This window comes from Nocardia transvalensis NBRC 15921, from assembly GCF_000308875.1.
Lineage (GTDB): Bacteria > Actinomycetota > Actinomycetes > Mycobacteriales > Mycobacteriaceae > Nocardia > Nocardia transvalensis.
Window position 1 is genome coordinate 56,805 of record NZ_BAGL01000062.1, and the last position, 52,826, is coordinate 109,630.

At 68.5% G+C, this 52,826-nt stretch carries 56 protein-coding genes and 1 pseudogene; 17 read left to right on the forward strand and 40 right to left on the reverse strand.

Annotated features, from left to right (window positions below; all coding sequences use genetic code 11):
- Positions 1-72: 72 nt before the first annotated feature.
- Entirely contained in the window at positions 73-648 is a 576-nt protein-coding gene (locus ON41_RS21640) for a TetR/AcrR family transcriptional regulator (protein ID WP_040749528.1), read from the forward strand.
- A gap of 25 nt (positions 649-673) precedes the next feature.
- On the opposite strand, the gene ON41_RS41735 is transcribed toward ON41_RS21640, so the two are convergent.
- The 3 genes from ON41_RS41735 to ON41_RS21650 all read right to left on the reverse strand — a co-directional run bounded on the left by ON41_RS41735 (position 674) and on the right by ON41_RS21650 (position 3,204).
- A complete protein-coding gene (locus ON41_RS41735) occupies positions 674-847 on the reverse strand; it encodes a hypothetical protein (protein WP_157185572.1) in 174 nt (57 codons plus the stop codon).
- Positions 848-1,000: 153 nt separating this feature from the next.
- Positions 1,001-2,347 carry a family 1 glycosylhydrolase gene (locus tag ON41_RS21645; protein ID WP_040749529.1) on the reverse strand — a complete coding sequence of 449 codons (1,347 nt, stop codon included), beginning with the start codon at positions 2,345-2,347 and terminating at the stop codon, positions 1,001-1,003.
- Between the two features lie 245 nt (positions 2,348-2,592).
- Positions 2,593-3,204: an SRPBCC family protein gene (locus ON41_RS21650; RefSeq protein ID WP_040749530.1), complete on the reverse strand. Its 612-nt coding sequence runs from the start codon at positions 3,202-3,204 to the stop codon at positions 2,593-2,595.
- A 147-nt stretch (positions 3,205-3,351) separates the two neighbouring features.
- Here ON41_RS21650 and ON41_RS21655 point away from each other — a divergent pair, with 147 nt between their 5' ends.
- Positions 3,352-3,951: a TetR/AcrR family transcriptional regulator gene (locus ON41_RS21655; protein WP_040749531.1), complete on the forward strand. Its 600-nt coding sequence runs from the start codon at positions 3,352-3,354 to the stop codon at positions 3,949-3,951.
- Here ON41_RS21655 and ON41_RS21660 read toward each other — a convergent pair.
- The 3 genes from ON41_RS21660 to ON41_RS21670 form a co-directional block, all read right to left on the reverse strand.
- On the reverse strand, positions 3,941-5,137 hold the full coding sequence (locus tag ON41_RS21660; RefSeq protein ID WP_051162128.1) for an NAD(P)/FAD-dependent oxidoreductase: 1,197 nt from the start codon (positions 5,135-5,137) through the stop codon (positions 3,941-3,943). The genes ON41_RS21655 and ON41_RS21660 overlap by 11 nt on opposite strands.
- A gap of 85 nt (positions 5,138-5,222) precedes the next feature.
- Positions 5,223-6,170: an RNA polymerase sigma-70 factor gene (locus ON41_RS21665; RefSeq protein ID WP_040749591.1), complete on the reverse strand. Its 948-nt coding sequence runs from the start codon at positions 6,168-6,170 to the stop codon at positions 5,223-5,225.
- Between the two features lie 94 nt (positions 6,171-6,264).
- Positions 6,265-6,708, reverse strand: a complete 444-nt coding sequence (locus tag ON41_RS21670; RefSeq protein ID WP_040749532.1) for an NUDIX hydrolase — start codon at positions 6,706-6,708, stop codon at positions 6,265-6,267.
- Between the two features lie 265 nt (positions 6,709-6,973).
- On the opposite strand from ON41_RS21670, the gene ON41_RS21675 reads away from it, so the two are divergent.
- Both ON41_RS21675 and ON41_RS21680 read left to right on the forward strand, forming a co-directional pair.
- Positions 6,974-8,299, forward strand: coding sequence for a bifunctional o-acetylhomoserine/o-acetylserine sulfhydrylase (locus ON41_RS21675; RefSeq protein ID WP_040749533.1), 1,326 nt, complete (start codon positions 6,974-6,976; stop codon positions 8,297-8,299).
- 235 nt (positions 8,300-8,534) lie between these two features.
- On the forward strand, positions 8,535-9,395 hold the full coding sequence (locus ON41_RS21680; protein ID WP_040749534.1) for a helix-turn-helix domain-containing protein: 861 nt from the start codon (positions 8,535-8,537) through the stop codon (positions 9,393-9,395).
- Between the two features lie 166 nt (positions 9,396-9,561).
- Here the strand turns inward: ON41_RS21680 and ON41_RS21685 are convergent, their stop codons facing one another.
- Both ON41_RS21685 and ON41_RS21690 read right to left on the reverse strand, forming a co-directional pair.
- Positions 9,562-10,380: an ABC transporter permease gene (locus ON41_RS21685; RefSeq protein WP_040749535.1), complete on the reverse strand. Its 819-nt coding sequence runs from the start codon at positions 10,378-10,380 to the stop codon at positions 9,562-9,564.
- 70 nt (positions 10,381-10,450) lie between these two features.
- Entirely contained in the window at positions 10,451-11,281 is an 831-nt protein-coding gene (locus ON41_RS21690) for an ABC transporter permease (RefSeq protein WP_040749536.1), read from the reverse strand.
- A 355-nt stretch (positions 11,282-11,636) separates the two neighbouring features.
- Here ON41_RS21690 and ON41_RS21695 point away from each other — a divergent pair, with 355 nt between their 5' ends.
- Entirely contained in the window at positions 11,637-12,149 is a 513-nt protein-coding gene (locus tag ON41_RS21695; protein WP_051162132.1) for a peroxynitrite isomerase, read from the forward strand.
- A 195-nt stretch (positions 12,150-12,344) separates the two neighbouring features.
- Complete coding sequence (locus ON41_RS41740) at positions 12,345-12,500, forward strand: hypothetical protein (protein ID WP_157185573.1); 156 nt, start codon at positions 12,345-12,347, stop codon at positions 12,498-12,500.
- A gap of 214 nt (positions 12,501-12,714) precedes the next feature.
- Here ON41_RS41740 and ON41_RS21700 read toward each other — a convergent pair whose 3' ends face one another.
- The 3 genes from ON41_RS21700 to ispG all read right to left on the reverse strand — a co-directional run bounded on the left by ON41_RS21700 (position 12,715) and on the right by ispG (position 16,720).
- Complete coding sequence (locus ON41_RS21700; RefSeq protein ID WP_083905526.1) at positions 12,715-14,565, reverse strand: penicillin-binding transpeptidase domain-containing protein; 1,851 nt, start codon at positions 14,563-14,565, stop codon at positions 12,715-12,717.
- A 65-nt stretch (positions 14,566-14,630) separates the two neighbouring features.
- Positions 14,631-15,494, reverse strand: a complete 864-nt coding sequence (locus tag ON41_RS21705) for a GNAT family N-acetyltransferase (RefSeq protein ID WP_083905534.1) — start codon at positions 15,492-15,494, stop codon at positions 14,631-14,633.
- A 95-nt stretch (positions 15,495-15,589) separates the two neighbouring features.
- Entirely contained in the window at positions 15,590-16,720 is a 1,131-nt protein-coding gene (gene ispG / locus ON41_RS21710; RefSeq protein ID WP_221332931.1) for a flavodoxin-dependent (E)-4-hydroxy-3-methylbut-2-enyl-diphosphate synthase, read from the reverse strand.
- Positions 16,721-17,151: 431 nt separating this feature from the next.
- Here ispG and ON41_RS21715 point away from each other — a divergent pair, with 431 nt between their 5' ends.
- The 4 genes from ON41_RS21715 to ON41_RS21730 all read left to right on the forward strand — a co-directional run bounded on the left by ON41_RS21715 (position 17,152) and on the right by ON41_RS21730 (position 19,819).
- Positions 17,152-17,664: a YbaB/EbfC family nucleoid-associated protein gene (locus ON41_RS21715; RefSeq protein ID WP_040749595.1), complete on the forward strand. Its 513-nt coding sequence runs from the start codon at positions 17,152-17,154 to the stop codon at positions 17,662-17,664.
- A gap of 164 nt (positions 17,665-17,828) precedes the next feature.
- Positions 17,829-18,695 carry a CE1 family esterase gene (locus tag ON41_RS42310; protein ID WP_169336503.1) on the forward strand — a complete coding sequence of 289 codons (867 nt, stop codon included), beginning with the start codon at positions 17,829-17,831 and terminating at the stop codon, positions 18,693-18,695.
- 88 nt (positions 18,696-18,783) lie between these two features.
- Positions 18,784-19,080, forward strand: coding sequence for a hypothetical protein (locus tag ON41_RS21725; protein ID WP_040749539.1), 297 nt, complete (start codon positions 18,784-18,786; stop codon positions 19,078-19,080).
- 55 nt (positions 19,081-19,135) lie between these two features.
- Entirely contained in the window at positions 19,136-19,819 is a 684-nt protein-coding gene (locus ON41_RS21730) for an endonuclease V (protein WP_040749540.1), read from the forward strand.
- A 2-nt stretch (positions 19,820-19,821) separates the two neighbouring features.
- Here the strand turns inward: ON41_RS21730 and cynS are convergent, their stop codons facing one another.
- The 8 genes from cynS to dxr form a co-directional block, all read right to left on the reverse strand.
- A complete protein-coding gene (cynS, locus tag ON41_RS21735; protein ID WP_040749541.1) occupies positions 19,822-20,262 on the reverse strand; it encodes a cyanase in 441 nt (146 codons plus the stop codon).
- 98 nt (positions 20,263-20,360) lie between these two features.
- Complete coding sequence (locus ON41_RS21740; protein ID WP_083905536.1) at positions 20,361-20,921, reverse strand: DUF3558 domain-containing protein; 561 nt, start codon at positions 20,919-20,921, stop codon at positions 20,361-20,363.
- 139 nt (positions 20,922-21,060) lie between these two features.
- On the reverse strand, positions 21,061-21,822 hold the full coding sequence (locus tag ON41_RS21745; protein ID WP_040749542.1) for an ESX secretion-associated protein EspG: 762 nt from the start codon (positions 21,820-21,822) through the stop codon (positions 21,061-21,063).
- 109 nt (positions 21,823-21,931) lie between these two features.
- A complete protein-coding gene (locus tag ON41_RS41750) occupies positions 21,932-22,108 on the reverse strand; it encodes a hypothetical protein (protein ID WP_157185575.1) in 177 nt (58 codons plus the stop codon).
- A gap of 968 nt (positions 22,109-23,076) precedes the next feature.
- Positions 23,077-23,604: a hypothetical protein gene (locus tag ON41_RS21750; RefSeq protein ID WP_040749543.1), complete on the reverse strand. Its 528-nt coding sequence runs from the start codon at positions 23,602-23,604 to the stop codon at positions 23,077-23,079.
- Positions 23,605-23,660: 56 nt separating this feature from the next.
- Entirely contained in the window at positions 23,661-24,203 is a 543-nt protein-coding gene (locus ON41_RS40455) for a DUF3558 domain-containing protein (protein WP_246829580.1), read from the reverse strand.
- Positions 24,204-24,469: 266 nt separating this feature from the next.
- Complete coding sequence (locus ON41_RS21755) at positions 24,470-25,699, reverse strand: M50 family metallopeptidase (RefSeq protein ID WP_040749544.1); 1,230 nt, start codon at positions 25,697-25,699, stop codon at positions 24,470-24,472.
- A gap of 21 nt (positions 25,700-25,720) precedes the next feature.
- On the reverse strand, positions 25,721-26,881 hold the full coding sequence (gene dxr, locus ON41_RS21760; RefSeq protein ID WP_051162136.1) for a 1-deoxy-D-xylulose-5-phosphate reductoisomerase: 1,161 nt from the start codon (positions 26,879-26,881) through the stop codon (positions 25,721-25,723).
- A gap of 125 nt (positions 26,882-27,006) precedes the next feature.
- On the opposite strand from dxr, the gene ON41_RS21765 reads away from it, so the two are divergent.
- The gene (locus tag ON41_RS21765; protein WP_051162145.1) at positions 27,007-27,288 is read left to right on the forward strand and encodes a DUF2631 domain-containing protein; all 282 of its coding nucleotides are present in this window, start codon (positions 27,007-27,009) and stop codon (positions 27,286-27,288) included.
- Position 27,289: 1 nt separating this feature from the next.
- On the opposite strand, the gene ON41_RS21770 is transcribed toward ON41_RS21765, so the two are convergent.
- Entirely contained in the window at positions 27,290-27,991 is a 702-nt protein-coding gene (locus tag ON41_RS21770; RefSeq protein ID WP_040749547.1) for a LysR family substrate-binding domain-containing protein, read from the reverse strand.
- Between the two features lie 195 nt (positions 27,992-28,186).
- Positions 28,187-28,774 carry a hypothetical protein gene (locus ON41_RS21775; protein ID WP_157185576.1) on the reverse strand — a complete coding sequence of 196 codons (588 nt, stop codon included), beginning with the start codon at positions 28,772-28,774 and terminating at the stop codon, positions 28,187-28,189.
- Between the two features lie 196 nt (positions 28,775-28,970).
- On the opposite strand from ON41_RS21775, the gene ON41_RS21780 reads away from it, so the two are divergent.
- Complete coding sequence (locus ON41_RS21780) at positions 28,971-29,384, forward strand: hypothetical protein (RefSeq protein ID WP_040749549.1); 414 nt, start codon at positions 28,971-28,973, stop codon at positions 29,382-29,384.
- Between the two features lie 9 nt (positions 29,385-29,393).
- Here the strand turns inward: ON41_RS21780 and ON41_RS21785 are convergent, their stop codons facing one another.
- Positions 29,394-30,899 (reverse strand): MFS transporter, encoded by a 1,506-nt coding sequence (locus tag ON41_RS21785; protein ID WP_157185577.1) that lies wholly within the window; start codon positions 30,897-30,899, stop codon positions 29,394-29,396.
- 224 nt (positions 30,900-31,123) lie between these two features.
- On the opposite strand from ON41_RS21785, the gene ON41_RS21790 reads away from it, so the two are divergent.
- Both ON41_RS21790 and ON41_RS41755 read left to right on the forward strand, forming a co-directional pair.
- On the forward strand, positions 31,124-32,017 hold the full coding sequence (locus tag ON41_RS21790; RefSeq protein ID WP_040749551.1) for a Sco1979 family transcriptional regulator: 894 nt from the start codon (positions 31,124-31,126) through the stop codon (positions 32,015-32,017).
- Between the two features lie 701 nt (positions 32,018-32,718).
- Positions 32,719-33,123: a hypothetical protein gene (locus tag ON41_RS41755; RefSeq protein ID WP_157185578.1), complete on the forward strand. Its 405-nt coding sequence runs from the start codon at positions 32,719-32,721 to the stop codon at positions 33,121-33,123.
- A gap of 378 nt (positions 33,124-33,501) precedes the next feature.
- Here ON41_RS41755 and rlmN read toward each other — a convergent pair whose 3' ends face one another.
- Positions 33,502-34,611 (reverse strand): dual-specificity RNA methyltransferase RlmN, encoded by a 1,110-nt coding sequence (rlmN, locus tag ON41_RS21800; protein ID WP_040749553.1) that lies wholly within the window; start codon positions 34,609-34,611, stop codon positions 33,502-33,504.
- 124 nt (positions 34,612-34,735) lie between these two features.
- On the opposite strand from rlmN, the gene ON41_RS39775 reads away from it, so the two are divergent.
- Positions 34,736-35,143: a LapA family protein gene (locus tag ON41_RS39775; protein ID WP_040749554.1), complete on the forward strand. Its 408-nt coding sequence runs from the start codon at positions 34,736-34,738 to the stop codon at positions 35,141-35,143.
- 3 nt (positions 35,144-35,146) lie between these two features.
- Here ON41_RS39775 and ON41_RS21810 read toward each other — a convergent pair whose 3' ends face one another.
- The 5 genes from ON41_RS21810 to rpsB form a co-directional block, all read right to left on the reverse strand.
- Positions 35,147-36,070, reverse strand: a complete 924-nt coding sequence (locus tag ON41_RS21810) for a phosphatidate cytidylyltransferase (protein ID WP_083905528.1) — start codon at positions 36,068-36,070, stop codon at positions 35,147-35,149.
- 63 nt (positions 36,071-36,133) lie between these two features.
- The gene (frr, locus tag ON41_RS21815) at positions 36,134-36,691 is read right to left on the reverse strand and encodes a ribosome recycling factor (RefSeq protein ID WP_040749597.1); all 558 of its coding nucleotides are present in this window, start codon (positions 36,689-36,691) and stop codon (positions 36,134-36,136) included.
- A 59-nt stretch (positions 36,692-36,750) separates the two neighbouring features.
- A complete protein-coding gene (pyrH, locus tag ON41_RS21820) occupies positions 36,751-37,479 on the reverse strand; it encodes a UMP kinase (protein ID WP_040749556.1) in 729 nt (242 codons plus the stop codon).
- A 252-nt stretch (positions 37,480-37,731) separates the two neighbouring features.
- Entirely contained in the window at positions 37,732-38,556 is an 825-nt protein-coding gene (tsf, locus tag ON41_RS21825; RefSeq protein ID WP_040749557.1) for a translation elongation factor Ts, read from the reverse strand.
- A gap of 104 nt (positions 38,557-38,660) precedes the next feature.
- Positions 38,661-39,542 carry a 30S ribosomal protein S2 gene (gene rpsB / locus ON41_RS21830; protein ID WP_040749558.1) on the reverse strand — a complete coding sequence of 294 codons (882 nt, stop codon included), beginning with the start codon at positions 39,540-39,542 and terminating at the stop codon, positions 38,661-38,663.
- Between the two features lie 336 nt (positions 39,543-39,878).
- Here rpsB and ON41_RS21835 point away from each other — a divergent pair, with 336 nt between their 5' ends.
- On the forward strand, positions 39,879-40,406 hold the full coding sequence (locus tag ON41_RS21835; protein WP_040749598.1) for a M23 family metallopeptidase: 528 nt from the start codon (positions 39,879-39,881) through the stop codon (positions 40,404-40,406).
- A gap of 18 nt (positions 40,407-40,424) precedes the next feature.
- Here the strand turns inward: ON41_RS21835 and ON41_RS21840 are convergent, their stop codons facing one another.
- A complete protein-coding gene (locus tag ON41_RS21840; RefSeq protein WP_040749599.1) occupies positions 40,425-41,186 on the reverse strand; it encodes a siderophore-interacting protein in 762 nt (253 codons plus the stop codon).
- 129 nt (positions 41,187-41,315) lie between these two features.
- On the opposite strand from ON41_RS21840, the gene ON41_RS21845 reads away from it, so the two are divergent.
- Positions 41,316-41,822: a DUF1990 domain-containing protein gene (locus tag ON41_RS21845; protein ID WP_040749559.1), complete on the forward strand. Its 507-nt coding sequence runs from the start codon at positions 41,316-41,318 to the stop codon at positions 41,820-41,822.
- 80 nt (positions 41,823-41,902) lie between these two features.
- Here the strand turns inward: ON41_RS21845 and ON41_RS21850 are convergent, their stop codons facing one another.
- The 11 genes and pseudogenes from ON41_RS21850 to ON41_RS40460 form a co-directional block, all read right to left on the reverse strand.
- Complete coding sequence (locus tag ON41_RS21850; protein ID WP_040749560.1) at positions 41,903-42,826, reverse strand: tyrosine recombinase XerC; 924 nt, start codon at positions 42,824-42,826, stop codon at positions 41,903-41,905.
- A 75-nt stretch (positions 42,827-42,901) separates the two neighbouring features.
- Entirely contained in the window at positions 42,902-44,020 is a 1,119-nt protein-coding gene (gene dprA, locus ON41_RS21855; protein WP_063709929.1) for a DNA-processing protein DprA, read from the reverse strand.
- A 131-nt stretch (positions 44,021-44,151) separates the two neighbouring features.
- A complete protein-coding gene (locus ON41_RS21860; RefSeq protein WP_040749561.1) occupies positions 44,152-45,660 on the reverse strand; it encodes a YifB family Mg chelatase-like AAA ATPase in 1,509 nt (502 codons plus the stop codon).
- Complete coding sequence (locus ON41_RS21865) at positions 45,660-46,016, reverse strand: YraN family protein (RefSeq protein WP_040749562.1); 357 nt, start codon at positions 46,014-46,016, stop codon at positions 45,660-45,662. Before ON41_RS21865 ends, ON41_RS21860 begins: the two co-directional genes overlap by 1 nt.
- 96 nt (positions 46,017-46,112) lie before the next feature.
- Positions 46,113-46,418 carry a DUF2469 domain-containing protein gene (locus ON41_RS21870; RefSeq protein WP_011210678.1) on the reverse strand — a complete coding sequence of 102 codons (306 nt, stop codon included), beginning with the start codon at positions 46,416-46,418 and terminating at the stop codon, positions 46,113-46,115.
- A 45-nt stretch (positions 46,419-46,463) separates the two neighbouring features.
- A complete protein-coding gene (locus ON41_RS21875; protein WP_246461042.1) occupies positions 46,464-47,210 on the reverse strand; it encodes a ribonuclease HII in 747 nt (248 codons plus the stop codon).
- A 136-nt stretch (positions 47,211-47,346) separates the two neighbouring features.
- Positions 47,347-48,174, reverse strand: coding sequence for a signal peptidase I (gene lepB / locus ON41_RS21880; protein ID WP_174411346.1), 828 nt, complete (start codon positions 48,172-48,174; stop codon positions 47,347-47,349).
- Positions 48,175-48,285: 111 nt separating this feature from the next.
- Entirely contained in the window at positions 48,286-48,627 is a 342-nt protein-coding gene (gene rplS, locus ON41_RS21885) for a 50S ribosomal protein L19 (RefSeq protein WP_040749563.1), read from the reverse strand.
- 176 nt (positions 48,628-48,803) lie between these two features.
- Positions 48,804-49,682: a hypothetical protein gene (locus ON41_RS21890; RefSeq protein WP_063709930.1), complete on the reverse strand. Its 879-nt coding sequence runs from the start codon at positions 49,680-49,682 to the stop codon at positions 48,804-48,806.
- Between the two features lie 250 nt (positions 49,683-49,932).
- The gene (locus tag ON41_RS21895; RefSeq protein WP_083905530.1) at positions 49,933-52,401 is read right to left on the reverse strand and encodes a Tex family protein; all 2,469 of its coding nucleotides are present in this window, start codon (positions 52,399-52,401) and stop codon (positions 49,933-49,935) included.
- A 305-nt stretch (positions 52,402-52,706) separates the two neighbouring features.
- A pseudogene (locus tag ON41_RS40460) lies at positions 52,707-52,826 on the reverse strand (tRNA (guanosine(37)-N1)-methyltransferase TrmD); the annotation flags it as partial.

Here is a 52,826-nt window from a genome sequence, read left to right on the forward strand (position 1 = left end):
GCTCCCTTCACGGCGATACTCGATACAGTACTCAGTATCCACTAACAGTACTGTCGAGCGACAGGGGATCAGATGACGCGTGGGGGCTTCGCGACCCGCCGACGGACCGAGCTGTTCGACGCCATGGTCGGCCTGTTCCTGGCCGAGGGGTTCGCGCATCTGACCCTCGACGACATCGCCTCCCGGCTGCGGTGCTCGAAGTCCACGCTCTACACCCTCGCCGGCAGTAAGGAGCAGTTGGTCCGTGCCGCCACCGTGCATTTCTTCCGGCGGGCCACCGACGATGTCGAGCGGCGGGTCACCGATACCCCGGGATCGCGCGAACGGATCATCGCCTATCTGTCCGCCGTCGGAACCGCCCTGGGCGCCGCCTCCGACCGGTTCATGACCGATCTCGACGCGTTCCCACCGGCACGAGAGGTCTACGAGCAGAACACCCGCATCGCCGCGGGGAGGGTGCGCGACCTCATCGATGCCGGGGTGGCCACGGGCGAATTCCGTAAGGTGCACGCGGCTTTCGCGGCCGACCTCGCCGCCACGATGATGGTGCGGATCCAGCAGGGCGGCGTACGCGCCGAGACGGGCCTCGACGACGCGGACGCCTACCGCGAACTCGCGGCGATCCTCACGACCGGACTGTGTGCGTGACAGCCGGAGAGAGATCGCGAACGAGCTACGCGGCGCGGTGCCGGCCCGAGTAGCTGGGCATCAGCACCACCGGGAGCGCGACGGTGGTGGCGCCGGGATCCGCGCGTAGCCGGTCGAGGGCGACGAATACCGCGTCCACCGACCCGTATCGGGTGGTGAGCTCATGCAGCAACCGCTCGATCGATCTCGGTGGAGTCATGCCCCCGCTATACCCCAGCACACGCCCAGCCAACCACCTATTTTTCGCCGATTTCGCGGCGTTATCGATCCATCACCACTCGAATCGCCTCAACCAGCAATGATGTAGGCAAGACGGCGCAAACACGATCGCCACGATCGCGCTTCGACGGAGCTACGGGCCGGCGACCGGGTTGAAGCAGCTGTTCGGTGGGTCGACGAAGACGCAGAGTGACGGGGCTCGGGTGGGGCGGTAGTCGGCCGGGACGCCGCCGGTGGCGACGATCTGCGAGTACGTGCCGACGGCGTCGGTAGGGCGGCGGGTGAGGCTGGGGTCGGTGCGCACGTCGACGGTGTAGAGGCCGAAACGCGGCGTGTAGCTGCCCCATTCGTAGTTGTCGGTGAGGCTCCAGTAGTTGTAGCCCATGACGTTCATACCGTCGGCCTTGGCGCGTTGCAGCCAGTAGACGGTGTCGCGCAGGTGATCGCTGCGGCTGTAGCCGTCGCCGCGGGGCAGGCCGTTCTCGGTGGGCAGGCCGTTCTCCACGATGTAGAGCGGCTTACCCGGGAAGCGCCGCGAATAGTGTTGCAGCGCATAGTAGATGCCCTCGGTGCGGACCGGCAGCTCCCAGATGCGCTGGCCGGGCAGGCTCGGCATGGCCGACCCGATGCTCCGCCCGATCGCCCCGAGCAGCGACTGCGCCGGGTCGAAGCCGAAGTAGTAGTCCACGCCCACGTAGTCGAGCCGGTCGGCGACGCGGTTGACGAACTCGCCGTTGACCTGGTCCTCCGAACCGGCGACATAGCCGACATTGGCCGTCACCTGGGCGCCGGGCTGTTCCTGGTGGATGTAGTCGTAGATGGCGTTGTGGGCGTCGACCACCCCGGTCAGCATCCCGGCCGCGTCGGCGGCGCCGCCGCGGATCTCGTGCTGAATGTAGGCAGCCGGCTCGTTCACGGTGACCCACAGCGGATTTCGCGAGGCGTAGTGGTCGACCACCGCGCGCATGTTGGCCAGCCAGTCGCCGACCATCCCCGGGTTGCGCCAGCCGCCGCGGTCGGCCTCCCAGCCGGGATACACCCAGTGGTCCAAGGTGATCATGGGCCGCATCCCGGCCCGCACGATGGCGTCGACGACCGAATCGTAGAAACGGAACGTGTTCTCGTCGAATTCGCCGGGGGTGGGCTGCAGCCGCGCCCATTCGACCCCGACCCGGAATACCCGGACACCCATATCGGCGGCCAGGCGGATGTCGGATTCGTAGCGATCGCTGAAGTCGACCGAATCCTGGAGCGGCTCGTAGCCCGGATTCCCGGCGATGTAGCGCGTCCAATTGCTGTCGGGCGCATGGCCTTCGGACTGGAACCCGGAACTCGCCACGCCCCAGAGGAACCCGGAGTCCAGCGGGGTGAGGGCGGCCGGCCGCATCGGCGGGACCGCGAGGGCCGGTGTACCGACCAGCAACACCGACGCAACAGCGACGAACACGGCCAGGACATTCCGAAGACACCGAGATCGCATCAATTCAGGGTAACGGGAGCCCTCGGGCCGACGCTGGCGTTCGGCGACCACTATCGTGCGGCCACAACGACTTCCATATCGCCCGGCCCAGCGATCCGCGAGCATCATTGCTGCTGAGAGGGTTTCCGCGCGGACCACCGAGCGACCCGCAGCGGCCCGCGCCCCTAGCCCCGAACCGGCGTGTCCCGGTATCGGGCGCGTCCGCCCGGCGCTGCCGTCGCCGGGCGGGCGGTCTCGTCTCGCGATCAGGACCGGGCCTCGGCCGCGGCCTTCAGATCGGCCAGCCACGCCTCCAGGCCCGCGCCGAGGAGGCCGGTGGACAGGGCCGGATCGGCTTCGGCCTGCGCGCCGGTCCAGGTCTCCTCGGTGCGGACCCGGACCTTGCCGTCGACCTCGTCGAAGTTCCAGACGTGGATGCCGTTGTCGATCCGCACCCCTTCGCCGAGAGCCGGCCCGCTCCAGCGGATGCACGACCGGTCCAGCACCTGGTGAACGGTCGAGGTGATGACCATGGTCGAGGCGGGCGTGGTGGGGGTCGCGGGCGCCGGGGTGGTCCACCGGAACCGCGAACCGTCCCGCAGCGGGCCCTCGTCCAGCAGTTCCATGCTGGTGACGGGCTGCTGCCAGGACGGCCAGCCCTGGACGTCGGTCTGCACCTGCCAGACGGTGCTCAGCGGCGCGTCGATCACGGTCTCCGTCCGGTACCGGACCGCGGCGTCGGGGGCGGTGCCGTCCCCCAGGCAGGTCAGCGGCGCGGGGTCGGTGACGGGATCGGCGAGCGCCGGGGTGACGGTGCCGCCGAGGATTCCGGCGGTCAGGGCGATCGCGAGCAGGGCGGCGCGGCGGGTGACGTTCACGGTTCTCTCCTGAGTTCGGGGCCGCTCCGGGGAGCGATCTGTTAGCGCTTGTTTCGTTCGTTACAAGTTATAATCACTCCTCACAGTGATAGTCAATAGCAAGAGTGATACCTTGTAACGAAGGCCGAACGGCGAGAGGAGCAGCCGATGACCGGTGCGGAGGCGACGAGTCCGCGGGAGCGCTACCGCATCCAGATGCGCGCGGCGATCAAGGAGCAGGCGTGGGAGCAGATCGCCGCCGCGGGCGCCTCCGCGCTGTCGCTCAACGCGATCGCGAAGAGTCTGGGCATGACGGGCCCGGCCCTGTTCCGGTACTTCGCCAATCGCGACGAGTTGATCACCGAGCTGATCCGGGACGCCTACCGCAGCCTCGCCGACACCGTCCGCGCCGCCGCCGACTCCGGCGCCGGCATCTCCGGCCTGGCCCACACCGTGCGCGACTGGGCGCTGAGCGACCCGCAGCGGTATTTCCTCATCTACGGCACCCCCGTCCCCGGCTACCGGGCCCCCGCCGAGACGACCGTCCTCTCGGACGAGATCCTGACCGTGCTGCTGGAGGCCCACAGCGACCTTCCCCCGAGCCCCACCGGACACCCGGCCACGACCCTGGACCGCGCCCTGATCTTCTGGACCCGCGTGCACGGCGTGCTGTCCCTGGAACTGGCCGGCCACTTCGACGGCATGGGCTTCGACCCCGCCCAGCTGTTCACCGCCGAAGTGGACCGGCTGACGTCCCCTACCGGGTGACGAGCGAGCCCTGTGCCCCGGCCGGCGCCGCGAGGCGGTGGCGGCGGGTGGGCATCAGGACCGTGGGGTGCGACACGCTCCACGCGGCGCCCGCGCAGACGAATTCCTTGATGCGAGCGGCGATCCGGCCCGTGAACACCAGGGAGGTCGGGGTGTCGTCGGGGGCGACGCGCTGGATGATGCCGTCGCGGCGGCCGAGGCTGATGCACTGGCTGGCGTAGCCGATGGGGGCCTCGGGAACCGTGCGGCCGGTCAGCCGCGCGGCGAGGGCGTCGGCGGCCTGCCACGCCATCGGGGTCGCGGTGGCACAGCCCATGCGCAGCGGATTACCGCCCACCCCTACGGCATTCGCGGCGTCGCCGATGGCGTACACGTCCGGATGCGAGACCGAGCGCATGGTGCCGTCGACCACGATCCGCCCGGTCTCGGTGACCGTCAGCGCGGTGGCGGCGGCGAGCGGATGCGCCGCGAAACCCGCGGTCCACACGGTTACCTCGGCCGGAATCCGTTCCGCGCCCGACTCTTTCGCCACGACCACACCGTCCGCCTCGACGCGGAGGATGTCGGTGTTCTCGCGGACCGTGATGCCGAGCCGGTCGAAGGCGCCGCGCAGGTGGCGCCGGGCCTTCTCGTCCAGCCAGGCACCGGCGCCGCCGCGGGCGGCGAGGGTGACCGCGAGATCCGGGCGGGCCTCGGCGATCTCGGCGGCGGCCTCGATGGCCGTCAGCCCGCCACCCACGACCAGGACGGTAGCGCCCGGACCCAGGTCGCCCAGGCGCGCCCGCAGCCGTAGGGCCGACCCCTTTCCGGCCACCTCGTGCGCGTATTCCGCGACGCCGGGGACCGTCTGCGCGACGGTGCTGCCCAGCGCGTACACGAGGCTGTCGTAGCCGAGGGTCTCGACGCCGTGCTCGCCGTCGAGTGCGACGGTCTTGCGCTCCACGTCGACGGCGGTGACCCGCGCGATCCGGACGCGGATCCCGGTGCCCGCGAACATCTCCCGCAGCGGGCGCGGCCGCAGTTCCTGCCCGGTGGCGAGCTGGTGCATGCGCACCCGCTCCACGAATTCGGAATCGGCGTTGACCACGGTGATCTCGACGTCGTCGCGGTGCAGCCGCTTGGCGAGGCGTCCCGCGGCGATGGCTCCGGCGTACCCGGCCCCCAGGACGACGATGCGGTGCTTCATGGCTCGCTCCTATCTGATTGCGCTCACCACCTGAACCGGACAGGCACGCGAAACCTGACAGCACCAGCTGTGATGTGGGTCACTGTCACCAGTCGATCGCCAGCCGCCGATGCGGCCCGCTGGCGGCCCATTCGCGGGTGATGCGGGCGAGTTTGTCGGGATTGACCTGTAGGTGGATCGCCGCGATCCCGTCGGCCGTCACCTCGAGGCAGAAGACGGCGAAGATCCGCCCGTCGACCTCGGCCAGGACGGCCGGACCGCCGTTGACGGCAACGGCGTGGAAGGCGGGAGCACCACCGAGGAAGGCCCGCCGGGGATCGGTCGGCGCGAAGACGTGCCGCAGGTAGCGCGCGATATCGAGCGCGCCGACGACCGGGATCTTGCGGGCCGGGATCCGGCCGCCGCCGTCGGCGACGCTGACCGCGTCGCCGGTGAGCAACCGGATCAGCGGCGCGGTGTCACCACTGAGCGCCGCGGCGAGGAACTCCTCGACCAGCTTCCGCGCGGCCGCCGGGTCGACGTCCACACGGGCCCGGTCGCCGCTGCCGACATGCTGTTTGGCGCGCCGGTAGATCTGCTGGCAGTTCGATTCGGTGATCTCGAGGATCTCGGCGATCTCGCGGTGCGAGTACCCGAACGCCTCGCGCAGCACGTACACCGCGCGTTCGTTGGGAGACAACCGCTCCAGGACCATGAGCATCGCCATCGAGACCGACTCGCGCTGCTCGGCGGTGTCGGCGGGACCGAGCATCGGGTCGCCCGCCAGGATCGGCTCCGGAAGCCACTGTCCCACATAGGTTTCCCGCCGGGCACGCGCCGAGGTGAGCTGGTTGAGGCAGAAATTGGTGAGCACCTTCGTCAGCCACGCCTCGGGCGTCTCGATCCGGTCGCGGTCGGCCGCGTGCCAGCGCAGATACGTCTCCTGCACCGCGTCCTCGGCGTCCCCGGCCGACCCCAGCAGCCGGTACGCGATCGCTCCGAGGCGGCCGCGGAAGCCCTCGAACAGATCCGCCTCTTGTGTATGGAGCGACATCACACCATCGTCGGCCATCCCCCGGCTACCGTCCACCACCGGGGACGCCTACAGCCGGCAACTGTCGATCGCGAACCCGGCGAGGGCTCCCTCGTCAGCGGTGGACGATATCCCGGTAGGTGTCCAGGATCCCGTGAATGGACGACGTGACGTGCAGGTCGTCGCTTAGCGGTGCCCAGACGTACCGCGCGTGCGCGCTGAGTACCACCGGCGCCGTGGCCGCCACCTGCACCGCGAAATGTAGCCGTCGCACGGGCCGCCCCGCGGGGGAGAGATAGTCGAAGTCGCCGACGTGGTGACCCACGCCGGTGACGACCAGCCCCGTCTCCTCGAGCACGCCACGGACCAGCGCCCCGGTCACCGACTCTCCCGCTTCCACGGTCGCGCCCGGCAGTTTGAGGGTGGGGCGGATCGGCCCCGAACTGTGCGGCTCCAGCAGGAGCACATCCCCCTCACGGTCGATGATCGCACCGACCCGTAGCCCGACCCCGTCCCGTTCGCCGCGCGGAAGCACCTCGTCGAACATCGATACCGACATCGGCGAATTCACCAACCTTCATCCAGGCAGAGGCGCCCGTAATCTGAGAGCGCCGATCTCTCGATATTACCGTGGCGTGACCGGCAGATGACAGGCAGTACAGAATATTAACGGCCACAACGGATTTCGTTCGCAATCGGTAAGGGTTGCCGGGCCCGGCGGCGGAGCGTTGGAATCTTGCCGATTCAAACAATGCCCTCTACCGGCGGAATGTAGTTCCGTCTGGGGCGTATCGACAGGGACGCGACCACACCAGGAGACCCCGATGACCGACCCCGCCGCGCCGGACCCCGCCCAGAACTGGAGCTTCGAGACCAAGCAGGTCCATGTCGGCCAGGTGCCCGACGACACCACCAACGCCCGCGCTCTGCCGATCTACCAGACCACCTCCTACACCTTCCGTGACACCGATCATGCCGCCGCGCTGTTCGGCCTCGCCGAACCGGGCTACATCTACACCCGCATCATCAACCCGACCCAGGACGCCGTCGAGCAGCGCATCGCGGCGCTCGAGGGCGGCGTGGCCGCGCTGCTGCTGTCCTCCGGCCAGGCCGCCGAGACGTTCGCGATCCTGAACATCGCGGGCGCCGGCGACCATATCGTGTCCAGCCCGCGCCTGTACGGCGGCACCTACAACCTCTTCCACTACACGCTGCCCAAGCTCGGCATCGAGGTCAGCTTCGTCGAGGATCCGGACGATCTCGACCAGTGGCGGGCCGCCATCCGCCCGAACACCAAGGCGGTCTACGGCGAGACGGTGTCCAACCCGCAGAACCACATCCTCGACATCGCCGGGATCGCCGAGGTCGCGCACACGGCCGGGGTGCCGCTGATCGTCGACAACACGGTCCCGACGCCCTACCTGATCCAGCCGCTGAAGCACGGCGCCGACATCGTGGTCCACTCGGCCACGAAGTACCTCGGCGGGCACGGCGCGGCCATCGCGGGCGTGATCGTGGACGGCGGCGGCTTCGACTGGACGGTCACCGACGCCGACGGCAAGTCCCGCTTCCCCGGCTTCACCACCCCCGACCCCAGCTACCACGGCGTGGTGTTCGCCGAACTCGGCGCGCCCGCCTATGCGCTGAAGGCCCGCGTCCAGCTGCTGCGCGACCTCGGCTCGGCGATCTCCCCCTTCAACGCCTTCCTCATCAGCCAGGGCCTCGAGACGCTGAGCCTGCGGGTCGAACGGCACGTGCAGAACGCGCAGGCGGTCGCCGAATTCCTCACCGAGCGGCCGGAAGTCACGTCGGTCTCGTTCGCGGGGCTGCCGTCGTCGCCGTGGTACGAGCGCGGAAAGCAGCTGGCGCCCAAGGGAACCAGCGCGATCATCGGCTTCGAGCTGACCGGTGGCGTCGACGCGGGCAAGAAGTTCGTCAACGCCCTCACCCTGCACAGCCACGTCGCCAATATCGGTGACGTCCGGTCGCTGGTCATCCACCCGGCCTCGACCACCCACTCGCAGCTCACCCCGGAGGAGCAGCTCGCCTCGGGCGTCACCCCCGGACTGGTCCGCCTGGCGGTCGGCATCGAGGGAATCGACGACATCCTGGCCGACCTGCGCACCGGATTCGACGCCGTGGGCGCGTAACGCGCTGAGGTCCTTCCACAACGAGGCCCTACCGCTTCCACCACGATGCCCCTACCGCTCTTTGGTAGGGGCATCGTCGTATTCGATCTAGATCACCCGCGGCGTGAACCCGGCGAACTCGGCGGCCTCGGTGGTTATGCTCAGAACTCGAACGACGGCCCGGCGCGTACACAGCGCTGCCGGGAATTCGCGACGACGGGAACTCAGGCCGCACGTTCAGAGGGGAACGGGCACGATGGCAGGCAAGCGGACGGTGCTGACGGTCCAGCTCAGACGGCTGGCCGCACTGCTGCACGAGATGCGCGAGGAAGCCGGGATCACCAAGGAGGTCGTGAGCGGCCGCACCGGCATCAATGTGACCACGCTGTACCGGATCGAGACGGCGCAGGCGCGGCCGCAGCGGCGCACGCTGATGGCGATGCTCGAACTGTACGGCATCGAGGATCCGCAGCGGTCGGATGCGCTGCAACTGCTGCAGGAGGCGCAGAAACCCGGCATGTCGCGCCCGTTCGAGGCGGCGGTGTCGGAGGTATACGCGGCCTACATCAATTTCGAGAACGAGGCGCTGTCGGCGCGGCTGTTCCAGACCTCGTTCATCCCCGGCCTATTACAGACCGAACAGTATGCGTGGGCGGTGCTGGATACCGCGATGCCCAAGGTCGAGACGGCGGTGATCGAGCAGCGGCTGCGCGCCCGGTTCGAGCGGGCCAAGGTGCTGGCCAAGGAGGAGCCCCTCGAGTTGTGGGTGGTGCTCGACGAGGCCGCCATCCGGCGCGTCGTCGGCGGCCGCGAGGTGATGCGGGGCCAATTGCTGCGGCTGGTCGAGGAATCGGAGAAGCGCAACGTCATCCTGCAGATACTGCCGTTCGACGCGGGCGCGCACCCCGCGATGGTCGGCTCCTTCGTCGTCCTCGACTTCCACGACCCCGCCGACCCGGAACTGGTGTACGTCGAGGGCATAGCCGGCGACGACATCGTGGAGGGCCACAACGAGATCCGCCGCTTCGGCGTCATGTTCGACCAACTCCGCGCCATGGCCCTCAGCCCCCGAGACTCCTCCACCCTCATCTCCAAAATCGCCGACGACCTGCGCTAGCCACGGCGCACCCCCGCTCGCCCCCCGCGCGCCCCCACCTCCGGCGCGCCCCACTCATTTTCCGGCATGCTTCTGGCCGGAAACTCGCGAGGCCCCGGCCAAAAGCGTGCCGGGGAAATATGAGTGGCGATTACCGCCTGCTGCGCTGGTGCATCGAGAGCCGTTCTCACCGCCTGCTGGCCCGCCGGTACCCAACCACCGCAGGGATCGCGAAGACCACTACCGCACCTGCCGACCACGCGACGGTCGCCAGGAGGGGCCCCCGCACCGGGCCGCCCAGGGACAGGCCGCGCATGGCGTCGACCGCGTAGGACATGGGCTGGTGCGCCACAATGGGTTTCGCCCAGGACGGGTAGGCGGCCAGCGGCACGAAGCCGGTGGAGAAGAACATCAGCAGCGACGATCCCAGCGAAATCGCTTCCACCAGAGCCGGTTTGGCACTGTACGCCGCCACCGTGGTGACGATCGTCGCGAAACCGAGGCCGTACATCAGCGGTACCCCCACCAGTGCCACCGCGGCCGGAAGCCCTTGCTGGAAGCGGAATCCCAGCAGCATCCCGATCCCGAACAGCACCAGCGTGCAGGCCAGGATGCGCGCACCCTCGGCGAGAATCCGCGCCAGGAGTCCCGACGCGCGATGCACCGGCAGCACCCAGAACCGCGCCAGCAGCCCGTCGTCGCGCTCCCGGCCGAGGGTGATGGCCCCCGCCAGCGAACCCGACATCACCGAGACCAGCGTCACCATCGGCACCGACCCGTAGAGAGCGTCGGCCCCGGAGAACGCCGAGATCTGCCGTCCCAGAACCGTATTCAACATCACCAGCAGCAGCGCGGGAAATATCAGCGACTGCGCCATGGTGAGCGGATCCCGCCGCCACCGCACCAGCAGCCGCCGCGTCTGAATCACCGTCTGCGGCACCAGCAGTCGCCACGTCTCGGTGCGCGACCCCACCACCGGCAGCTCGACCACGGCGCTCGCCGTCATCGCCACCTCCGAACGCCCGTCGCACCGCACACATTCGCCGTCACAGCGACCCCCGAACACCCATGGGCCCTCATCGCTGCCTCCGCAAGGCCACCGCAACGGATCCGCCCCCGAACGCCAGCAATCCCGCGCCCACCCAGGCCAGACCCGGCCCGACCGTATCCCAGCCCACCACCCCGGCGCGCCCGCCCGGGTCACCGCCGAGCACCCGCAGGGCGTCGACGAACTGCGACACCGGCTGGTCGCGAGCGAATCCCCGGATCCAGTCGGGGAACTGCGCGGCCGGCGCGAATCCCGTGGAGACCATGCCGAGGATCAGCTGGGGCAGCACCAGCGCCTGCGTCGTCGCCTCCGGACTCTTCGACAGCGCGCCCAGCAGATCGCCCAGCAGGCACAGCAGCAGCCCGAGCAACAGGGAGAAACAGAGGAATCCGGCCGTCTCCCAGCCGCTCCCCGCGAACCGGAAGCCGACCACGTAACCGCACACCAGCGCCGACACCAGCGCGATCGCGATCCGGTACACCGCGGCGGTGGTCCGGGCGGCCAGCGGGGTCACCGACGGCATGGGCATGGTCGCGAAGCGGGTGTCCAGTCCGTCCCGCGCATCGGTGGCCGCGCGGAAGGCCGCCGCGGTCCCGCAGAACGACACCCCCTGCAACACGATCATGGGCATCAGGAACTGCCCGTAGCTGCTGAGCCCGTGCCCGGCGAAGCCCATCACCTTGTTCAGCGGAACGTAGAACCCGAGGGTGAACACCGCGGGCGACAGCAGCGCGGTCAGCACCTCACCATTGCGCAGCGACGGCCGGACCAGGCGCAACGCCAGCACCCAGCACTGCCGCACCGCCGAGCGCCGAGGGGCGGGCGGCGCCCCGCCCAGCGCGATCACATCGCCGGTCATCCGTGAATCCTCCCCGTGCGACGACGGCAGTTCAGCCCATCTCACCAGAGACATCGTCCGAACGCCGGTGATGGTTCGACGCGCGGGCGTGTTCGCCGAGCAAGCCCCTCGCTCCCCGGCATCTTCCCCGCGCCCCCACTCCCCGGCATCTTCCCCGAGCCCCCACTCCCCGGCGCCTTCTCCGAGCCCCCACTCCCCGGCACCTTCCCCGAGCCCCCACTCCCCCGGCACCTTCTCCGAGCGACCCTCTCCCTTCCTCCGAGCGGCCCCCTCCCTTCCCCGCTGTCAAGCGGGGTCACGCTTTTTCCCGCGATCCCGGCGTGCCGTCCGCGCGCCCGCGCCGGGCGCGGCCACTATGCTGACCGCCGTGCTCGAACCCCAGCCCGCCGTCGCGCCCCATCCCGATATCGCCCACCTGGCCCCGCTGCTGGGCACCTGGCGCGGCTCCGGCCACGGGGAGTACCCGACCATCGACTCGTTCGACTACCACGAGGAAATCCACTTCGGCCATGTCGGCCGCCCGTTCCTCACCTACCGTCAGCGCACCCGCCACGCGGAGGACGGCCGTTCGCTGCACGCCGAGACCGGATATCTGCGCTGCCCGGGCGGCGACCGCATCGAATTGATCCTCGCCCACCCGACCGGTATCACCGAGATCTGCGAGGGCAGCCTCGATGTCGCCGGCGACGGTCTGCGCCTGGAACTGGATTCGACCCACATCGGCCGCAGCACCACCGCGAAACTCGTGACGGCACTCGGCCGCTCGCTCCGGCTGTCGGGCGACACCATCGATTACACGCTGCGCATGGCCGCCGTCGGCGAGCCGAAGCAGCATCATCTCGCCGCCAGCCTGCGTCGCGCCGAGTAACAAAAAGGTCACCGACACGCCCGTGACCTGCGGCACGTCCGCGGGGGTCTGTGCTATTGCGCACCGGGGGTTGTCTAGGAGATTGCTGGCGTTCTACCGTTTGCCCAGTCGGCGAACAGTCGGCAACGTCGGCGAACAGCCGGCGGCATCTAGTTCGAGCCCATTGGATCTCGCTCACCCACAAGGGAGAAGACCATGAAGCGTTCGACGCTGACCCTGATCACCGCGGGGATGCTCCTAGCAGGTACCGGCGCCGTGGAATTGCTCGGTGACGCCTCCGCCGGAGCGACCTCCCCCGTCGAGCACAGCGCCTCGACGGCCACGAGCGGATTGGAGGTGCACGCGCCATAGACACCGACGAACACGCTGCGACCAGACGACCGGATGCCACCCGTGACCAGGCATCCGGTCGTCGCTGTTCCTGCCACCGCTTCCATCGCCGCTATTCCGGCCCCGCTCCCGTCGTCGCCCTTCCGGCCACCTCTCCCGCCACCGCCATTCCAGCCGCCACTCCCGTCGTCGCCCCTCCGGCCACCGCTCCCGTCGCCGCTATTCCTGCCCCCCGCTACGCCGTTCCCGGGGGCAGCGCGGCCAGCATGTCGCGGGTGGTGGCGACCGCGTTGTCCGAACTCCCGCCCTTCACCAGCAGCGTCGCGAAGGCCATATCGCCGCGGTAGCCGATGAACCACGAGTGCGAACCGCCGTCGACCTCGGCCTCTCCGGTCTTGCCGTACACCTCGCCCTGATCCGCGATCCGCTCGGCGGTGCCGCCGGTGACGACCTTGCGCATCATCATCCGCAGGCCCTTGATCACCTCCGGCGACGGGGACGGCCGGTCGCCTTGGACCTTCGTCTCGAATCCGGCGATCAGATACGGCGTCGGCGTCGTGCCGCGCGCGACCGTGGCCGCCGCCAGCGCCATCCCGAACGGGCTCGCCACCACGGTGCCCTGCCCGATGCCGTTCTCGGTGCGCTGGACTTGCTGCTTCGCCGGCGGCACCGATCCCGAGACGGTCGGCAGTCCCGCGACCGTGTAGTCCTGCCCGATCCCGAACCGGGCCGCCGCGTCGGTGAGCGCGCCTGCGGGCAACTCGCTGGCGATCTTCGCGAAGGACGTATTGCAGGACCGTTCGTAGGCGGTCGCCATCGGAACATCGCCGATGGTGAACAGCTCGTAGTTGGGGATGGTCCGCTCACCGATGACGATCCGGCTCGGGCACGGCACCACGGTGTCGGGGGTGGCGGTGCCCTCCGCCATCGCGGCGGCCGCGGTGATCGTCTTGAAGGTGGAGCCGGGCGGATACAGCCCCGACGTGGCGACCGGTCCGTCGGTATCCGCCGCCTTGTTCTGCGCCACCGCGAGCACCGCGCCCGTGGACGGTTGCAGCACGACCATCATGGCCTGGTCGGGCCGGACGTCGACCGCGCGCTGTGCGGCGTTCTGCACATTGCGGTCGATGCTCAGCGAGAACGACGGGGCCGGTTGCGGCGGCACCTCTTGCAGCACGCCGACATCGGCGCCGTTGGCGTTGACGGTGGTCACGCTCCAGCCCGCCTTGCCGTCGACCTCGTCGATGACCGTCTTCCGCACCTGCGTCATCAGATCCGGCGCGAAGCCGCGATCGACCGGAACCAGATCGGCCTCCGTCCCGATCCGCACGCCGGGCAGCCCGAGGATGTCGTCACCGACCTGCTCGAACTCCCGATCCGTCAGCGTCGCAACGGTATACGCGCCCGGCGCCCGGCGTGCGGCGGCGAGGATCGTGTCGGCGGTGTGGTCGTCGCCGACGCGGTTCAGGGCGTCGGACAGGGCTCCCGCCACGTAGCCGGGGTCCGGCGCCGCGTTCGCGGTGAACGAGATCGGGTGCACCGTACCGGGTACCAGGATGTCGCTGCCGGAGCGCTCGTTCACTCGGGCCCGCGGCGCCGGGGTGGCACGCAGCTCCATGATCTGGGTGTCGCCGAGTTTCGGGTGCAGATCCGACGAGGTCCAGCGCACCTGCCAGCGCCCGCCGCTGCGGCCCATCTGCAGCTGTCCGCTGTAGGTCCAGATCCGGTTCTTCGGCAGCCGCCACCGGTAGGTGTAGTCGACGGTGGCGGTGTCCCCCGTGACCCGGGCGTCGCCGGTATGTGCGCTCAGCTCCTCGGCCTGCAGTTTGTCCCATGCCGAAGCCAGTGCGGCGCTTGCCTTCTCGGGCTGGTTGGTGAGGTCGGCGGCGCGCTGCACATCGTGCTCGGCCAGTGCGGCGAGGAAGTCGTCGGCGGCCGGGACCGGGCCCTGCGAACCGGATCCGCATCCGCTCGCCGCCAGCGCCACCGCCGCCACGCACAGCGCGACGGCCGTCCGGTTACGTAGGCCGCGCCCGCGCGGGGGGACGAGCGGGCGGGGCTCACAACGTCTTTCGGGTGTCGGCATCGACAGCGATGGTAGCCAGCCAACGGGTCGCAAACGGGGCGACACACGGTGCCGGCCGGATGCCCTCAGTCGACCAGAACCGTAGCGAACGTGGCGATCTGGTGAAATCCGACATTCGCGTAGGCGCGGCGGGCGGCCTCGTTGTAGCAGTTCACGTACAGGCTCGCGGTGCGCCCGGACGCCACCACCGCGTTGGCCACCGCCGCGGTGCCCGACGTGCCCAGCCCGCGGCCGCGCCACTCCGGATGCACCCACACGCCCTGGATCTGCCCGGTGCGCCGCGATATCGCGCCGACCTCGGCCTTGTACACGACCTCGCCGTCCTCGAAACGGGCCCACGCCCGCCCCGCCTGGATCAGGCTCGCGACCCGGCGCCGGTAGCTGCGCCCGCCGTCACCCGCGCGGGGGTCGACGCCGATCTCCTCGGTGAACATCGCGACGGCGGCGACCAGATACCGATCCAGTTCGTCGGCACGCACCCGGCGCACCCGGGCGTCGGGGATCGCGCGGGCGGTGCCGTCCAGCGCCAGCAGCGGCTGGTCGGCGCGCAGGTCGCGGGCCGGGCCCCAGCGCTCGGTGAGCATCTCCCACAGCGGCAGCGCCAGCTCCTGCCGGCCCACCACCGACGAGCACACCCGCGGCCAGCGCGCCGCGCGATCGGCGAAGGCGCGCAGGTCCTCGGGACCGCCGCGCAACGGCACCAGATTGGCGCCGGAGAAGCACAGCGACTCCGTCGGGCCGCCGCGACTCCACAGCTCGCCCTGGCCGCCGCGACTGTCCAGGCCGTACTCCTGCAGTCGCGCGGCGACCATACAGCTGGCCACCGGATCGGTGTCCAGCACCTGTTGCACCTGTGCCAGATCGCGATTGGCGAGCTGGCGAGCTCCGGAGACCCGCGACCGGCGGGTCGGCTCCAGCACACTCCGCACGTTCACAGCCTGCCACGAACGCCGCGAACACGCTGCTGTTTGCCTACCGGGAGCGATGGAGGGCACACAGCGGACGAACGCATCCGGTCCGGCCGCTATCCGACGGTGACGACCGGGTCGCCCGTACCGGAGTCCTCCATCCCCTCGGCGATACGCATCGCCTCCTCGATGAGGGTCTCCACGATCTGGTGCTCGGGCACGGTCTTGATGACCTCGCCCTTGACGAAGATCTGGCCCTTGCCGTTGCCGGAGGCGACGCCCAGATCGGCCTCGCGGGCCTCACCGGGACCGTTGACGACACAGCCCATGACGGCCACCCGCAGGGGCACCTCCATCCCCTCGAGACCGGCGGTGACCTCGTTGGCCAGGGTGTACACGTCGACCTGCGCGCGACCGCAGGACGGGCAGGACACGATCTCTAGCTTGCGCGGGCGCAGGTTCAGCGACTGCAGGATCTGGGCGCCGACCTTCACCTCCTCGGCGGGCGGCGCCGACAGCGACACCCGGATGGTGTCGCCGATGCCGTCGCTCAGCAGCGCGCCGAACGCCACCGCCGACTTGATCGTTCCCTGGAACGCCGGACCGGCCTCGGTCACGCCCAGGTGCAGCGGGTAGTCGCACTGCGCGGCCAGCTGCCGGTAGGCCTCGACCATGATCACCGGATCGTTGTGCTTGACCGAGATCTTGATATCGCCGAAGCCGTGCTCCTCGAACAGGCCCGCCTCCCAGAGCGCGGATTCGACCAGCGCCTCGGGCGTCGCCTTGCCGTACTTCTCCATCATCCGCTTGTCCAGCGAACCGGCGTTCACGCCGATGCGGATCGGGATGCCCGCGTCACCGGCCGCCTTCGCGACCTCCTTGACGCGGCCGTCGAATTCCTTGATGTTGCCGGGGTTCACCCGCACCGCCGCGCAGCCCGCGTCGATCGCGGCGAAGATGTAGCGCGGCTGGAAGTGGATGTCGGCGATCACCGGGATGGGGGACTTCTTCGCGATCGCGGTCAGTGCGTCCGCGTCCTCCTGCCGGGGGCACGCCACCCGGACGATGTCGCAGCCGGACGCGGTCAGCTCCGCGATCTGCTGCAGTGTCGAGTTCACGTCGTGTGTCTTGGTGGTCGTCATCGACTGCACCGACACCGGGAAATCGCTGCCGACCCCGACCTTGCCCACCTGTAGCTGGCGGGTCTTGCGCCGGGGTGCGAGGACCGCCGCAGGTGCGGCCGGCATCCCCAATGCGATGGCACCGCTCACGGCTGCACCTCGCTAACGCTCGGCGCAACCGTTCGCGCTGAGCGCGCTGTGACTTCGGTTCGCTCGCTGCGCTCGCTCACGTTCAGTTTCCTACTTTCGTGTATGTGCTCCACCCGTTCGGGGCCGAGTCTAGTGGTGTTGTCCGAGCAAACGCTGTGAGAGCACCAACCGCACTCCGCCGCAGAATGTATCGGTGCCCACGGGTGATTCGTTGCCGAGTGAACCACGGTGCCCCGGAGGCGATTTCGGCCCTCCGCTCGCACGGTTCGTGAGGCCGCCGGGCATCTGTCGGTCGATGTGACGCATTACACATTCGTGACCGGATCGTGATGCCGGATCACGAGCGTTTGCCCGGGATGTCCGGCTGGTGGTGGAATCTGCCTGACAATCCACTCCTCGGAGGTGCCATGACCGACAGCGAGCGTGCCCGCAACGACGCCCTGCGCGCCCAGGTCGACTCGATGCTCGAGACCTTCGAGCAACAGCAGCGCGAGGTGGCCGACGTGCGGTCCCGCCTGGCCGCCACCACCGCCGAGGCATGGTCGTCGGACAATCTGGTGCGAGTCGTCAGCAACGTCTCCGGCGTGCCGATCGAGGTGCATCTGGAGCCGGAGGCGTTCAAACGTTCCACCCCGGAGAAACTGGGCCGCTCGATGGCCGAGGCCGCCCAGGCCGCCGCACGGGCTGCCGCCGAACTCTCCGAACAGGCCGTCGCGCCGATCCAGAACCTCGCGGGCGAACTCCCCGACCTGTCCGACCTCGTCCCGGGCGCCCCGAGCATCAAGGACCTCATGCGGTCGATGCTCCCGGAACCCGCCGAGGAGCCGCAGGCCCCGCCCCCGCCGTTGGACGACGAGGACGAGGACGAGTTCTACCGCAACCGGACCTACCTCGACGAGCAGCCGCACCGGCCGTATTAGCCTGGCCGACAACAAGATCGAACATCTCCCACCCTTTCCGCTGCCGGTCTGATTCGGGGATTGTCGCTGTCCGGGGCCCAGCGCACGATGTCATCGAACGAGCCGTGAAAATAACTGGCAGACAGGTGGATTCGGTGAAAACGAGGATCAAGAGACTGTTTCCGGTGGGGGTGGGGATCCTGGCCGCCCTCCTGTTCGCGGGGTCCGTGGCCCCGGCATCGGCGATCGGGACCGGCCGCGGTCACACGCAGGAGCCCGAGGCGGCGTGCTCGACCGCGCCCACCGGCAAGACCATCGAGCAGAAGATCAACGGCCGCCCGTACCTGCTGTTCGTGCCGGCGGGCCTGTCCGGGCCGGCGCCGCTGATCGTGGCGCTGCACGGGGGCCGGAGCAATCCCACGACATTCGAGAAGCAGACCGGGTGGACCGACTTCGCGAGTTCCCACAAGGTCATCGTCGCCTACCCGCGCGGCAGCAAGAACGAGGGCGAGAACCAGTGGGCCTGGGAATTCGCCCGCAACACCGGGCCCGACGTCGGATTCCTGCGCCAGGTCGTCGCCGACATCCGCGCGCGCCACTGTGTGGCTCGCAACCGGATACATTTCGTCGGGCACTCCAACGGAGGCCAGATGACGTCCCGGATGGCCTGCGACGCCGCCGATCTCATCGCCTCGGCCGCCGTCTGGGCGGGTCCGAAGGGCGCCTGGGACAAGAACGACTGCCCCGCCTCCCGCCCCATCGCCTTCGGCGTGATGCTCAACGACAACGACCCCGTCGTCTGGCAAGCGGTCGCCGAACAGCACCGCGACCTCTGGCGCGAGATGAACGGCTGCACCACCGAACACGGCGAGTCCGGCCCCGGCGTCGTGCGCGGCCAGCGCTTCGACTGCGCCGCCGGCACCAAGGTCGTCTACCGCCTCTACGACGGTCCCGACGACGCCACCAAGGCGCACGTCTGGCCGCCGAACCCCCGTGGCGCGGACGTCCGCAACCGGATGTGGCAGCTGTTCGACGCCAACCGACTTCCGTAGCGCGGGTGGCCCTTCGCTCCCCTGGCACGCCCGACCCGCACATGTCGGCGGTTGGGCACGCGGGGCGGGGGGTACGAATTCATAGATCGTGCGCGACGATCTCCCCGGCGGGGCGTACGACCTGCCGGGGAATATCCAGAAAGGGATGCCCGTGGCATTGATGGTGTTCTACAGCCGGGTCCGGGAGGACCGGACCGAGGTGGAGTACCGCTTCGGCACGAGCGAGGACAGCCTCGACCGCAGCCTGACCATCGATAAGGAGGCCCTCGAGGTCCGCGACCCCGAACGGATCGCCGACGGGCTGGTGCGGGAGACGGCGGGCAGCATCCTGCAGCGGCACGGGCAACAGGGGCGGTGGCCGGAGAAGGGGCTCGTTCAGACGTAGTTCGGGAGGCGGCCCCGCGGCAGTGTGGTCACCGCACGGATGTCATGGTGAGTTCATGCGCCTGACGATGCCCGAGGCATTGCCCGCCGATCCGGATGCGGCGGCCGCACTGCAGGAACGGTTGCGCGTTCTGGTGCGGCCGTCCGATCCGCGGCCTCCGCGTTTCCGCACCGTCGCCGGTATCGATTCCGCGTACGACGACGAGGGCAATGTCGTTGCGGCCGTGGTGGTTCTGGACTTCGAGACGCTGGAGCCCGTCGAGACCGCCACCGCGCACGGTATCGCCACATTTCCCTACGTCCCCGGCCTGCTCGCCTTCCGCGAACTCCCCACCACCCTCGCCGCCCTCGAAAAGCTCGGCACCACACCCGATCTGCTCGTCTGCGACGGCCAGGGCATCGCCCATCCCCGGCGTTTCGGACTGGCCTGTCATCTCGGCCTCGTCACCGGGCTGCCGACGATGGGTGTCGCCAAGAACGTCCTGGGCGAGTGCGACGAGCCCGGCCCGGAGCGCGGCGCGGTCGCCGACATCACCCTCGACGGCGAGGTGGTCGGCCGCGCGGTCCGGACACAGACCGGAGTCAAACCCGTCTACGTCTCCGTCGGGCACCTGATCGGTCTCGACACCGCCTGCGCCGCGGTCCTCGCCCTGAGCCCCACCTACCGCCAGCCGGAGACGACGCGCCGCGCCGACCATCTCTGCCGCACCCTGCTCCGCGACAGCACGCCCAGCAGCTGACCTCACCACTGGTACGGCAGGAATTTCCCGTCCAGCGTCACCACCACACGATCCCCGGCGGGATCCTCGACCCGCTTGACATCCATCCGGAAATTGATGGCGCTCATGATGCCGTCACCGAACTCCTCGTGAATGAGTTCCTTGATCGCCGGCCCGTATACCTGCAACACCTCATAGAACCGATAGATCGTCGGATCGGTCGGCACCGCGCTCTCGAGCGCCCCCCGCATCGGCTGCGCCCGCAACGCCGCCTCCACGTCCTCCCCCAACTCCAGCAGCCCCGCAACGATTTTCGCCTCCGCATCCGGCACCGGATGCTGCCCCAGCAACGCCGCCACAGTCCACGCCGGCGCCCGCCCGATCGCCTCCGCAATCTGCCCCCAAGAAACCCCCAACCTCCCCTTGGCCCCCACCACAACCCGCCCAGCCTCACCCTTATCCATCCCGAACCTCCCAACATCTCGAATCCCGCGCACTCTACGACCCCAAAATTCCCACCACGTTAACTGCGCTGGAAGAGGGGCTTCAGAAGGCTGTGCACCTAGGCCGTCGCCGGTATGGCTGGAGCTATCCCTTCCGCCAGGCTCTTTGCGATGTCGCAGGCATGCCGTGTCCCGGAACTCTTCCTCGATGAAGGGTTGTTGATGTTGAGTTCGAGGCTGCCGCCCCTCATCCCGACATACAGGGAGCAGAATGTATGCGAGTCCTGTTTACCGAGATGAGCAGTGAGCGAGGGACGTCCGCCGATCGTCGCCTCCTCGTCCACAGTGAAATCCTTATTGGCCCGCACCATCGGCAGAGTGAGGTTGGTGGTGTCTATCGATGCACCGAACCCATCGGACTGGATCCAGCGGCACCCACGCCACTTGACACCCCCGGGATTATCCTTCGTATCAGTCTCGGGCTTGATCAACCGCTCGGTCTGCACGACCTCGGTCGGCAACTTGCAGGCGTCGAACCTCGCAGGCACATCCGGCGCAATCGTCGATGTCGCATGCGGCCGACTTGTCGAACCGCCATCCGCCGAGCTACATCCCGCCAACAGTGCAACAGCTCCCGCACCGCAGACCAGAGTCAGTATCGCATTCCCCCAGCTGCCCATTTCGCCCCTCATGTACAGCCTATCGGGACTGAATCGACATTCCGCCCCCTGGGTCAGTTAGATCCAACCGAGCAGACGACGGCGCACAAAGCCACCGAGCACGCCCATCTTGCTTCTCGCCCAGCGCTTCTCGGGCCAGTTACCAACTCCGGACGTTGTCCTCGCGGAGTCGTTCGACGGCCCGCTCTATCCAGGATTCGAAGCAGGCGGTGAGTTCTTGGGTGGTGGCGGGGCGGATGGTGAGGTGTTCGCGGGAGGCTTGTTGGAGGTAGCGGCCGTCACCGGCGACGTCGAACCAGCCGACGGCGAACAACGGGTCGTGGCGGGTGTAGAGGTAGCCGGTGTGCAGGCCGGCGGCGCCGGAGCCGTCGGAGGGGCGGTCGACGAGGCGCTGGAAGCGTTCCTGCGGGCTGTTGCGGTTGCTGGTATAGGGATCCGCGGGTGTGCGGAGTTCGTCGACGTGAAATGTGTCCGGACGCTGTTTTCCCGGTGGGACTTTCGGCAGGATGGCCGCCAGCCGGCCGGGCAGTTGCTCGGTGCGGAACAGGCGGCAGCGGATCGCGCCGTCCACCCCGCCACTGGCGGTCTGGGTGAGCATCACCGCGTGATAGGGCGTCCGCGCGCCGAGAACACGGTATTCGCGTGAGGTGCCCTGGCCGAGAGCGACGGAGTCGCCACCCATTTCGATCCGTATATCGGAGGTGGTCAGCGTGTGCAGGGCAAGATTGATTTCCTCGAGTTCGTCGGGGCTGTACCGCGCGCGCACCGCCGCGCGATGCGCCTCGACCTCACCGAGGGTGGCCAAGCGGCTGACGTAGCGCAGTGGATGCGGGAACCGATCGTTCGCGTCGCTGTACCACAACACCGCGAAATCGTCCGGTTCCCAACTCCATTCGACCATCTCTGGTAAATCCAATCATCAACAGCAATAACCCTTCCCGGTCCCAAGCCTTGCGGGACCGGTTGCGGGTTCAGAACTTTCGGAAAGAATTCGGTTCAGCGGACCGGGGCTACTGCCCGGCAGGCGGCGGACTCGGATCGGAGTAGTCGCCACCGATGACCCCACCGGGAATCGTCCGCGGCGCCGGCCCGAGGAGTTCCTCCGCATTCTCCATATTGCGCAGCCACTCCGGCAGATCGTGCCCCTTTTCGTCATCCTCGGACTTGCCACCCCGAGCCCCGCCCATGCCACCCATCCCGGGCATCCCGCCCAGACCGGTAACACCCGAGGCTCCCTTACCCGTCGGCACACCCGCAGCGGCTCCACCAGCGGGAGCACCCTGCACACTGCGCCCGACGCCACCTGGCGCCCCGATACCCCCGGGCCCAGGCCCACCAGGACCGGGCCCAGGCCCACCGAACCCACTGGAGGTAGTCGGAGTCCCCGCCCCACCCAACCCACTCGGATCGGTAGCCGTACTCGGCTGAGACGTCCCCTGCCCGAGCCCAGTCGGCACCGTCGAGGACGGATCCTGCGAAGAGGTTTGAGTCGGCTCCTGAGTACCTGTATCCGGCTGGGTTGCGGGCCCTGGGCCGGGGCCGGGACCTGGTCCTGGTCCCGGGCCGGGCCCAGGACCGGTAGGAACAACCGTATCGGGCTTGTACAACGGATCATTCGGCCCGTTGGGCACCGGAAGAACAGGAATCTGCGTGTCCGCCGTCGTGAACGTATTCACGTAATGATCCCGCATGGCATCTCGCGCCGCATGCTCACAGTCGGTACGCACAGCCTGCGAGTTCGGGCCATGATAGAGCCCGAAGAGATTGATGCCCTTGGGATTTCCGAACGAGGCACCGTCCGGCGGCTTGTCCACCGTGTCCCGAGTCTTGGTGACACCGGTAACCGTCGAGGTGACACGATCGGCCAACGCATTCAGCGGCTGAGTCAGTTCCAGAGCCTGCGTCGCATACTTGCCAATCGCCGCCCGCGAAGCTTCCGCCGCCTGCCCGTCCCACGCGGCCTCACTGGAATGTTTGATCCGACCGGCAAAGAAGGTAACCGCTGAACTCCAGCGCTGCGCGATTTGTCCATACTCGGTCGAACTCTCTTGCGCCCCATCAGGTTTCAGCGGATTGAACGAATTGTAGATCTTCCAATGATCCCAGTTGTCGACGTGCTCCGCCTTGTCCCCGATCTTCGGCGGCTCATTCCCGGTCATTTCGACTGCCCCACGGCAACGGTGGTCACTCCCGGCTGCATCGGTGTACCGATCGGGCTAGGCTCCATGGTTGCTTTCACCTCATTGTACCGAGCGGCGAACTCTTGATCCTGCTGCATGAGTTTCTCGGCAATCGTGCGATGCAGAGTTTGAATGTCGTCAACAATCTTATAATGTTCTTCCAGGATGCTATAGACGTTATTTTCACTGTCTTTCGACGGGTCGATAATCTTGGCTTTACCACGAAAACGACCTACAAGAGTGTTAGCGGAGTCCATCCCGGGCGTCGTTTCACCCAGCCCCCAGCGTTCGCGGTCCGAAATGTTTTGCGCTATTACCTGAAGGTCACGTATCTCGTTCTTGAATGCTTCGCAGTCCCGGTCGATATAAACGAACTCGTCCGCGTTGATACGAACGCTGTCAGGACTACCCCGGCTGAAGCTGACCGTCAGATTGCCGTCCTGTGCGTTCTTGATCGCGTCCGCCAAAGGACTTGCAGGCGGTGGCGCGGCGTCGTCAGCCATGGCCGATGTTCCTCCCCAGCGAATTCCGGCTCAACCGACCGGAAACCAACTTCAATCTATAGCGTGGACGGGATAGCCGGAACAATGCCGTCGGCCAATCGTTTGGCAATGTCGCACGCGTCTTGCCCACGAGTCTTCTTGCTCGACGGCGGATTGATAGGACTGATCTCAAGTGTGCCGCCTTTGATCTCGACACTCAGAAGGCAATGCTCTGCTGTCGTCTTCTGTCCGGTAGGACGATAGGCCAACGCAGGGCGCCCGGCGATGGGCAGGTCCTCGGCGACGGTGAAATCCGGGTTGGCTCGAATCATCGCCAAAGTGATGTTCGTAGTGTCGATGGTAACGCCGTATCCATCCGACTGAACCCAGCGGCAGCCACGCCATTTGACGCCGCCGACACCATCTTTGGTGTCAGGTCGTGGATTGATGAGCTCTTCGGATTGAACGATCTCCGGCGGCAACTTGCACGCATCGAACCCAGCAGGCACGTCCGGCGCAATCGTCGAACTCGCCGACGCCCCCGTCGACTTCCCCCCCGACCCACCATCATCCGAATTACACCCCGCCACCAGCGCAACAACCCCCGCACCGACCGCCACACCCCGAACTACATTCCCCCAGCTGCCCATGTCGTCCTCTCGCCGGTACGTCCTCGACCCGGGCCAGACCGACGCTCCGCCCCCTGTCGAGCTCAGATAGACCGTACCGGGCACGTGTCCAGCGCGCAAAGCTTCCGGGCCCATCCGACCTGCACGGATATTGCGCCGACAGGGATTTCGGCAGCCGAACTACCGTCCGCTTCGAGTTCCGGGGGCGCAACCGAGCATTCGAACTCGCCTCACGACCCGAGCCGAAACCGATCCGGCTACGGGAAGAGCTTGATCGGGTTCACGATGTCGGCGACCAGGGTGAGGATCATGTATGCCCCGCCGATCACCACTACCACATACGTCGCGGGGAGCAGCTTCATGTAGTCGACGGGAGCGCCCGGCGGCAGGCCCTTGCGGCCGCGGAGGACGTTGCGCAGCTTCTCGTACAGGACCACCGCGATGTGTCCGCCGTCCAGCGGCAGCAGGGGCAGGATGTTGAAGGCGCCGAGGAAGAAGTTCAGGCTGGCGAGGACCAGGACGAAGATCTCCCACTTGCCGTGCTCGGCGGTCTCACCGCCGATCTTGCTGGCGCCGTAGACGCTTACGGGGGTGTCGAGGTCGCGTTCGCCGCCGGTCACGGCGTGCCAGAGATTGACGACCTTGGTCGGCATCTGGGCCAGCGACTGGAAGGTCTTGCCGAACATGTCGCCGGTGAAGGAGATCGACGCCGGGATGGCTCCGAGGAAGCTGTACTGGACCGGGTCGTAATAGTCCTGGCCGACGCCGACCTTGCTGACCTCGACCGGAGTGGTGACCCGCTCCTTGCTCCCGGGCTTCAGCGGATACGTCGCCACCCGCTGCGGGGTGACCGGGAAGGTCAGCGTCTGCCCGTCGCGCTCGACGGTGTAGACGATCGTTCCGGTCTGATTCTCGGTGGCCTTCTGCAACTGCGACCAGGAATCGACAGGACGGCCGTCAATGGCGGTCACCCGGTCACCACGTTTCAGACCGGCCTGCAACGCGGGCCCCGGCTGACTGCTCGCCGTGCACGGCTCGGCCGTTCCGTCCGGCTTCTGCGCCTGGACGCATTCGGTCGGGACGATCTGCGTGGCGGGCGGGGTATCGAGACGCGGCAGCCCCCACGCCACCGCCAGCAGCACGATCAGCAGGAATCCGAGGAAGAAGTTCATCAGGATCCCGCCGGCCATCACCACCAGCCGCTTCCACGTGGCCTGCCGGTACATGGCCCGCTCGACGTCCTCGGGTTCCAGTTCGTCCAGCGCGGTCATGCCGGCGATATCGCAGAAACCGCCCAGCGGCAGCGCTTTCAGGCCGTACTCGGTCTCACCGCGCCGGAAGGAGAACACCTTCGGCCCGAATCCGACGAAATACCGGCGCACCTTCATACCCGTGGCCTGCGCCGTCCACATGTGACCGCACTCGTGCAGGGCCACCGAAACCGTAATGCCCAGCGCGAACAGCACGAACCCGAGCGCGAACCCCATGCGGTGTGCAACCCTCCTGCGTCAGTTACCCACGTGCGTACGTGCACGCTCTCGCGCCCACGCATCGGCCGCGAGCACCTCGTCCAAGGTAGCCGGTTCGGCGCTCCACCGGTCGGCCGCCTCGATCACCCGCGCGACCGTGCGCACGATGTCGGGGAATCGGATCTGCCCGTCGAGGAACGCCTGCACCGCGATCTCGTTGGCCGCGTTGTAGACCGCCGTCACACTACCGCCCGCCTTCCCGGCCTGCCGGGCCAGTTCCACCGCGGGGAAGACCTCGTTGTCGACGGGTTCGAAGTCCCAGCTGAACGCCGTGCCGAAGTCCAGCGGCGCCAGCACCCCCGGCACCCGGTCCGGCCAGCCCAGCGCCAGCGAGATCGGCAGCTTCATATCGGGCGGGCTGGCCTGGGCGATGGTGGACCCGTCGGTGAACGTCACCATCGAGTGCACGATCGACTGCGGATGCACGCTCACGTCGATCTTGTCGTAGTCGATGCCGAACAGCATGTGCGCCTCGATGAGTTCCAGGCCCTTGTTCATCAGCGTCGCCGAATTGAGGGTGTTCATCAGCCCCATCGACCAGGTGGGATGCGCCTTGGCCTCCTCCGGATTCACCGATTCCAGCATCTGCGTGGTCCAGCCCCGGAACGGCCCGCCCGAGGCGGTGAGCACGAACCGGTCCACCTCGTCCGCGCGGCCGCTGCGCAGGCACTGCGCCATCGCCGAATGTTCCGAGTCCACCGGCACGATCTGCCCGGGCCGGGCCGCGCGCGTCACCAGCGATCCGCCCGCGACCAGCGACTCCTTGTTCGCCAGCGCGAGCCGCCGTCCCGACTCCAGGGTCGCCAGCGTCGGTTCCAGGCCCAGCGACCCGACCAGCGCGTTGAGCACCACATCCGCCTCGGTGCGGCGCACCAGTTCGGTCACCGCTTCCGGACCGGCAAGTGCCACACCGAGTTTCGCGGCCGCCGCGGGATCGGCGACGGCGACGTTGGTGGTCCCCGTGGCCCGGATCTGTTCGGCCAGCAGCGCCGTATTGCCCCCGCGCGCGGCCAGACCGACCACCTGGAACCGGTCGGGGTCGGCGGCGATCACCTCCAGCGCCTGTGTGCCAATGGAACCGGTGCTGCCGAGCAGCAGGACTCTCACGATGTCGGACACCCTCCCATTGTTCCCGATCATCCGCCTTCGACACCCGGTCACCCCGCTGGCTACGACGGGCGGTCGTATGCCAAAATACGGATGACAGTGTGAACCTGTCGTGCAGCAATCCCGCTGATGTTGTGCTTGAACTGATGGGAGCGAACGTGGCCGCCACGGAACTGGAACCCGCCAAGAGCGCCGTCGTCACCAAGGTCGACCCCGCCGACGTTCCGTCCGCCGCGTGGGGCTGGAGCGGCGAGTCGCGGCGCGCCTTCCGCATCGCCGGCTGGGTGGTCGTGGTCATCCTGCTGGCCATGCTGTTCGAGGGCCCGCAGGGCAGCTCGTCGGGCACCGGCAACATCGGCTACCTGTTCCTGATCGGATTCGCCATCGCCCTCGCCGGCGTGCTGATCCGCGATTCGTTCCTGAAGAACAAGCCGCGCTGAGCTACCGCCCTCGGCGGCGGGTCGGCTTACCCCGGCCCGGGTGCGGATTCCTGCGTCCGGTGGTCCCGCGACCGCCGGACGTTCGTTTGCCCGGACTCTGCCGCTGAACCGGCTTCTTCTCGGCCGCAACAGCTTTCGCGACGGCGGGTGAGCGGGAGCTGCGTTCGGTGCGGCCGCGCACGATCCCGATGAATTCCTCGATCGCGTCGCTCTCCCGCTCGATCGGCCAGGCCAGCGCGATTTCCGTCTCGGGAAGGTCGGTCACCGGGCGGAAGACCAGGTCGCGGCGGTGGTGCAGCCGGGCGAGCGAATGCGGCATGACGGCCGCACCGCCGACCGCCACCACCAGTTCGACGGTTCCCGCCAGCCCGTCGATATCGTCGGCGTCCTGCATGCGCTCGTCGGCGAGATCCGCCACCGCGATCTCCTCGAATGCCGAGATCGGATGATCTTTGGGCACCACGACGACCGGCAGTTCGCGATACAGCGGAATGGCATGCATGCCCTCGCGGTCGATCGGCAGCCGCACGAAACACATATCGGCCCGCCCGTCCCGCAACGCGGCATCCTGCTCGGCCTGCGGCACCGCGACCAGATCCAGGGGGCTGTCCGGAAACCGCTCGGTCCACCGGCGCGCCCACTTGGACACGGTCACGCCGGGCACATACCCGACCCGCAGCGCACCCGGGGCGACATCATCCATTCCAGCAGCGTATCGGGTGGATCCCGGCCACAAGCACGCCGGGATAGTGGAGGAGGACACGCCGGAGAGCGGAGGAAAGACACGACGGGGTGAGGGTCCGCGCGTGGCGAGGGGATCACCCATCGTGATGAAGACACGCCGGGACACGAAGAGCGTCCGTGCGAGGAGAGTCCGACCGCGCACAGGATCGCGAGGTCAAGGCAGTTCGGCGCAGTAAGGCCGGGAGCCCAAGGTGATGTCGACGCAGGCGGCGAGGAGGATGTCGCGTTCCGTGCGGTCGGCGGACAGTGGGACCGAAAGGCGGGTGCTGTGGATCGTTATTCCGTTGGGCGACAGGGAATCTACGACCGCGCGGACGACGTCCAGGCAGCCGATCTCACTCCCGGAACGGTCCAGCACCAGCAGGCGGAGCAGTTCGGGTGTCGGTGGCGTGCAGGGATCGCGGACGAAGTGGAACAGGGTGCCGCCGGTCGACGCGACCGCGGTGGCGGATTCTGCGCGCAGGATGGTGCCGACGGCCGTTCCGTCGCCGCGACGTACCGATGTCGACGCGGCGTCACCGGAGTCGACCACGACCGTGGATTCGTCGGCATAGGTGATCCGGTACCGCTTGCGACCCCGGCCGGAGCCGAACGGATCGGCCGGTCTCCCACCGGATTTCACCATATCGGCGGCGACCGCCAGCAGCTCGCCCACGGCGTCGCGGAAGGTCACCGTCGGCGTGCCCGCGGCATGCTCGACCCGGCCCTCGATCGTCATCGATACTTTCCGCAGGGCTGACATAGGGAGATGTTATTGCTGTGATCTACATCTCACAGCGAATTGCCGTGTCGAATCGCCGCGCGACGGCCTGGGGCGGTCCACCGTAGGGGCACATCCGGGCGTGTCGAGGCGTAACGACCGACGTGGGGCGAACGTTAAGGGGTGTATCCGCGTCGGCTCGGACCTTCCGCCACGCCCCGAGGAAAGGGATTCACTCATGCGCTCCCTGCACAAGTCGGCCGTGATCGCCGCGTTCGCCGCCGTACCGATCGTCCTCGTCGCGGGAACGGCGGCGGCCGCGTCCGCCGACATTCCGGTCCTCAACACGTCGGCGACCGAGGCGGGCCTGTGCTACGGCACGATCCGCGGGAACGTCGATCAGGACTCCTCGTCCTCGATCCACCTCACCAGCGCCTTCGAGGGCATCGGCACCTGCGCGACCACCGCCTACGTGTCCTGGCACAACATCGATACCGGCGCCCGGGGCGAGACCACCGTGAAGCTGGTGGGCTCCTGGTACAACTCCGCCCGCATCCCCTCCGGCCCCGGCCACATCGAATTGTCGGTCACCACCAGGGAATTCCTGCATTCGCCCGCCTCCGTCCGGGTGGAGTACGTCATTCCGGACTGAGCCGGCGGGTCACGCCGCGAATCGCAGTGCCGCCGGACCCCTTCCGGCGGACCGTCCCTGCACGGCCCGGTACCGGCAGTACGCCACGGCTTCGGTGGTTGTCCGGGCGCGCTGCCGGTGCAGGAGCACGCCGATCGCGATTCCGGCCGCGCCGAGCACCGCCGCGACCACCCGCAGCGCGACGGCGAATCCGTCGAAATAGGCGGCTCCAGATCCGCCGAAGGCGACGATGACCGGGCCCAGCGCCACCGGCGCGAGTACACCGCCGAACCGCCCGGTCACGGCGTGCACGGCCGCCACCGCGCCCGCGCGCTCCGGCGCCACGGCCCCCGCGATCACGGTCGCCAGCGGGACCCGCGTCCACATGACGCCGAGGCCGACAACCGTTCCGGCGGCCGCGTACACCCAGGACTCGTCCCGGACATCGATACTCGCCCCGAGCAGTACGCCGAACGCGCAGCAGAGCAATCCCGATACGAGCTGCACCCGCAGCGACATCCGCTGCGGCCGAACCGATCCCGACAGCACGGCCCCGAGGATCATGCCCAGGAACATCGGGACGGCCAGCACCAGCGCGGTGACGGGCCGCTCCTCCGGCCGGCTCAGCAGGACCGCGATCGGCAGCAGATACACGACGACGACGGCCTCGCACGCGATTCCCGCCAGACACGCCGCCGCGAACGGAGCGGAACGGAACAGCCGCACCGGCAGTGTCGGATCCGGCCGCCCGCTCTCCCACCACGCGAACACGATCGCGATCCCCGCGGCGACGCCCACCGCGATGAGCACTTGCCCACCGCGCCAGCCGGTTTCGGCGACCCGGCTGATACCACCCGCCAGCGCGGCGGTCGCCGTCCCGGCCAGGAAAGCACCCGTGGCATCGAACGGCCGTCCCGGATCGGGCCGGGTCTCCGGGACGACCAGCCAGCCCGCTCCCACCACGACGGCGGCCAGCACCGCCGTCACCAAATATCCTGTTCGCCAACCGATTTCGCTGGCCAGAAGCGCACCGCACAGGCCGCCCGCCAGAGAGCCCGCGGCCTGCACGGCCAGCCCCATGCCGAGCACCGCCGGTAACTCGCTCGTGCAGAACACGCCACGCACGACCGCCAGCGCCGTCACGACGACGGCCGCGGTGGCCACCCCGGTCACGGCGCGCCCGGCGATGAAGATCAGCTCGTCGGTGGCGAGAGCCGTGATCAGGCAGCCGATCCCGATGCCGAGCCCGCCCGCAAGCAGCACCCGCCGGCGTCCGATGCGGTCGCCCAGCAACCCGGCGGCCAGCAGGAACGCCACCGTCAGCAACCCGCCGATACCCGCGGCGGCGGTGGCCGTACCGGCCGGCATCTCGAATTCCTGCCGCGCCTGCGAAACGGCCACGGCGTGCACGGCCGTGTCGATGCCCGCCAGGCTCGACAGGGCTGCCACCACACTCAGCGCGACTCGCCGCCGCTCGGGCCGTTGCGCCACCCGCACCGGCCACACCTGCGTCATCGGCGTCTCGATCGTCGGCACGCGGTCCCCTTCCACAGCGTCGGAATGTCGATCGACCGACATAGTGCACAGCCGGGACCGCGATTCGGAGGCGGCGCGGCGGGCCGTTGCGGATCGGTGATCAACAGGCCGAGGAATGTCGTGAACCGATGAAAGCGCAGTAGCATGAGTATTCAGCGCGGTGAGGTCATGCGTCGAGACTGACCGCACAGCCGATCATCGTCGACCTCGGAGTAAACCCCCCCATGGTTTCAGAATCTGCCCGGATCGGCCGCCTGGATCCCCTCGTCGCCGAACGGGGCCCGACCGCGCTGCGCATCGCCGTCGGCGGGCAACTGCGCAGGCTCAGGGAGCAGCGGGATATCACCCGCGAGGCGGCGGCCGAGCACATCCGGGGCTCGCACGCCAAGATCAGCCGCCTGGAACTCGGGCGCACGGGGTTCAAGGAACGCGATATCCGCGATCTGCTCACCCTCTACGGCGTCACCGACCAGGCCGACCGCGCCGCCTTCATCGACCTGGTCCGCAAGGCCAACGAGCCCGGCTGGTGGCATCGCTACAGCGACCTGCTGCCGCAGTGGTTCGAGACCTACCTCGGCCTCGAGTACGCCGCGAAATCGATCAGGACGTTCGAGGGCCAGTTGATTCCCGGCCTGCTGCAGACCGAGGAGTACGCCCGCGCGGTCGTGGCGCTCGGCCACGAGAACTCCGAATCCGCGCGGCGGGTGGAGCTGCGCCGACGCCGGCAGGAGGTCCTCGACCGACGCGGCGGGCCGACGCTGTGGGCGGTCCTCGACGAGGCGGTGCTGCGCCGGCCGATCGGCGGCCACGACGTGCTGTGCGCCCAGCTCGACCACCTCGTGGAGATGTGCGAGAAGCCCACGATCAGCATCCAGGTCCTGCCCTACGCGGCCGGCGGCCACCCCGCGGCGGGCAGTTCGTTCACGATGCTCCGCTTCGCCGAACCCGAACTCCCCGACGTGGTCTACCTCGAACAGCTGACCAGCGCCGCCTACCTCGACCGCCAGCAGGACCTCGACCACTACCGCAAGGTCATGGAACAACTCACGGTCCAGGCCGCACCCCCCAACCGCTCCCGCGCCCTGCTGAAGGAAGCCGCCGACCGCTACCGATCCTGAGACCCAACTCCAGACTGTTCGGTCGAAGATAACAACCCGGTTGCTACCACCCGGAAATACCGAGCCGTCCAGTCCGTCAGCTATAAACTGGCAACCGTCTCCGGACGACATAGGGGACGGTGATCGCCGGTAGCCCAAGCCGCCGATCATCCGCTGTACGCAGTCCGATGAGGCCCGAGGACGACCTTCCCTCGGGCCTCATTCCATGCGCGGGCCAAGACCTCCTCTACCGAGCCGACGCCGTCGCGGACAAACTGGAACTTTTGGCCGAGATTTCCTCGATATCGATACCGCGATCACGAGCGGCCACTACAGCCACGACCTACTACTCGAACTCGCACCGAAGACTCAGATATCCTCAGATCGAAGGCGGTCGAGGACATCGAGAGCAGCCTGACGCTTGCCCGGATCGTTGGTGTGCAGTGCCGTCCAGATCGCGAACAACGTTCCGAGTCGATCACCCTCGAAGCAGTCCTTCAGCATCCGGGCGCAAGGCACCAATATACCTGCGGCAGCTCCCAACAGGTATCCGCCCGTGAGGACCCATGACATGCCCACTGTTCCCCCGAAAATTCGATCACCTCCGCCCAACCTATCGCAGTCCGACTGATACTCGGACTGCGACTGCCTCGCCGCCTCGAACCCGCGCCAGACCACGATACCAGAGTCTTCAGCCTAGGCAACTTTGCTATGGTGTCCACATGAGAGCAATTGAGGTAGACGACGGCGTCGCCGCGACAATCGAAGCCTTGTCCAATGCGTGGGCCGTGCCCACCGCAGATGTGGTCAGCAGGCTACTGACGGCATTCCTCGCCACAACTGCACCGTCGACCACCAACGGATCGCAACCGCTCGCGGCGACAGCAACGGGCCACGAGGTGTTCTGCCTGTATGCGGGCACCCGCGTCTGCGGTCGATTCGATGCCGCCACCCAGGCCTTGACGATCACGGACGGCGCATTGGCAGGGCAAACCTTTCGATCACCGAGCGAAGGCGCACGTGCGGTGGTGAACGCTCTCAAGCCAGGAGTCAACGCCAACCGGAACGGCTGGACCTTCTGGCGAGTCACCAATGGGGACCTGCTGGACGTCCTGCGAACCAAGTAGCCGGGCAGAGCAATCCCGGACCCACACATAATCCGCCGAGACCCGCTGGCCCGCCCCGTTTCACACAGCGTTGCTGCGCAGATCGTCGGGAAGCCGGGTCGCATTCGTCATTGTCTTCCCAGCTGAACCAACCCCGTCATGACCGCCTTGTTGCTGTTGGGCGGCAATCCATGCAGCCGTTCACGACGATGATCGCGAACTCGCCTTTGCCGTTCACCAGAAATTCGATGTACCTTGGGCTCGAGCAGCTCAATCGCGTCGTGGTCCCAGCTGTCCATCTCTATAGTCCGCCAGTGACCAAGCACATCCTCCGGGTCCCGGATGCGTTTCCCGCGCCACCGCGAAAAGACTACTGCGAGCCGAGCCTTCAATCCGGGGCTACGCCTCCGCGGCGAGTTGGCCGCAGGCCGCGGCGATTTCCTGGCCTCGCGTATCCCGCACTGTGCACGGCACGCCCTGGGCCTCCACACGCCGGACGAACTCTCGCTCAATGGGTTTCGGGGAGGCGTCCCACTTGGAGCCGGGGGTGGGGTTGAGGGGGATCAGGTTTACGTGGACTCGGGAGCCTAGGGCCTTGTGGAGTTTGGAACCCAGCATGTCGGCTCGCCAGGGGTGGTCGTTGATGTCTCGGATGAGGGCGTACTCGATGGAGACGCGGCGGCCGGACTTGTCGGCGTAGTAGCGGGCGGCGTCGAGGACTTCGGCGACCGGCCAGCGGTTGTTGACCGGGACCAGGGTGTCTCGGAGTTCGTCGTCGGGGGTGTGCAGCGAGACCGCGAGGGTTACCGACAGGCCCTCGTCCGCCAGTTTGCGGATGGCGGGGGCCAGGCCGACCGTCGAGACCACCACGTTGCGCTGGGAGATGCCGAGGCCGTCGGGCGCCGGGGAGGTGATGCGGCGGACGGCGTTGACCACGCGCTTGTAGTTGGCGAGCGGCTCGCCCATGCCCATGAAGACGATGTTCGACAGGCGGCCGGGGCCGCCGGCGACCTCGCCGTCGCGCAGGGCGGCCGCGGCGGCGCGCACCTGGTCGACGATCTCGGCGGTGGAGAGGTTGCGGTTCAGGCCGCCCTGGCCGGTGGCGCAGAAGGGGCAGGCCATGCCGCAGCCGGCCTGGCTGGAGATGCACAGGGTGTTGCGGTCGGTGTAGCGCATGAGCACCGACTCGAGCAGGGTGCCGTCGTTCGCGCGCCAGAGGGATTTGCGGGTGGTGCCCTCATCGCACACCACATGCCGCACCTCGGTCAGCAGCGGCGGGAACAGCGCCTCGGCCACCTTGGTCCGCATCGTCGCGGGGAGGTCGGTCATCTGTTCCGGATCGGCTTGCAGGCGGCCGTAGTACTGCCGCGCGATCTGGTCGGCGCGGAACTTGGGCAGGCCCAGCTCCTCGACCACCCGGCGCCGCTCGTCCGCGTCCAGGTCGGCGAGATGACGCGGCGGCATGCCCCGGCGCGGGGCATCGAAGACGAGCGGGAGGGAGGTAGTCATAACCCCTCCAGTGTCCCATCCGAGTGATCCGAACCGGCAGGTGGGCGACGAGTCGGTGGTCACATCCCCACATCCACCGGAGGATATGTGTGTAAAGACCATAGCTATCGGCAATGATCGAGGTATGACCAGCGACGCAGCACCGACTTCGGGACCGGAACCGCACGCCGGCACTTCCCCGCCCGCGACGACGCCTCCGGCCGACCACACTCCCCCGAGCGGGCAGAAACCCGCGACCACGGAGCCCACGACGGGTAAGCGCCCGGCCACGCAGGCGCCGCGCAAAACCTCGCTGAAGACCCGCACCGGCTACACCTGGGTCGCCCTCGTGGCGGCGGCCGTACTGGGCATCGTGCTGCTGATCTTCGTGATCCAGAACCTGGATCAGGCGGAGGTCCACCTGTTCTTCTGGACCTTCTCGCTGCCGCTCGGCATCACGATCCTGCTCTCGGTGATCGCCGGAGCGCTGGTGATGGCCCTCGTGGGTGGGTGGCGGATTCTGCAGTTGCGACGGGCGGCCAAACGAGGGTGAGAACTACAAGAGCGCGGTGAAGACCAGCCAGGACACGAAGGCCGACGGGAGCATCGAGTCCAGGCGGTCCATGATGCCGCCGTGGCCGGGCAGCAGCGTGCCCATATCCTTGATGCCCAGCTCGCGCTTGACCTGCGATTCGATGAGGTCGCCCGCGGTCGCCACCAGCACGACCAGCACGCCCGCGAGCACGCCGATCATCGAATTCGCCTGCAGCAGCAGGGTGACGGTGAGCAGGCCGCCGATGACGGAGAACACCATCGACCCGGCGAATCCCTCCCAGGACTTCTTCGGGCTGATCGCGGGCACCATCGGATGCTTGCCGAACAGCACCCCGGCGACGTAACCGCCGACATCGGAGCAGACCACCAGGATCATGAAGGTCAGCACCCGCAGGTTGCCGTCGTCCTCCTGCAGCTGCACCACCGCGAACGAGGCCAGCAGCGGCACCCATGCCAGCACGAAAAGGGTGATCGCGGTGTCGCGCAGGAAGTTTCGCGGCGTCGCCGACAGGCCGTGATCGAACAGCCGCCAGCACATGCACACCAGGGCCGTCGCCGCGAACGCCCCCGCCACGCCGTCGGTGCCGTACGGCCAGGCCAGCCATAGGATCGCCTGCCCGCCGACGATCAGCGGTATCCGCGGCACCAGCACGTCGGCCTCGCGCAGCCGCTTGCCGACCTCCCAGGTGGCGACCGCGATCGCCGCGGCGACGACGCCGATGAGCACCTTCGGCACGAACAACAGGATCGCGATGAGCGATAGGCCGAGCGCGAGGCCGACGCCCAGCGCGGCCGGTAAGTTCCGCCCGGCACGCGAGGACTTACCGTTCGGCGCAGGCGCCGACGGCGTCTCCTGGTCCGGTGTCGCACCGGGCGTGTCGCTCGCCGGCATCGCATCGCCGGCGGCGGCTTCTTCGGCCACCATTGTCCCGTCGCTCACTTGTCGTCTACTCCGTCCCCGGCTCCGGCGGGCACACTTCCGAAGGCCTCAGACCTCGAGCAGTTCCGATTCCTTGTGCTTGACCAGTTCGTCGATCTGCGCGACGTACTTGTGGGTCGTCTTGTCCAGTTCCTTCTCGGCGCGGCCGACCTCGTCCTCGCCGGCCTCGCCGTCCTTCTGGATGCGGTTCAGCTCGTCCATCGCCTTGCGCCGCACGTTGCGGATGGCGATCTTGGCGTCCTCGCCCTTGGACTTGGCCTGCTTGACCAGCTCGCGCCGGCGTTCCTCGGTGAGCTGCGGGATCGAGACGCGAATGATGTTGCCGTCGTCAGTCGGGTTCACACCCAGATCCGAGTTCCGAATCGCGGTCTCGATCGTTTGTAGCTGGGCCTGTTCGTAGGGCTTGATGACGACCATGCGCGGCTCGGGGACCGTGATGCTCGACATCTGGGTGATCGGCGTCGGCGCACCGTAGTAGTCGACGACGATCCTGTTGAACATGCTCGGATTCGCGCGCCCGGTCCGGATGCCTCCGAGGTCGTCCTTCGCCACCGAGACAGCCTTCTCCATCTTCTCCTCGGCGTCGAAGAGCGCTTCTTCAATCACGACCGTTTCCTCCACAGCGTTCGTCGTATGTCGGTTCCGGGGCTCAGGCGGGCCACGAATCAGGACCGAACCAGTGTGCCGATCTTCTCACCGGCCACCGCACGGGCGATATTGCCCTTCGTCAGAAGATTGAACACCAGCATCGGCATCTGGTTGTCCATACAGAGGCTGAACGCGGTGGCGTCGGCGACCTTCAACCCCTTTTCGAGCACTTCCTTGTGCGTGACCTCCGAGAACATGGTGGCGTCCGGATTCAGTCGCGGGTCGTCGTCGAACACGCCGTCGACCGCCTTCGCCATCAGCACCACCTCGGCGCCGATCTCGAGGGCGCGCTGCGCGGCGGTGGTGTCGGTGGAGAAGTAGGGCATGCCCATCCCGGCGCCGAAGATCACGACGCGGCCCTTCTCCAGGTGCCGCTTGGCGCGCAGCGGCAGATAGGGTTCGGCGACCTGGCCCATCGTGATGGCCGTCTGTACCCTGGTGTCGACACCTTGTTTCTGCAGAAAGTCTTGCAGCGCAAGGCTGTTCATCACCGTACCGAGCATGCCCATATAGTCCGAGCGGGCGCGCTCCATACCGCGCTCCTCCAGTTCGGCGCCGCGGAAGAAGTTGCCGCCGCCGATGACCACCGCCACCTGAACACCCGAGCCGACCACCTCGGCGATCTGCTCGGCGACCGTCTCCACCACATCGGGATCGAGTCCGACGTTACCGCCGCCGAACATCTCCCCACCCAGTTTGAGGAGTACTCGGCGATAACCCTTACGGGCCGGTTCCGGGTCCGACATCGGTCTCCTTTTGTTAGGCGGCCTGGCTACACACGCGAAAAGACCATCCGGTGTCGGGAGGTACACGGGACGGTGACGAAAGCTGCGTCCATCCTGCCCTACCACCGCACCGAAACGTGCACCGACCCTCGAATTCGTCCTGAACCGGCGCACTTCGGACAGCGTCCGCGGCGCGCCGAGCCACCGGCACGACGATGCCCCCGGACGAACCGGTCGGGTTGTCCGGGGGCATCGGTCGCTGTCCGGCGGCGGTTACGCCTGGCCGACCTCGAAGCGCGAGAAGCGGGTCACGGTGACGCCGGCGTCGTCCAGCAGCTGCTTGACGGTCTTCTTGGAGTCGGTGACCGACGGCTGCTCCAGCAGCACGACATCCTTGTAGAAGCCGTTGACGCGGCCCTCGACGATCTTCGGCAGCGCGCCCTCCGGCTTGCCCTCCTCGCGGGCGGTCGCCTCGGCGATGGAGCGCTCCTTCTCCACGATGTCGGCCGGAACCTCGTCGCGGGTGACATAGCGGGCCTTGAGCGCGGCGATCTGCATGGCGGCCGAGCGGGCGGCCTCGGCGGCGGCGTCGCCCTCGCCCTGGTACTCGACCAGCACGCCGACGGCGGGCGGCAGGTCCGAGGAACGCTTGTGCAGGTAGGTCGCGACTGGGCCGTCGTAGGAGACGACGCGGCGCAGTTCCAGCTTCTCGCCGATCTTCGCGGCGAGCTCCTGCACGACCTGGTCGGCGGTCTTGCCGTTGACGTCGATCGCCTTCAGCGCGTCCAGGTCGGCCGGGCGGACCTTGGCGGCGGCCTCGGCGATATCGCCGGCGACGTTCTGGAACTCGTCGTTCTTGGCGACGAAGTCGGTCTCGGAGTTGATCTCGAACATGACGCCGTTCGAGGCGATGACCAGGCCCTCGGCGGTGGCGCGCTCGGCACGCTTGCCGACGTCCTTGGCGCCCTTGATGCGGAGCACCTCGACGGCCTTGTCGAAGTCGCCGTCGGTCTCCTCGAGGGCCTTCTTGCAGTCCATCATGCCGGAGCCGGTGAGGTCGCGGAGCCTCTTGACATCCGCGGCGGTGTAGTTCGCCATCCTGGCGAGCCTCCTTGGGTGGTTAAGGTTTCAGGTCGCTAGCACCACCATGCCGACCGCTTCCCAACAGGAAGGGCCGGCACGGTGAACATATTCTCGAGCTATCAGAAGTCGGCCGGGGTCTTGGCGGCCGGCTCCTCCTTCAGCTCCGCCTCGGCGGCGGTCTCCGGAGCGGCTTCGGCGGCGGCTTCCGGGGCACCCTCGGTGGTCGGGGTGGCCTGGGCCAGCAGCTCCTGCTCCCACTCGGCGAGCGGCTCGCCGGCGCCCGCCTCGGGCTTGGCGTCGCCACCGGCGCGCGCGGCGCGGGCCTGCACACCCTCGGCGACCGCGGAGGCGACGACCTTGGTGAGCAGTGCGGCCGAGCGGATCGCGTCGTCGTTGCCCGGGATCGGGTAGTCGACCAGGTCGGGGTCGCAGTTGGTGTCCAGGATCGCGATGACCGGGATGTTCAGCTTGCGAGCCTCACCGACGGCGATGTGCTCCTTGTTGGTGTCGACGACCCAGATGGCCGAGGGCACCTTGGCCATATCGCGGATGCCGCCGAGGGTGCGCTCCAGCTTGTTCTTCTCACGCGTCAGCATGAGGATTTCCTTCTTGGTGCGACCCTCGAAACCACCGGTCTGCTCCATCGCCTCGAGCTCCTTGAGGCGCTGCAGGCGCTTGTGCACGGTGGAGAAGTTGGTGAGCATGCCGCCCAGCCAGCGCTGGTTCACGTAGGGCATGCCGACGCGGGTCGCCTCGGAGGCGATGGACTCCTGCGCCTGCTTCTTGGTGCCGACGAACAGCACGGTCCCACCGTGGGCGACGGTCTCCTTGACGAACTCGTACGCCTTGTCGATGTAGGTCAGCGTCTGCTGCAGGTCGATGATGTAGATGCCGTTGCGGTCGGTGAAGATGAACCGCTTCATCTTCGGGTTCCAACGGCGGGTCTGGTGCCCGAAGTGTGCGCCGCTGTCGAGCAGCTGCTTCATAGTTACGACAGCCATAGCCGCGTATCTCGCTTTCGTAGCCGGTTGACGCGGAGATCGGTGATCCCCGCCCTAGCGCCCGGGGCCGCCGGACCCGGAAGTTCTGAAAAACTCTGGGACCAGCCGACGACCCATATGAGTCGGGCGCGCGAAGTCGATTCACACGGAGGTGAACCGCCCGGCCAGTCTACGCCGCAGCCTTCCCCGGTCCTAATCGGTGGTCATCGGACCGTCCGGGGCGGCCTGCGCGTATACGGACGCGGTGACCCAGCGTGTGTTCACAATCACCGAAGTTGTCCACACTCGCCGGTATCGGGCTTTTCCCGGCGTCACACGGGCGGCAGTGTGACGGGCATGCGCCGGATAATCGTGCTCGTCCTGGGGTGGTTGTTGCTGCCGGTCGTACTGCCCGCGCCCGATGCCGACGCCGCGCCCGGCGGGAGGTACGGCTGGCCGTTGCAGCCGCGGCCGCCCCTACTGCGGCGGTTCGACAAGCCGCCGCACGACTGGCTGCCCGGGCACCGCGGGGTGGATCTGGGCGGCGCCGACGGGCAGCCGGTGCTGGCGGCGGGCGACGGGATCGTCGTATTCGCGGGTGAGGTCGGCGGGAAGCCGGTGGTGTCGCTCGATCACGCCGGTGGGCTGCGCACCACCTACGAGCCGGTGCGGTCCGCGATCACGGTGGGGCACAGGATCATTCGAGGTGAAGTGCTCGGCACCCTCGAATCCGGGCACCCCGGCTGCCCGGGCGCCTGCCTGCACTGGGGCGCCCGGCGCGGCCGTGATTACGTCGACCCGCTCGGACTCGTCCGCGCCGCGCCCCTACGTCTCAAACCGGTCGTTCCGAACGGTGACGGCACACCACTCGGCGCGGCGCACTAGACAGAACGAGGACCGCGCTCAGCGGCCTGCCGGAACTGTGCCCTCGCGTTCGGCGAGTTCGCGCTTCCATTCGCGGAAGGTCTCCTCGGTGCGGCCGCGGCGCCAATATCCGGAGATGGATGCCCATGCGGCCGGGACTCCGCGCTCCTTGCGGACGTAGGGGCGCAGGTCGTGCATGACCGCCTGGGCTTCGCCGTGGATGAACACGTGCGCCTGCCCGTCGCGCCACGGCTCGGAGCGGACGGCCGCGGCCAGCGCCTCGCCGGGCGCCTGGTCGCCGCGATGGATCCAGGTCAGCTCGACGCCCTCGGGGCGGGTGAAGTCGAGTTCGTCCGCGGGACCGGCGATTTCGACGAACGCCCGGCCGACGGCGCCGGCGGGCAGCGCGGCGCAGGCGGTGGCGATGGCGGGCAGGGCGGCCTCGTCTCCGGCGAGCAGGTGCCAGTCGGCGTCCGCGCGCGGCGAGTAGGCGCCGCTGGGGCCCATGAGTTCGATCTCGTCACCGGACTTCGCGGCGGCGGCCCACGGGCCCGCGACGCCCTCGTCGCCGTGATAGACGAAATCGATCGCGATCTCTTGCTGTTCCGGGTCGACCGCGCGCACCGTGTAGGTGCGTACGGTGTCGCCGTCCGGTCCGGGGAAGACCAGTTTGACGTAGGAATCGGTGAACTCGCTGGGTTCGAAGGTCGCGAAGCCCGGACCGCCGAGGTACACCCGGATCAGGTGACCGGTCAGGCGTTCGGTGCGGCGGACGACGAAGCTGTGACGGGGGCGAGCCAAGGAAAGCACCTCCATAATTAGGGTTACCTAACCGACGGTAGCATGAAGTATCGGCGATAGCTCGCGATACATCACGTGAGTCTGCGCTGCCGCCTTTCGCTACCGCGTAGCGGAGAGCAGGATGGCGCCATGCCCCATACTCCCCCGTTCACCTATGCCGAAACCGGCGCGACGAACGGCGAATTCCCGCCCGGCTATCACCACTTCCGGCTGCGGCGCCGCATCGGGTCCGGGCGAGCGCTGTTCGACACGGCGGGCGCGCAGATCCTGGCGTACCGAATGCAGCACGGCACCGGCATCTTTCATTCCGCGAGCACACCGACGGCAGAGCCGGGCACCCAGCTGACCGTGCGCCTCGGCCCGGGCCCGCTGGGCATCACCGCGCCGTGCCGGGTGGTCTACGTTCTCGACGAACCGACCCGCCGCGGCTTCGCCTACGGCACTCTCCCCGGCCATCCGGAGACCGGTGAGGAACTCTTCGCCGTCGAATACGACCCGGCCGACGACTCCGTCTACGGCCTCGTCGCGGCCTTCTCCCGTCCCAGCGCCTGGTACACCCGGCTCGGCGGACCACTCGTCCGCGCGATACAGCGCTACATCGCCGGGAAGTACATCGACGCCATCCGTCCCGGCTGACCTGCCTGACTGCCCGCGCGGGGTCCACCCGCTGAGCTGAGCCGGACGTTCGGTGCGTCCTCTCCGATCGCCGACGCTGGTCAGGCGCGTGGGTGAGCTTGGTCGTGGACCTTTTTCAGGCGCTCGATGGAGACGTGGGTGTACAGCTGGGTCGTGGCCATGCTGGCGTGGCCCAGAAGTTCCTGCACCACGCGCAGGTCTGCGCCGCCCTCCAAGAGGTGGGTGGCGGCGGTGTGGCGGAGGCCGTGCGGGCCCATGTCCGGGGCTCCGGGGATGGCCGAAACCACCTCGTGGACAACGGTTCGCGCCTGGCGCTGGTCCAGGCGGCGGCCACGGCGGCCGAGCAGGAGAGCGCGGCCGGATTCGGGTGTGGCGAAGGACGGGCGGCCCGAGCGCAGCCAAAGCTCCAGTGCCTGATCGGCGGGGAGGCCGAACGGGACCGAGCGTTCCTTGTTGCCCTTGCCGAGGACCCGGGCCAGGCGGCGTTCGCGGTCCACGTCGTCGATGTCGAGACCGCACAGCTCGCTGACGCGGATCCCGGTCGCGTACAGCATCTCGACGATCAGGCGGTCTCGCAGCGCCATCGGATCCGATTGCGCCGCACCGGATTCCGCCGCCTGCATCGCGGAACTCGCCTGCTCCCGGCCCAGGACGGCCGGCAGTACCCGGTGGGCCTTGGCGGACCCGAGTCGCGGCCCCGGGTCGACGGCGAGTTTGCCGGTGTGGGTCAGCCACGCGGTGAAGGTCCGTGCCGCCGAGGCCCGCCGGGCCATGGTGGTGCGCGCCGCCCCGCCACTCCCCTGCGCCGCCAGCCACGACCGCAGCAGCGGCAGGTCGACCTCCGCGACACCGGAATCCGGGGACCGCGACAGCAGATGAACCAGCAGCGACCGCGCATCCCCCACGTAAGCCCGCACGGTATGCGCCGACCGGTTCCGCCCGAGCCGCAGATGCCGCCCATACTCCTCGAGCAGCGCCTCCAAATCCTCGGGCAAACCATCCATACCGCCAACGGTCGCCCGTCCCCCAGCCACCCGCAAGTCGCCGCGCCGCCACGACGTGTCCCGTACCCGCACCGATCATGGTCGGTTGTCGGGGCGGGGGTGTTTGCGGAACCAGCCGCTTTCGTCCAGGCCGACCAGGCCGAGTAGTTCCAGGGCGGGTAGGGCCGCGCGGACGGCGGGGAGGGACAGGCCGGAGTGGCGGGCGAGTTCGAGAGGGGTGCGGGAACCGATGGCGGGGAGGGCGGCGTACGCCGCCGCCAGGTCGCCGTCGAGGGTGTCGGCGGGGTTGGCGGTCGGCAGGGACAGGCGTAGCGGGCCCACCTCGTCGAGGATTTCCTCGGATCGGCTGACGAGGAGGGCCTCGCCGTCGCGGATCATGCGGTGGCAGCCGACCGAGGACGCCGAGGTGATCGGACCGGGCACCGCCAGTGCCGGGCGGCCCAGGCGCCGAGCCCATTTCACGGTATTGCGAGCGCCGCTGCGCAGCCCGGCCTCGACGACGAGCACCCCGTCGGCCAATGCGGCGACGAGCCGGTTCCTGGCCAGGAAGTGGTGCTTGTGCGCGGTCTCGCCAGGCGGGTATTCACTGATCACCAGGCCGTTTTCGGCTATCTCGGCGAGCAGGCGCTCGTGCTGGGCGGGATACGGCCGATCGACGCCGCACGCGAGCACCGCGATCGTGGTGCCACCCACCGCCAGGGCCGTGCGGTGGGCCGCGCCATCTATCCCGAATGCGGCACCGGAGACGATGGACCATCCCGCGCAGGCGAGTTCGCCGACGATCTCCGCGGTCGCGTGCTCGCCGTAGCCGCTGCTGCACCGCGCGCCCACCACGGCGATCGCGCGCTCGCTCGACTCCAGCAGCGACAGTGGCCCACGCACCCACAGCACCAGCGGCACCGCCGCTCCCGCGTCGCGCGCGGGGTCGAGCTGGCTCAGGCCGAGCATCCGCCAGGACGGCCACTCCGGATCGTCCGGGGTCACCACCCGCCCGCCCAGCCGGGCGAGCACCTCCAGATCCCGCTCGGCCCGGTCGATTCCGCGCCGCGATTCAGTGGGCCCGCGCAGCGCCTGCGGCAACTCGCACTCCCGCACGGCCCGAGCGGCTTCCACCACCCCCACCTGTTCGATCAACGCCGACAGCGCCGCACACGGCCCCGACACCACCCGTGACAGATACACCCACGCCAACATCCGAGCGTCGGCGTCGACGGTCACCAGGTCATCCGCCGCATCCACGACCTCATCGAGCCCGAATTCCGTATCCCGCGATGTCCTCTCGGAGGAGATGCTCCGGCACGGTGGAGGCGCTTCGGCGCTGCCGCTCATGACGAGCCTCGCTGGCGGAAGTTGAGGGCCTGGAGAACGTCCTGGGTGGTGGGGATGTCTCCGCCGCGCAAGTCGCTGACGGTCCAGGCGACGCGGATGGCGCGGTCGGCGCCCCGGGCGGACATGCGGCCGTGGCGGAGGGCGTTCTCGACCGGGGCCAGGGATTCGCGCGGGAGGCGGAAGCGCTGGCGCAGGATGTGGCCGGGGACTTCGGCATTGGTGGCCCAGCCGTATTCCGACCATCGCCGCACGGCCGCCTGGCGGGCCACCTCGACCCGGCCGCGCACCACCTCGCTGCTCTCGACATCGGAGGTGGCGAAGGCGCCAGCGGCCTGGCTGTGCATCTGGACCCAGATATCGATCCGGTCCATCAGCGGGCCGGACAGTTTGCCCAGGTAACGCCTCCGGGCCAGCGGGGCGCAGATGCAGTCCACATCGCGAGCGGGGGCGCACGGGCACGGATTTGCCGCCAAAATGAGCTGGAAGCGCGCCGGATACCGGGCCACGCCGTCGCGGCGGGCGATGCGCACCTCACCCTCTTCCAGCGGAGTTCGCAAGGCCTCCAGCACCTTCGCCCCGATCTCGGCGCATTCGTCGAGGAACAGCACCCCGCGGTGGGCACAGCTGACCGCACCCGGCCGGGCCGATCCCGAGCCGCCGCCGACCATGGCGCTCACCGATGTCGAGTGATGCGGTGCGACGAACGGCGGCATCGTGACCAGCGGATGGGAGCCGGACAGGGTGCCTGCCACCGAATGGATGGCCGTGACCTCCAGCGACTCGGTCTCGGTCAATGGCGGCAGCAGGCCCGGGAGGCGTTGCGCCAGCATGGTTTTGCCGATCCCCGGCGGGCCGGTGAGCAGGACGTGATGGCCGCCGGCCGCGGCCACCTCGAGCGCCCAGCGGGCGTCGTCCTGGCCCACCACCTCGTTCAGGTCGCCGACGGTGCGTTCCGTCGGCGGAAGTTGGCCGTCGGGTTCGCGGAGTACGCCGTCGCCGCGCAGCCAGGCGACGAGTTCGCGCAGCGTCGCCGCGCCGAGCACGGTGATCCCGGCGACCAGCCCGGCCTCCGCCAGCGCGCATTCCGGCACGACAACGGTGGACCGGCCCGCGTTCCGGGCCGCCAGCACGGCGGGCAGGATGCCGCGCACCCGCCGCACACGGCCGTCCAGCGCCAGCTCACCCAGCAGTGCCGTGCCCGCCAGGCGGGCGGCCGGAATCGCGTCTCCCGCATCGAGTACCGCGGCCGCGAGGGCCAGGTCGTACACACTGCCGACCTTCGGCAGTGTGGCCGGGGACAACGCCAGGATCACCCGGCCGTCGGGCCATTTCTCCCCCGAGTTGGTGACCGCGGCGCGAATCCGGTCGCGGGATTCCTGCAAGGTGGTGTCGGGCAGCCCGACCAGATGAACCGACGGTAGCCCCTGGCCGATATCGGCCTCGATCTCCACCAGCTGGCCGTCCACCCCTGCCACCGCGACGGAGTGGGCCCGGCCGAGGGCCATCAGAACACCGCCTTCAGGTGGTCGATGGCCGGTTCGCGGTCGCGGATCAACAGCACCGAGACCACATCGAAGCGGATGCGCCGCCACGGTCCGTCCTGCTCGTTGAGCCACAGCAGCGCCAGGCGGCGGATGCGCTGCTGTTTGCTGAACGTCACGGACTCCGCCGGAGCGCCGAAGCCGAGGCCCGAACGGGTCTTCACCTCGACGAAGGCGGTGACCTCCGCATCGCGGGCGATCAGGTCCAGCTCGCCGTAGCGGCAGCGCCAGTTCTGTTCGACGATCTCCATCCCGGACGCGCGCAGGAACCGCGCGGCCAGCTCTTCCCCGTGTGCGCCGAGCGCCAGATTATGTGCCACCCGCCCAGCGTGCCCGGAACCGCCACGGCGCCAACGACATCGACCTGCGGAAACAACCGGCCTGTGGACAACCGTGCGGCTGTGGACAACTCGCCGCTACTCCGGCAGGCGCAGGTCCGGTTTCTCCAGCTCCTCGATGTTCACGTCCTTGAACGTGATGACCCGCACGTGTTTGACGAAGCGGGCCGGGCGGTACATGTCCCACACCCACGCATCCGACATGCGCACCTCGAAGTACACCTCGCCGTCGGCGTTCTGCGGCCGCAACTCGACGGAGTTGGCGAGGTAGAAGCGGCGTTCGGTCTCCACCACGTACGAGAACTGCCCGACGATGTCCTTGTACTCGCGATACAGCGAGAGTTCCATCTCGGTTTCGTATTTCTCCAGGTCCTCGGCGCTCATCTGGTGGACCGTCCTCCTTCTCGCCACACGGGTGTGCCGGTCACATCATCTCGCATGGGCCGTGCCGGTAGCCACTCGCCTCGACTCGGGCATGTCCGGCGCGGCGATCTCCGCCTCCGGATCGGCTGCCAGGGCGTCGAGCAGTTCCGGCTCGGCGACGGTCTCGTCCGCCCGGCCGGTCATCCGCACGTTGCGCCACGACCGGCGATGCTCGTCGGTCGGGCCCAGTTCCTTCAGCGCGGCCAGGTGTTCGGGGGTGTTGTATCCCTTGTGCGCGGCGAAACCGTAGCCGGGCAGGCGTTTGTCCAGGTCGACCATCATCCGGTCGCGGGTGACCTTGGCCAGGATGCTGGCCGCGGCGATACATGCCGCCGACGCGTCCCCGCCGATCACCGGCAGCGACGGCACCGGGATACCGGGCACGCGGAACCCGTCGGTGAGCACGTAACCGGGTTCGGCGCCCAGTCCGGCCACCGCGCGCCGCATGCCCTCGATATTGGCGACGTGGATGCCGATCGCGTCGATCTCCCACGCCGGGATCACCACCACGTCCCACGCCAGCGCCCGCCGCTTGATGATCGGGAACAGCCGCTCGCGGGTGGCCTCGGTGAGCTTCTTGGAATCGTCCAGCTCGGCCAGCGAGTCGTACGCCTTGGGCGCCAGCAGGCACGACGCGACCACCAGCGGGCCCGCACAGCACCCGCGCCCGGCCTCGTCGACCCCCGCGACCGGCCCCAGGCCGCTACGGATCAGCGCCGCCTCCAGCGTGCGCAGGCCGGCGGCCCGGCGCATCACCACCCGGGGCGGCCAGTCTCCGCTGCGGACAGCGACGGGTCGAATTCCCTTGCCGCCCTTACCGTTGCGGACGACGCGCTGTTGATTCCGCGCCACAACACCCACCATTCGATTATCTACCGCGTCCGACGCCTTACTGAGCTTGGGGATCCTGCGATCGGATCGGGCCGATCCGGTTCGGCGGCCAGATCTTGAAGACCGCCTTGCCGCGGATGTCGTCGACAGGCACGGTGCCGGAGTACTCGTCGTCCACGTGCGCGCGGGAGTCGGCGGATTCGTTGCGATTGTCGCCCATCACCCAGACGTTGCCGTCGGGCACCTTGATCGGACCGAATTCGCGGCCGCGGGGGTTGATGGACAGGGCGCCCGGAGTCTTCACCGCATAGGGCAGGCCCGCTTGATACGGGTAGTTGTAGTGCGCGTACGGCTCGTCGAGCGGTTTGCCGTCGACCAGCACCCGGCCCTGGGCGTCACAGCACTGCACGGTCTGACCGCCGGTCGCGATCACCCGCTTCACCAGGTCGTTCTCGTCCGGCGGCACCAAACCGAAGAACGAGAAGAAGTTCTGCACGCCGCGAATGACGATATTGCTCGACCGGTTGGACTGGTAGGCCTTGTTCCACGACTGGCTCGGTCCCACGAAGACCACCACGTCGCCGGGCTTCGGATCGCCGAAGTCGTAGCTGAGCTTCTCGACGTAGATGCGGTCGCCGGTACAGCCGGAGCAGCCGTGCAGCGTCGGTTCCATCGATTGCGACGGAATCACGTACGGACGGCCGATGAAAGTCACCACCAGGGCGGCGATCACCGCGGCGATCACGATGAGAATCGGCAGCTCCTGCCAGAACGGGCGCTGCTTCTTCTGCTTCTTCGCACGCCCGCGCCGCTGTCTCGGCGTGGTCTCCCCCGCGCGATCGTCATCCGCTCCGGTCACCCGCACCGAGTCGTAATCGTCTGCCACGCCGAACAGCGTAGCCCGGCCCGCTGAGGAGCCGCGCGCTGCCGCCCCGGGCGCCCCAAACGAAAAACCCCCGGCCGACCGGCCGGGGGTTTCGCGAGCATGCTGACGATCTCAGCGCTTTTCCTTGATCTTGGCGGCCTTGCCGCGCAGATCGCGCAGGTAGTACAGCTTGGCCCGGCGGACATCGCCGCGGGTCACGACATCGATGTGGTCGATGTTGGGGCTGTGTACCGGGAAGGTGCGCTCGACACCGACACCGAAGGAGACCTTGCGGACCGTGAAGGTCTCGCGGATGCCGCCACCCTGGCGCCGGATGACCGCGCCCTTGAAGACCTGGATGCGCTCCTTGTTGCCTTCGATGACCTTCACGTGCACGTTGATGGTGTCGCCCGGCCGGAAGTCGGGGACATCGGTGCGCAGCGACTTTTCGTCGACGAAGTCGAGGGTGTTCATTTCCGTCCTTTGGAAGTTCGCGTGAACAGAGGAACCTGGCGGCGGCGTACGCTCGACCGGTTCGTGCTCCGGATATTGGGCGGTGCGCCGGGGCAGACTTGCCCAGGGCAACCCGGCTATTGTGCCAGACCTTCCCACCACGGGGTTAATCGGGTTGCCCGGGCCACACGCGTCGGCTACGAGGCCGCGTTGACGCCGGTCGGATCGGCCACCTTCCGGACGATCCTGGGCGGGTGCGGCGGCGCGGGGGCCGGGACCACGCGGCGGGCCAGCTCCTCCTCGGTCGCCCGCCGGACGTGTGCCACATCGGGGCTGCCGGCGATGAGGTCCTGCACGAAGATCTTCGCCCGGATCACCGGCCTGCGGTAGCGGCGTTCGCGGCGGATCGCGCGCTGCATGAGTTTCGAGCGACCGGCGTAGCGCCAGCGGGCCCACGGCGCGCCGGGACGGCTCAGCCGCAGCGCGCCCACCACCAGCAGGGGCAGGAAGAACATGCCGAACAGGCCGGTCCAGATCTTGCCCTTGGCGATGACGACGGCGGCGAGCCCGAGATTCACCACGGCGAACAGCGCCAGCAGCAGGCGGCCCGGCGTGCTGTCGTCGTAGCGGATGTCGTTGACCTCCAACAGCCACAGCGGATGGAAGCCCAGCAGCAGCAGGCCCGTCACGGCCAGCGCCACGAAGACCGCGTCGACCGAGGTGCGGCCCTGCTCCTCCCAGTACACGTCGCGCAGGTAGTAGATGAGCGCGAACTCGTCGAGGACGAGGGCCGCGCCCACCCCGAACGCCGCCGCGAGCACGCTGACCGGCCCGACCCCGCTGCCGTAACTGGCGACCAGGCCGATGCCGGACAGCAGCACCAGCACCACGCCGAACACCATGTGGTGGATGTGCACGTCACCCGCGCGCAGATTGCCCGGCCACCAGCGCACCCGCTTGCGGATCAGCCGGACGCTCAGCCGGATCAGCAGGAATCCGACGATGAATCCGAGCAGGAAGCACAGCAGCGGCAGACGTCCCTGCGCGATGACCGAATCATCGAGCCATCGTCTGATACCCGCCATACCCGTCTCCGGCCAGTGGTGCGCGATCGCTGTCCGTGCGCGGGCCGGATGCTCCGCGCCCGAACCCGCCCTCAGCCACATTGTGCAGGAACATCATGACCGCCAGCAGAACCGCGTGCGACACACCGAACAACCCGCGGGAGCGGACACGAGCGTGTCCGCTCGCGGCCACGGCGGGAGGCCGTGCCCCACATCGACGTCCGGTCTCACGGCGCGGCGGGACCGGACGCGTGCGATCTGCCTACTTGCCGAAACCCGCCCGGCGCAGCGCGTCGGCCATGGCTCCGTTGGGTTCGGGGGCGTTGCGGCGCTGCTGGTTTCGGCCTTGGTTGCCGCGCCCTTGGTTGCCGCGGTTTTGATTTCCGCCGCCCTGACCACCGCGACCTCCGCCGCCTTGGCCTCCACCGCCCTGACCACCGCGGCTCTGGCCCTGCGGGCGCTGACCGCCACGCTGGCCCTGGCCGCCCTTCTCGGGCTTGCCCGGCTCATCGTCCAGGCGCAGGCTCAGGCCGATGCGCTGGCGGGCCACGTCGACCTCGAGCACCTTGACCTTCACGACATCGCCGGACTTCACGACCTCGCGCGGATCGCGGACGAAGGTGTGCGACATGGCCGACACGTGGACCAGGCCGTCCTGGTGCACGCCGACATCCACGAACGCGCCGAACGCGGCCACGTTGGTGACCACGCCCTCGAGCACCATGCCGGGCTTCAGGTCGGCGACCTTCTCGACGCCGGCGGCGAATTCCGCGGTCTTGAACTCCGGGCGCGGGTCGCGGCCGGGCTTCTCCAGTTCGGCGATGATGTCGGTGACGGTGGGGACGCCGAAGGTGTCGTCGGTGAACTTCGCCGCCTGCAGCGACCGCAGCACCGCGCTGTTGCCGATGAGTTCCAGGACGCCCCGGCCGGTGTCGTCGAGGATGCGCCGCACGACCGGATAGGCCTCGGGGTGCACCGCGGAGTTGTCGAGCGGGTCGTCGCCCTCGCGGATGCGCAGGAAGCCCGCGCACTGCTCGAAGGCCTTGGGGCCCAGGCGGGGCACGTCGCGCAGGGCGGTGCGGTTGCGGAAGGGGCCGTTCTGATCCCGGTGGGCCACAATGGATTCCGCCACCGAGCCGGAGACGCCCGACACCCGCGACAGCAGCGGCACCGAGGCGGTATTGACGTCGACGCCGACCGCGTTCACCGCGTCCTCGACCACCGCGCCCAGCGAGCGGGCCAGCAGGGTCTCCGAGACGTCGTGCTGGTACTGGCCGACGCCGATCGACTTGGGGTCGATCTTCACCAGTTCGGCGAGCGGGTCCTGCAGGCGGCGGGCGATGGAGACCGCGCCGCGCAGAGAGACGTCCATATCCGGCAGTTCCTGGGTGGCGTAGGCCGAGGCCGAGTACACCGAGGCACCGGCCTCGGACACCACGATCTTGGTGGGCTTGTTCTCGGGGATGCGCGAGATGAGTTCGGCGGCAAGGGCGTCGGTTTCGCGCGAGGCGGTGCCGTTGCCGATCGCGATCAGCTCCACGCCGAACCGGGCGACCAGAGCGCCGAGGACCGCCAGCGACTTCTCCGTCTGGCCCTGGGGCTTGTGGGGGTAGATGACCTCGGTGGCCACCACCTTGCCCGTGCCGTCGACGACCGCGACCTTGACGCCCGTGCGGTAGCCGGGGTCCAGGCCCATCGTGGTCCGGGTGCCGGCGGGTGCGGCCAGCAGCAGGTCGCGCAGGTTGGCGGCGAAAATGTCGACCGCGTCCTTCTCGGCGGACTGCCGCAGCCGCATCCGGATATCGATGCCGAGGCTGACCTGCAGCTTGGTGCGCCAGGCCCAGCGCACGGTGTCCAGCAGCCAGGAGTCGGCGGGGCGGCCCTGGTCGGCGATGCCGAACTGCACCGCGATGCGGCCCTCGTAGATCGAGCGCTCACCCTCCGTCGGCTCCTCTGCGTCGGGCTCGAGGTGCAGCGTGAGCACCTCTTCCTTCTCGCCGCGTAGCAGCGCGAGGATCCGGTGCGAGGGCAGGGTGGTGAACGGCTCGGCGAAGTCGAAGTAGTCGGCGAACTTGGCGCCCGCCTCCTCCTTGCCGGCGCGCACGCTCGAGGTGACCCGGCCGCGGTTCCACATCAGCTCGCGCAGCTCGCCGACCAGGTCGGCGTCTTCGGCGAAGCGCTCCACCAGGATGGCGCGGGCGCCGTCGAGCTGTTCGGCGTCGTAGCCCGCCGGGTCGGTCGTCGGGTCGCCCAGCAGCGCGTCGGCGACCGGCTCGTGGCCGGCCTCGCGGGCGATCTGCGCCTTGGTGCGCCGCTTCGGCTTGTAGGGGAGGTAGATGTCCTCGAGGCGGGCCTTGGTCTCGGCCAGCATGATCTGCTGCTCGAGTGCCGCATCCAGCTTGCCCTGGCCGCGGATGGACTCCAGGATCGAACCCCGGCGCTCGTCCAGCTCGCGCAGGTAGTGCAGACGCTCCTCCAGCTGGCGCAGCTGCGCGTCGTCCAGGCCGCCGGTGACCTCCTTGCGGTACCGGGCGATGAACGGCACGGTGGAGCCGCCGTCGAGCAGCTCGACCGCGGCGCGCACCTGCTCGTCGCGCACGCTCAGCTCGTCGGCGATGCGGCGGCTGACGGTGCCGAGGCGAACGGTCCCGACGACCGGCGGATCGGCCGAGACGGAACCGGCGGCGGCGCTGACGGGTTCGGCGCTGGCGGATTCTGGGGCTGTCGTCACGCCCGCAGACACTACCGTCGCGGTCCGACAACCAGCCAGGGTGCCGCACCGGAACCCTCGCAGCCCCACCCCTTTCCGACCCCCGCACCCCTCCGAACAGCAGAGACGCGCCGACACGCGGTCCGGGCGAGTCGGGGTGCGGCGCTGCCGTAGCGAAGGCGGTCCCGGCCGAAAGCATGCCGGGACCACAGTGAAACTGTCATGCCGGGACCACAGTGAAACGCCATGCCCGGACCACAGTGAAACGCCATGCCCGGACCACAGTGAAACGTGCTGGGTCGTGGAGCGGCGCGCCCGCTGACCCGTCAGTCCGGCGGAAGCAGATCGGGACGCCGCTCGCGGGTCCGGTCCAGGGACTGCTCGCGGCGCCAGGATTCGATGCGGGCGTGGTTGCCCGACAGCAGGATCTCGGGAACCTCGAGGCC

Bases quoted from the DNA above. Each gene is read 5' to 3' on its own strand.
- ON41_RS21870 (WP_011210678.1), bottom strand. From the start codon at position 46,418: ATGAGCGCCGAGGACCTGGAGAAATACGAAACCGAGATGGAACTCTCG.
- rplS (WP_040749563.1), bottom strand. From the start codon at position 48,627: ATGAACACCCTCGACTTCGTCGACGAAAAGTCGCTGCGCACCGATGTC.
- ON41_RS21875 (WP_246461042.1), bottom strand. From the start codon at position 47,210: ATGCGCCGGGCCGCCGGCCTGCGCACGCTGGAGGCGGCGCTGATCCGT.
- ON41_RS21850 (WP_040749560.1), bottom strand. From the start codon at position 42,826: ATGGATGGTTTGCCCGAGGATTTGGAGGCGCTGCTCGAGGAGTATGGG.
- ON41_RS21660 (WP_051162128.1), bottom strand. From the start codon at position 5,137: ATGAAGCACCGCATCGTCGTCCTGGGGGCCGGGTACGCCGGAGCCATC.
- ON41_RS21740 (WP_083905536.1), bottom strand. From the start codon at position 20,921: ATGGGCAGCTGGGGGAATGCGATACTGACTCTGGTCTGCGGTGCGGGA.
- ON41_RS21640 (WP_040749528.1), top strand. From the start codon at position 73: ATGACGCGTGGGGGCTTCGCGACCCGCCGACGGACCGAGCTGTTCGAC.
- rpsB (WP_040749558.1), bottom strand. From the start codon at position 39,542: ATGGCTGTCGTAACTATGAAGCAGCTGCTCGACAGCGGCGCACACTTC.
- ON41_RS21775 (WP_157185576.1), bottom strand. From the start codon at position 28,774: ATGTCAGCCCTGCGGAAAGTATCGATGACGATCGAGGGCCGGGTCGAG.
- tsf (WP_040749557.1), bottom strand. From the start codon at position 38,556: ATGGCGAACTACACCGCCGCGGATGTCAAGAGGCTCCGCGACCTCACC.
- ON41_RS21790 (WP_040749551.1), top strand. From the start codon at position 31,124: ATGGTTTCAGAATCTGCCCGGATCGGCCGCCTGGATCCCCTCGTCGCC.
- ispG (WP_221332931.1), bottom strand. From the start codon at position 16,720: ATGCCGGCCGCACCTGCGGCGGTCCTCGCACCCCGGCGCAAGACCCGC.
- ON41_RS21645 (WP_040749529.1), bottom strand. From the start codon at position 2,347: ATGCGATCTCGGTGTCTTCGGAATGTCCTGGCCGTGTTCGTCGCTGTT.
- ON41_RS21750 (WP_040749543.1), bottom strand. From the start codon at position 23,604: ATGGCTGACGACGCCGCGCCACCGCCTGCAAGTCCTTTGGCGGACGCG.
- ON41_RS41750 (WP_157185575.1), bottom strand. From the start codon at position 22,108: ATGGGCGGGGCTCGGGGTGGCAAGTCCGAGGATGACGAAAAGGGGCAC.
- ON41_RS21730 (WP_040749540.1), top strand. From the start codon at position 19,136: ATGCGCCTGACGATGCCCGAGGCATTGCCCGCCGATCCGGATGCGGCG.
- ON41_RS21700 (WP_083905526.1), bottom strand. From the start codon at position 14,565: ATGCCGACACCCGAAAGACGTTGTGAGCCCCGCCCGCTCGTCCCCCCG.
- ON41_RS39775 (WP_040749554.1), top strand. From the start codon at position 34,736: ATGACCAGCGACGCAGCACCGACTTCGGGACCGGAACCGCACGCCGGC.
- ON41_RS21845 (WP_040749559.1), top strand. From the start codon at position 41,316: ATGCCCCATACTCCCCCGTTCACCTATGCCGAAACCGGCGCGACGAAC.
- ON41_RS21655 (WP_040749531.1), top strand. From the start codon at position 3,352: ATGACCGGTGCGGAGGCGACGAGTCCGCGGGAGCGCTACCGCATCCAG.
- dprA (WP_063709929.1), bottom strand. From the start codon at position 44,020: ATGTTGGCGTGGGTGTATCTGTCACGGGTGGTGTCGGGGCCGTGTGCG.
- ON41_RS21685 (WP_040749535.1), bottom strand. From the start codon at position 10,380: ATGACGGCGAGCGCCGTGGTCGAGCTGCCGGTGGTGGGGTCGCGCACC.
- dxr (WP_051162136.1), bottom strand. From the start codon at position 26,881: ATGATCGGGAACAATGGGAGGGTGTCCGACATCGTGAGAGTCCTGCTG.
- ON41_RS21755 (WP_040749544.1), bottom strand. From the start codon at position 25,699: ATGGGGTTCGCGCTCGGGTTCGTGCTGTTCGCGCTGGGCATTACGGTT.
- cynS (WP_040749541.1), bottom strand. From the start codon at position 20,262: ATGGATAAGGGTGAGGCTGGGCGGGTTGTGGTGGGGGCCAAGGGGAGG.
- ON41_RS41735 (WP_157185572.1), bottom strand. From the start codon at position 847: ATGACTCCACCGAGATCGATCGAGCGGTTGCTGCATGAGCTCACCACC.
- ON41_RS21670 (WP_040749532.1), bottom strand. From the start codon at position 6,708: ATGTCGGTATCGATGTTCGACGAGGTGCTTCCGCGCGGCGAACGGGAC.
- ON41_RS21860 (WP_040749561.1), bottom strand. From the start codon at position 45,660: ATGGCCCTCGGCCGGGCCCACTCCGTCGCGGTGGCAGGGGTGGACGGC.
- ON41_RS21810 (WP_083905528.1), bottom strand. From the start codon at position 36,070: ATGGTGGCCGAAGAAGCCGCCGCCGGCGATGCGATGCCGGCGAGCGAC.
- ON41_RS41755 (WP_157185578.1), top strand. From the start codon at position 32,719: ATGAGAGCAATTGAGGTAGACGACGGCGTCGCCGCGACAATCGAAGCC.
- pyrH (WP_040749556.1), bottom strand. From the start codon at position 37,479: ATGTCGGACCCGGAACCGGCCCGTAAGGGTTATCGCCGAGTACTCCTC.
- ON41_RS21745 (WP_040749542.1), bottom strand. From the start codon at position 21,822: ATGGTCGAATGGAGTTGGGAACCGGACGATTTCGCGGTGTTGTGGTAC.
- rlmN (WP_040749553.1), bottom strand. From the start codon at position 34,611: ATGACTACCTCCCTCCCGCTCGTCTTCGATGCCCCGCGCCGGGGCATG.
- ON41_RS21835 (WP_040749598.1), top strand. From the start codon at position 39,879: ATGCGCCGGATAATCGTGCTCGTCCTGGGGTGGTTGTTGCTGCCGGTC.
- ON41_RS21675 (WP_040749533.1), top strand. From the start codon at position 6,974: ATGACCGACCCCGCCGCGCCGGACCCCGCCCAGAACTGGAGCTTCGAG.
- ON41_RS21770 (WP_040749547.1), bottom strand. From the start codon at position 27,991: ATGGATGATGTCGCCCCGGGTGCGCTGCGGGTCGGGTATGTGCCCGGC.
- ON41_RS21690 (WP_040749536.1), bottom strand. From the start codon at position 11,281: ATGACCGGCGATGTGATCGCGCTGGGCGGGGCGCCGCCCGCCCCTCGG.
- ON41_RS21695 (WP_051162132.1), top strand. From the start codon at position 11,637: ATGCTGACCGCCGTGCTCGAACCCCAGCCCGCCGTCGCGCCCCATCCC.
- ON41_RS21715 (WP_040749595.1), top strand. From the start codon at position 17,152: ATGACCGACAGCGAGCGTGCCCGCAACGACGCCCTGCGCGCCCAGGTC.
- ON41_RS41740 (WP_157185573.1), top strand. From the start codon at position 12,345: ATGAAGCGTTCGACGCTGACCCTGATCACCGCGGGGATGCTCCTAGCA.
- ON41_RS21680 (WP_040749534.1), top strand. From the start codon at position 8,535: ATGGCAGGCAAGCGGACGGTGCTGACGGTCCAGCTCAGACGGCTGGCC.
- ON41_RS21665 (WP_040749591.1), bottom strand. From the start codon at position 6,170: ATGTCGCTCCATACACAAGAGGCGGATCTGTTCGAGGGCTTCCGCGGC.
- ON41_RS21780 (WP_040749549.1), top strand. From the start codon at position 28,971: ATGCGCTCCCTGCACAAGTCGGCCGTGATCGCCGCGTTCGCCGCCGTA.